The organism is Candidatus Palauibacter soopunensis (genome assembly GCF_947581735.1).
GTDB classification, from domain to species: Bacteria; Gemmatimonadota; Gemmatimonadetes; order Palauibacterales; family Palauibacteraceae; genus Palauibacter; species Palauibacter soopunensis.
Genome location: NZ_CANPVT010000002.1, coordinates 173,014 through 230,307 on the forward strand (window position 1 = coordinate 173,014; position 57,294 = coordinate 230,307).

Sequence of the window (57,294 nt, forward strand, 5' to 3'; positions counted from 1 at the left end):
GGACGGCGTGTGCTCGAACACGGAGCGGCGCGTTCAGCGTCTGCGAAAGGCGGTGGATCCGCCGGGCGAGGCGAAGCCCGACTGGTGGTGCGTGTCCCGTATCGCGCAGCGCATGGGGCTGAAGGGTTTCGAGTTCGAGTCGGCCAAGCAGGTGTTCAACGAACTCTGCTCGCTCTCACCCATTTACGCGGGCCTGGACTGGGATCTCATCGAACACGGCGAATACCACTGGCCGGTGCCGGAGCGCGGCCACCCCGGCACACCCATCCTTCACAAGGGCGAGTTCGAGAACGGGCGCGGGATCTTCCAGTTGATCCGATACCGGGACCCGGCCGAGACGATCTCGGACGAGTACCCGATCTGGCTTACGACCGGGCGCCGGCTGCCGGCCTATCACACGAGGACGCAGACCGGGCGCGCGGCGGGGATCGAGTACCTGTTGTCCGAAGAGTCCCTCGAGATGCACCCGGCGGACGTGTCGAAATGGGGGCTCGAGGACGGCGGCTGGGCGATGATGTCGAGCCCGCGCGGCCAGGTACGGATCAAGGTCGAGGCCAACGACCGATCGCCGCCCGGGACGGTGTTCGCGTCATTCAGCTTCAACGACGTGCCGGTGAACTTCCTCACCGGCGGCGGCTACGACCCGATCACGCACACGGCCGAATTGAAGGTGTGCCCCGTGAGGGTCGAGCCCGTCTAGCAGCCCCCTGGCAAACCCCCGCGTCAGCGCCGCGAGAGGGCGGCCCCACGGTTCCACGGCTGGTCTCCGTACGCGACGATTCTTCCCTCGATCGCCGAGGCCACGCACGTCAGCGGACTCGCCAGATAGACCTGGCCCGGTCCGCTACGCCCGGGGAAGTTCCGATTGATCGAGCTGATCGTGACCTGCTCCGCCGTCGTAGACACCCCGGGCCCCGCGTTGATACAGGCTCCGCAGCCGGGAGCGAGGACATCGAATCCCGCATCCCTGAGAGCCCGGTCGTGGCCCTGTTCCCGGCTCCACGCCTCCACATCGATGGAACCGTACTGGGCATAGGCGCGGACGGACGCGGGCACACGCTTCCCCGCCGCCAGCGCCTCCCGCGCCACCCCGGCGTACATCTCGAAGTCCGCCCGCTTCGCCCCCGTGCAGGCTCCGACGAACACGGTATCCAGACTCACGTCTCCTTCCAGGGCCGAGATGGGCAGGCCGTTTCCCGGATCGCCGGGGGTCGCGACCATCGGTTCGATCCCGCTCGCGTCCATCTCGATCGTCGCCGCGTATGCCGCTCCCGCGTCGCTGTACAGTCCGTCGCACAGCGCCCGGATTTCGTCCATCGGTACGCCACGCCGTCTCGCGATCCAGGCCACGGCCTTCTCGTCCGGCGCGATGATGCCGGTGAAGCCCCCTACCTCGGCCGCCATGTTCGTGAGCGTCGCGCGCTCGTCGATGGACAGAGCCTCCACGGCCTCTCCCGTGAACTCGATGATGCGGCCGATGGCCTCGCCGCTCTTGACCGTCGGATGACGCAGCAGTTCGAGGATGAGGTCTTTCGCCACGACCCCGCGTGGCGGCTCGCCGGTGATGTTCACCCGGATCGACTCCGGCACTTCCAGCCGGACGTCGCGGGTCGCCCAGGCGTTGACGATCGCGGACGTCCCCACGCCGAAGGCCACGCATCCCAGCGCACCCGCATGCGGGGTGTGCGAATCGCTGCCGATGATGATCTGGCCGGGGAGCGCGTAGCGGTCCTGCACCATGATGTGGCAGATCCCCTCGCTCCCGGTGCGGTCGGGCAGTTCGCCGTGCAGGCGCACGCCCTTCGCGGCGGCGAACTCCCGCTGGCGGTCGTGCAGGGCGTGGGCCGCGTCGAGCAGTCCGGCCGCCTTCCTTTCTTCCGTAATGACTTCGTCGAGGAACGCGAGGTGGTCCCGGAAGAAGACGATGGACTCGGTGTGGTTCAGTGCCGCGTCGCCCGCGAAGTCCTCCCAGAACGTCGACGCCATCGGGGTCACGTACTCGTGGGAGAAGCGAAGATCCGCCCGGAGGAAGCCGGCGTCGCCCGGTTGCACCGCGGGAACGCCCAGCGCACCGGAGGCCGCGTCGGTGACCCAGTGCCGGGCGATGATCTTTTCCGCAATCGTCTGCGGGCGGTCCGCCGGGGTTGCGATGCCGGGGAGCGTGACGAGTCCCTTCAGCCGGGCCACGGCGTAGTCGAGCAGTCCGCCATACTCGATGATGTCGCGCTGAATGCGCCCCGCGTCTCCGATAAACGCGTCGAGCGGGATTTCCTCCCCGCGCCGGATCTTCTCGATGAGGGAGAAATCCGTCGATGCGAGGAGGCCGATGTTCGCGCAATTCTCCCCGTAGATGCGCTCGATGTTTTCTCCGATGACCACGCGGAGGCCCGCGGCGCGCTCGGCATACGGCGAAGCCTCCCGGCTCGACCCCTTCCCGCGCCTCTTCCCGGACACGGAGCACACGAAGCCGCCCTTCCGGATGTCGTTGCGGCCGATCGGGCGCTCGTCGCCGCAGAGGAGTCCCACGTACGGGTATTCCCCCAACTTCTCGTCGAAGTGGTAGCAGACCCAGCCGGGCGTGATCTCATCGGTCGAAATGTCGTCGCGCAGAGGAATCGACGGATCCCATTCGAGGTCCTCCCCCGCGAGTTGCCGACGGATGAGGTCCGGATCTTCGGTAAGAAAGAGGATCCGCCCCCGGAGGCGGACGGTCGGTGGACGCCTGGCCACCTCGGTTTCGAGCAGATGTTCCAGCATGTTTGTACTCCGCCCTGACCGGGCCGGAAGTTCGGGATGGAGAGGGCCGCCGTCGCGAGTATCCGCGCGACGCCCGGAACATGATATTGGTCCGGTATCCGACGACAGCACTGAGGTGCGAGCACGAATACGATGTCGAACCGTTATCCGGGGGATGTTCAGGTGATGCGTGCCCCGGCGCCAGTCGGGAGGTGAAGTGATGCCGCGGGTCCTGGTCGCGGGTGGCACAGGCTTCCTCGGACGTGCCTTTGTCCGGGGGCTGCACCGTCGCGGGGCGCAGGTTGCCGTGCTGACCCGTAACCCCGCCGGCGCGCGGCGTCTCGGGCTCCCGGCGGAATACGTCGAGGGGGACGTGCGTCGGCCCGGCGCGCTCACGTCTGCGATGCACGCCGTGGACGCAGCCATCCTCTCCGTTCAGTTCCCGGGCTATCCCGTGGAGGCGCCCGCGCGCGGCCGGACGTTCATGGAGGTCGATGCCCGTGGTACCGCCGCCCTGGTGGAGGCCGCGGTGGAGGCGGGCGTGCGCAAGCTCGTCTACCTGTCCGGGGTCGGAGCCGATCCCGGCTCCGCACGGGCCTGGTATCGCGCAAAGGGGTTGGCGGAGGCTTCCGTTCGGGCGTCGGGCCTGGACCACGTCATCGTCCGACCCTCATGGGTCTACGGCCCCGAAGACCGGAGCCTCAACCGCTTCATCGCGCTCATTCGCGGGATTCCGTTCGTTTTTCCCCAACTGGGGGACGGCTCGGGGCGGATCACCCCGATTCACGTGGATGATCTGGCGGACCTCGTGTGCGAGGCGACGCTGGGTTCGGCGGGAGACGGCCTCACTCTGGAGGCGGGTGGCCCGGATGTCCTGTCACTGGACGACGTCGTTCGGACGGCCATGGCCGCGCTTGGACGTCGCCGGGTGATTCTCCACATTCCGGAAGGTCTCGTAAAGCTCGCCGCCGCGTGCGCGGAGCGTCTCCCCGGCCAGATCCTGTCGCGCGATGCCGTAGACTTCGTAACCCAGGATGGGATCGCCGATTCCGACCTTGCCCGACGTCGTTTTCCGGCGCTTCGTTCGCGCGACTTCGCGACGGGACTGGCGGAGTACGTCTCCCGCGCCTGAGCCGCCGATCTTCGCGTGTTCGGGAGCCTGATCGGCCGCCCTCGAACGAGGTTTCCGCATGCACTGGAGCACGCGTTGTATCTCTTGCATGTTATTCGACATCGGGCTTAGCTTGCATCGATTTTTCCGGCGACATCGGAGGCCGGGTGCCGCTGGTTGCAGTTGGACGTTCGTGCCTGGTTTGCGTGGCGAATCAGACAGCCCGCGCGTTCCTCGGCAGCCTCATAACTCGCAGGAGGTCGATATGAAGGATGTGTTCAGAAAACTGGTGTTGGTGGTCGGCGCGGTGGCTGCGTTCGCTTTTCTGCCGGCCCGGGCCGAGGCCCAGAGTCCCTATTCTCCGATGTTCTGGTCGTTCGAGGGCGGAGTCGGGATGGCCATCCCGATGGGTGACATCGCCAACTCCGCCGAGTCGGGTCCCTCGTTCTCGGGCGCGGCATCCTACTTCCTGCGGCCGCGTCTGGCGTTGCGGGCCGAGGGAGCGCTGGACATGCTCGCCACGAAGGGGGCAATCGACCCCAACTTTGAGATCCTGCATGTGACGGGCGGGATCGAGTATCACCTTACGGATCCGATGGGCAGCGCCACTGTGGCGGTCGATTTCGGCCTCGGGGTTTCGACGCTCAATTCGGATGCGTTTCTGCTGCGCAACAATCCCAGTCCGGGACGCCATACGGTGGGCCTGGTGAACGGGTCCTATTTCTCCGGCAACGCCGGAATCAAGGCGGGGCTCAACTTCGCCCAGCACGCCGAGACCGGCGTTCCGATGGTCACGCTCTTCGCACAGGCCGACCTTCGCTACGTCATGACGGATGCGTCGGAGACGGCCGTGTACGGCGAACTCAACGGCCAGCCGGGGTTCGACTCGATCATGGAATTCCCGCTCTCGGTTGGCCTCCGTGTCAACTTCCCCTGAGCCGAAAAAAGGAGGAGTAGCGAGGATGCGCCAGAACAGGGTGTGGGTGTCGACGGTTGTGGTGGCTCTAGCCTTCCTGTCTACGGGTTGTATGCAGCTCGTGCGCCAGTGGGAACTCGATCGCGTCATGGAGCCCGTTCACGGGCAACTCACCGACCACGAGGCCCGCATCGCCGAGAACACGGCCGCCGTCGAGGCGCTTCAGGGCGACATAGAGGAGCTGCGGAGCCAGCTTGATCGTCTGCAGCGGGAGTTCGGAGGACACGTAAGCGACGACGACATGCACGGGGCCGGACTTGCGGTAGCCCTTCCGGTACACTTCGACTTCAACAGTTCCGAGGTGCGTGCCGTCGACCGCCCGATTCTGGATGCGTTCGCGGCGGCGATCCGGGGGTCCTACCCGCAGGCCCGGATCACCGTGGAAGGTTCCGCCGACAGTGCGGGATCCGAGGCGTACAACCTGATGTTGTCCCGGGAACGAGCCGAGAGCGTGAGGGATTATCTCGTGCAGACCGCGGGGATGAACGCCGATAACATCGACGTTGCGGCCATGGGCGAGTCGCGCCTCGTAAACCAGGACACCGGGGTCGAGGACCGCCAGACCGGGATCGAGAACCGACGCGCTACGTTCGTTGTCGAGTGGGTCGGATCAGGCTCGGATTAGATCGGGCGATGTCGTGAGTTGCGCCTGATGGCCAAGTTGGAGCCAGGCTCCCGGGTTTCGGCCCGGGAGCTTTTTTTGCCGCATCGCCCGGTTCGGCGGGCCGCGTCGACCTGATGACGGGGGGTTCCGCGTCCAAGGGGTATCGCGCCGCCGTCGAGGGCGTGGGACTGTTCTCGAACGTCCGCCGCCGCGTCGTCGCCGTATCGGGTGCGGGGGCGCTACGAGTCGTGAACGGCCTCGCCTCGAACGATGTGAAGGATGTCCCGTCGGGGCAGGGCGTCTATTCCTTCCTCCTGGATCGTCGAGGCCGCGTCGTCGTCGATCTGCGGATCCTGCCCGGGGCGGGTTTCGAGCGCGACGCCGGAGACGCGGGGACGGAAACGCTGTGGCTGGATACGCCGAGCGAGGCCGTGCCGGCTCTGATGAACCACCTCGAGAAGTACGTGCCGCCGATGCTTGCCAGGCACCGCGTGACGGGGGTCGCAGTGCGGACACTCATCGGACCGCGAGCGGCCGAGGCGCTCGAACACTGGGAAGCGGCTGCAGGCGTCTCTTTCCCGCGGCGCCCCTCCGAGCTCGCCCCTCTCGAAGCGACAACCCTGCGTCTCGGAGACATTGCGGCCCTCGCGGCTCGCCGGGAGGACATCGAAGGCGCCGGGTTCGACCTGTATGTCGGTGAGGTTGCCGAAGCACGCGAGTTGGAACGGCTCGCGACACAGCTGGAGGGCGCCGTCACGCGGGCGGGTGGCGCCGCCGCCGTCCCCGCGGACTGGGAGATCCTGCGTGTGGAGCAGGGATTGCCGGTGTTCGGATCCGAACTGGGTGCGGAGCGATTGGCCCAGGAGGCGGGCCAGGATGACCGCGCGATCAGCCTTGCCAAGGGGTGCTTCACCGGCCAGGAGGTCGTCGCCCGCGTCCACTATCGCGGCCATGTGAACCGTCACCTGCGCGGCCTCCGCTGGGCCCCGGACGTCCCCCATCGGGCACGCGACCTTGTCGGGGCCCACCTTCGGGCGGCCTCCGGAACCGATCGCGCCAGGCAGTTCGGCGTCGTCACGTCCGCCGTTCATTCTCCGCGTTTCGGACCCATCGGTCTGGGCTACATTCGGCGGGAGATCGCCCCTGGCGCGGCGCTGGAGTCGATGGACCATCCGGGAGTCGCGCTACACGTCACGGATGTGCCCTTTACTTATAAGTAAAGGACATCGCGCGAGGCGTTTGCTGATGCGGACGGCGCGCGGTTATTCTTCGCGCCGTGGCTACCTATCTTGAGGCGATTCGACAGGCGATCCGCGAGGAGATGCGAGCGGACGCCGATGTCTTTGTCATGGGCGAGGATATTGGCGCCTACGGCGGCGCGTTCAAGATTACGGAAGGGCTCCTCGAGGAGTTCGGAGAAGGTCGCGTCATCGACACCCCGATCAGTGAGGCGGCGATCGTGGGTGCGGCGATCGGGGCGGCCCAGATGGGTTTGAAGCCGGTGTGCGAGATGCAGTTCATTGACTTCATCGCGCCGGCGTTCAACGTGATCGTCAACTTCGCCGCCAAGGTCCGCTACCGGACGGGAGTGGGGGCCGGGCTGGTGATTCGGGGACCGTGCGGCGCGGGCGTGCGGGCGGGGCCTTTTCACTCTCAGAACGTCGAGTCGTACTTCGCCAACGTGCCGGGCCTCAAGCTGGTGGCACCGGCCACCGTGCGGGATGCGAAGGGCCTGCTCAAGGCCGCGATTCGGGATCCTGACCCGGTGCTCTTCTTCGAACACAAGTACCTGTATCGAAGACTCCGTGAAGAGCTGGAGGAGGGCGAGGAGTTCCTGACTCCGCTGGGGAAGGCCCGAACGCACCGCGGAGGAACGGACCTGACGCTGGTCACGTATGGCGCCATGGTCCACACGGCGCAGGAGGCGGCGGAGCAACTGGCGGTGGAGGATGGCGCCGAGATTGAAATCATCGACTTGAGAACGCTGCAACCGCTCGACAGCGCGGCGATTCTCGAGAGCGTGAAGAAAACGGGGAGGCTCCTCATCCTGCATGAAGCGCCGCGCTTCGGCGGCTTCGGCGGCGAGGTGGCAGCGTTGGTTTGCGAGGGCGCGTTCGAGTGGCTTGACGCTCCGGTCCGGAGGGTAGCCGCGCTCGACACACCGGTGCCTTACGCCGCCGAGCTGGAGGAGGCTCATCTGCCCCAGGTAGCGGACGTCGTCTCGATGGCCCGCCTGCAATTGAGTTACTGAACCCACGCGGCTGTGCGCCGGGGAAGAACACCATGTCCAAAGTGGATGTCATCATGCCGCAGATGGGGGAGTCCATCGCGGAGGGCACGTTGACGCGCTGGCTCAAGAACGTCGGGGATCCGGTCGAGCGTGACGAAGACCTGTTCGAGATATCCACGGACAAGGTGGACGCGGACATTCCGTCGCCGGCGGGAGGGGTGCTGGCTGAAGTTCTCGTTCAGAGCGGCGAGACCGTCGAGATCAACACGGTGGTTGCCCGCATCGAGACGGACGCCACGGTCGCGACATCGGCAGCCCCGTCGGCGCCCGCGGCCGAGCCCCCGTTGGACCCGCCGGCCAAGGCGATGGAGGCCGGGCCCGTGACGTCAGCCGCGCCGGCGGCCATCCCCGCAGCTCCGCCTGCGGACGCCACGCCCGTATTTCCGGGCTCGGGGACGGCGGGGTCACCGCCCACTCGGGATGAGCGGCTACGGACACGATCGACGCCGCTGGTGCGGAAGATCGCCGCGGAGCACGGTGTCGACATCCGCCAGGTGCCCGGGACGGGTGCCTCCGGCAGGGTGACCCGCGATGACATTCTGGCGTTCATCTCGGCCGGAGGGCCGGAGGTGGCGCCCGCTGCTCCCGTGGCCCCCGCGCCCGCCGCGGTGCCCGCTTCGACCGCCGAACCCACTCCCGCTGCGGTCCCGGCGCCGGTTCCGGCCCCCGACGTGAAGACGGCGGAGCCGGCGCTGCCCGAGACATCGGCGCCCGCGCCGGCGACGCCCGGCACGCTTCGGATCCCCATCCACGGGGCCACGCTGGATGTCCGGCTCGGTTCCGTGCCGATTCGCGAGCGCGACCGGGTCGAGGAGATGAGCAGAGTCCGCCTGCGGACGATGGAACACATGCTCATGTCCAAGCGCGTCTCCGCGCATGTGACGTCCGTGACCGAGGTCGACTTCGAGCGGGTCGTTCAACTCAGGCGGTCGCTCAAGCCGCGCTTCGCCGACCAGGGCGTGAAGCTCACCTACGGCCCCTTCATCTATCGCGCCGTGATCGAGGCCCTGGGCGAGTACCCGATCCTCAACTCGTCCGTGGACGGATCGCGAATCGTGTATCACGGCAACATCAATCTCGGGATCGCGGTGGCGATCAACGACGGCCGCGAGCTCATCGTGCCCGTGCTCAAGGACGCGGACCAGCTCAGCCTGCTGGGCCTCGCGCAGCGCTCGAACGAACTCGCCGAGAAGGCTCGCAACAAGGCACTCGACTTCGACGACATCCAGGGCGGGACGTTCACGATCACGAATGTGGGGGTCTTCGGAAACCTGTTCGGGACCCCGATCATCAACCAGCCTCAGGTCGCCATCCTCGGAACCGGCGTGATCGAGAAGCGTCCGGTCGTCATTCAGGACGGACTCGGCAATGACGTGATCGCGATTCGCAACCGGGCCTACTTCGGCCTTTCCTACGACCATCGCGTGGTCGATGGCGCCATGGCGGCGTTCTTTCTCAACAGGGTCCAGGAATACCTCGAAGGGTTCCCGGACGATTCCGCTTGACAGTCATCCTGACGGCCCGGTAGGCTGGCCACGGCTTGCCGGCAGGCCGTGGCAAGTTCAGCCCCACCCCACGAAGAGTCGACGAAAGACCATGGAAAGCTCGGTCGCGGTTCGAGATCGCGGTTTCGGCAAGACCCTCCGCAGGGATCGCTGGTGGATGCCACCCCTGAGCGTAGCGCTCGGGCTCGGCCTCTTCGGGGGCTACGCCACCTGGTCGGTCCTGCAGGGCGGCAACTATTTCGCCGACCCATACCTGTCTCCTCTGTACTCGCCGTGCATCGCCGCCAGCTGCCCCGAACAGATCCGTCTGCTCGGAATCGAGTGGTGGCCGTTCTCTCCGGCCATACTGATGATGGGGGTGATTCTCGGGTTCCGGGGAACGTGCTACTACTACCGGAAGGCGTATTACCGCGCCTATCTCCTCGACCCGCCCGCCTGTGGGGTGGGCGAGTTCCGCGGCGACAGGTACTCGGGGGAGACACGGCTGCCGTGGGTCCTCCAGAACCTTCACCGCTACTTCCTGTACGCCTCGATCGTCATCTGGCTCTTCCTGACCTACGACACGATTCACGGGTTCTTCTTCGAGGACGGCTTCGGCGTCGGAGTCGGATCCATCGTCCTACTGATCAACCTCGTGCTGCTCTCGGGATACTGGTTCGGCTGTCACTCGCTCCGCCATCTCATCGGCGGCGATGTCGACTGCTATTCCTGCGCGCTCGCGGGCAAGGCGCGGTACAAGGCGTGGAAGGGCGTGAGCTGGTTCAACAAGCGCCACATGAGTTGGGCCTGGTTCAGCCTCGTCTTCGTGTGCGTGACGGATCTGTACATCCGGCTGGTGGCGATGCGGGTGTTCGAGGATCCCCGACTCTTCTGAACCCACAGGGCACAGCGGACCTTTCATGGAGATTCCAGAACGCCACGAGCATGACGTCCTTGTGATCGGAGCCGGCGGCGCCGGCCTCCGCGCGGCGATCGCGGCCATCGAGGCCGGCGCATCGGTGGGACTCGTCGGCAAGTCGCTGCTCGGCAAGGCGCACACGGTCATGGCCGAGGGCGGGATGGCGGCCGCACTCGGCAACAACCGCCCGGAAGACAATTGGCAGGTTCATTTCCGCGACACGATGCGGGGCGGGAAGGGATTGTGCGACTGGCGGATGGCCAGAGCGCACGCCGCGGAGGCTCCGGATCGGGTGAGAGAGCTGGAGGCCTGGGGCGCCCTCTTCGATCGGGCGGAGGACGGACGTATGAACCAGCGTCCGTTCGGGGGACACACCTACGGGAGATTGGCGCACGTCGGCGACCGGACGGGGCTGGAGATGATCCGGACGCTCCAGGATCATGCCGTGCACGAAGGGGCCGACGTCTTCATGGAGTGCACCGTGTTCCGGTTGATGCTGGTGGATGGCCGGGTGGCCGGCGCGCTCGCGTACTGGCGTCCGACCGGCGAGTTCGTGCTCTTCCGCGCCCGGACGATCATTCTCGCCACGGGGGGACTGGGTAAGGCCTGGAAGGTGACCTCCAATTCCTGGGAGTGCACCGGTGATGGAGTGGCGCTCGCCTACGACGCGGGGGCCGAACTCATGGGCATGGAGTTCGTCCAGTTCCACCCCACGGGAATGGTGTGGCCGCCCAGCGTGCGCGGCACGCTCGTCACGGAAGGGGTCCGGGGCGAGGGAGGCGTTCTCACGAACCGGGACGGCGAGCGCTTCATGTTCCGGTACGTCCCCGAGATGTTCGAGGGAGACTACGCGGAGAGCGAGGAGGAGGCGGACCGGTGGGTGGAGGGCGACCGCGTGGCGAACCGCCGGCCGCCCGAACTGCTCACCCGGGATGTCGTGGCAAAGGCGATTGTCGCGGAGGTCGAGGCCGGACGCGGGAGTCCGCACGGCGGCGTCTTCCTCGATATCTCGGAGAAGCGGAGTCCCGAGTACATCAAGGCCAAGCTCCCGAGCATGTATCACCAATTCAAGGAGCTTGCGGGCGTCGACATCACGACCGATGCGATGGAGGTCGGGCCGACGACTCACTACGCAATGGGTGGAGTGAAGGTACACCCCGAGACGGCAGCGACGCGCGTTCTCGGGCTGTACGCGGCGGGAGAAGTGGCCGCCGGCCTTCACGGCGGCAATCGTCTCGGCGGGAATTCTCTCTCCGACCTTATCGTGTTCGGTCAGCGCGCCGGCGCCGCCGCCGCGGAAGAGGCGAGAGAGGTATCGCTCGCCGACATCCCGGCATCTGAACTGTCCGCGGCCGTCGCGGGCGCGACGGCGCCCTTCGAGCGGGAGGGTGGACGCAATCCCTTCGGCCTGCAGGAGGAATTGCAGCAGATCATGCAGGACAAGGTCGGCATCGCCCGCACGGAGCGGGCGCTGCGTGATGCCCTCGAAGATGTCCACCGACTGCGCGGGGCGCTCGAAACCTGCTCAGTCCACGGGGGGCGAGCCTTCAACCCGGGTTGGCACACCTGGCTCGACCTCGGCGTCATGCTCACCGTGGCCGAAGCGGTCGTCCTCTCGGCGCTCGAGCGCCGGGAGAGCCGCGGCGCGCACACCCGGGTCGACTATCCGGACTCCGATGCCTCGCTCGGGCGGGTCAATCTTGTCATCCGATCGGCCCACGGACGGATGGTGACGGACACCGAGCCGGTATCGGAGCCGCCGGCGGAACTGAGGCAGCTCATCGAGGAAGGGGTGTAGCGAGGTGGCGGAACGAACTTTCGAGGTCTACCGCGGGTCCGACGACGACGGACGGCTCGAATCCTACACGGTCGAGATCGATCAGGGCATGGTCGTGCTGGACGCGATCCACCGTATCCAGGCGGAGCACGCGCCGGACCTCGCGGTGCGCTGGAACTGCAAGGCCGGCAAGTGCGGGTCTTGCAGCTGCGAAGTCAACGGGCGGCCTCGCTTGACGTGCATGACCCGGATTTCCGACTTCGAGGAGAGCGAATCGATTACGGTCACGCCGATGAAGGCCTTTCCCGTCATCAAGGACCTCGTAACCGACGTCTCTCAGGCATACCGAAACAACGCCGCCATCCCGCGTTTCAGGCCGCGCCCCCGCGATGCGGACGACGGCTGGCGGATGAAGCAGTACGAGATCGAGAGGGCACAGGAAATGAGGAAGTGCATCGAGTGCTTCCTCTGCCAGGATGTGTGTCACGTCCTCCGGTCACACGGAAAGCACCGGGAGTTCATTGGCCCCACCTACCTCGTGAGAACGGCGGGATACAGTCTGAACCCGATCGACGTGGAGGACCGGAGCGCGTTTCTCAAGGAGTCGGGGGGCATTGGGTTCTGCAACATTACGAAGTGCTGCACCGAGGTATGCCCGGAGGGCATCACCATCACGGACAACGCGATCATCCCCCTGAAGGAACGGGTCGTCGACCGCTTCTACGATCCACTGAAAGCGCTCGTAAGACTCGTGCGGAGACGCTAGCGGCCCGTCGTTGAACCCGGTGCCGCGCCGAGGGTGGCTCAGCCGAAGTCTTCGACGTTCAACACCTGCATCCCGGCGATCCGTCGAAGTCCCGAGCCCGATGTGAGGTACACCTCGGCGCCCGAAACGAGCGCCGTCGCAATCTGCAGGGCTCGTTCCGGCCGGCCCCCAAGCTGCGCTCGCACTTCGGCGGCCTGAATGGCGATCTCGGGGCTGGCCGACACGATGTCCAGCCGAGGGTAGAGCCGGAGGTTCCGCGCCACATCGCGAGCCGCCGCCGGCTTTCCCTGCCGATACACTTCCGCGAGGATCTGGTACAGGGTCAGACTCGACGTCTGGGCCCTGATGCTGCCGCTCGCAATGCCCGAGAAGGCGAGTTCCGTCTGTCTCGTCGAGCCCCTGCCGCTCAGGTGAAGAGCGAACACGCGAGCGTCGACGTGCACGAGCCCGGCCCCGGCCAGGCGTCCCTCGAGATCGGCGGAGTTCCCTGCGTCCGCCACTCAGGCTTCCTCGAGTTCGGGCCAGAGATCGCCAGCGTCGACCACATCCCGAAGCATGCCCTGTAGACGATCCGTTTCGTCGGGCGGCAGCTTTTCCATCCTCACGGTCTGACCGTCCACCGACACCGCGAGCCGGTCCCCCGGTACAAGGCCCAGCGCCTCCCGCGCGGCCTTTGGAACCACAATCTGGTTCTTGCTGCTCATCTTTACCGAAACGACCATACGTTGAACCCTAACGCTTTACCGTATCGCTTGGCAACGGGACAACCGGGGCGGGATGGAGAGACGGTCAGATCAGTTGAACAACCAGACCAGCACGATGTAGGCGAGATAGAGCAGCAGGAGTAGCCCGCCCTCCGACCTCTGCACCGTGCCCCGGTGCAGGGCGAGGGGGATGAGGATGACGGAAAAGGCCAGGGCCGGGAGCACATAGCCGACGACGATGGTCGGATGGAGAACGAGCGGGCGGACGAGCGCGGCTGTCCCGAGCACAAGGCCGAGATTGAACACGTTCGAGCCGATCACGTTGCCGATCGCGATGTCTCCCATCCGCCGGAAGGCGGCCACCAGCGTGGAAGCCAATTCCGGAAGTGACGTGCCCACCGCGATCATGGTGGCGGCGATCACCGCTTCCGGGACGGCCAGCGACCTTGCGATCCCCTCCGCGCCCTCCAGCAGCCAGTTCGCCCCGTACGTGAGGCAGGGCAGGCCGAGGCCGATCCGTACGAGCGACCACCAGATTCCCGGCGCCGCAACACCGGTCTCCTCGGGATCGGTCCCGTCACCCGGCCGATGCGCGTCCGGCTCGGGAGCGCGATCCGCCTTCCCGAACACGCCCACTCGTTCCCACTTGAGGAGGAAGAACAGGTAGAGCGCCCAGCCGGATACGAGGACGAGTCCGTCCAGACGCCCGACGGCGTCGTTGAGCGACAGCACCATCACCAGAGAGAGCACAATGATGACGAGGGGCGTCTCGCGTACGATGACCCGGCGGTGGACCTCGATCGGCCGAATCAGGGCGCCGACGCCTACGATCAAGCCGACGTTTGCGGCCGTGGAGCCCATGATGTTGCCGACGGCTACGTCCGGTTGGCCTTCCAGGGACGCAAGTGCGCTTACGACCAACTCCGGGGCCGAGGTGCCGAAAGCGACGACCGTCAGGCCGACGACGAGCGGGCTGACGCCGAATCTCTGCGCCAGGCCGGCGGCGCCACGAACGAGCCAGTCCGCGCCGAGCGTCAGGGGCACAAGCGCGAAGGCGAAGAGGAGCGTGTCCCTCATCCGCGATTACGGAATTCCGTCAAGCGGATCGTCCGCCCCGGCACGGCGCGACCCCTGCGGGCGGGAGAGCGGCGGGCGAAAACCTCGCTTCAGCTGCGCCTGGCCGCGTGCTGAGGCTTCTGCGGCTGGATCGATGGGGACGCACCCTTGTGCGGGGCGGCGGCCGGCTTTTCGTCCGCGGTCTTTGCCGTCATATGGAGACGACCCTCAATCTGGCCGCCCTCGTCGAGTTTCACTCGCCGGCTGCGAATATCACCCTCGATTTTGCAGGTTTCCTGCAATTCCACACGACTGGCTCCCGCCACGGTCCCCACCACGGTGCCGGCCACCACGACGTCCTGCGTCTCGATATCCCCGGTGATATGTCCGTCCTTGCCGACGACAACGGACTTTGTTGCCTTGATCGAGCCCTTGATCTTCCCTTCGACTCGGACCGTACCATCGCACTTCACATCCCCGAAGATCGTCATTCCGGGCGCGACGACCGAGACGACGTCGCTCAGCTCACGGGTGTGCCCGCCATGTCGAGAATCTCTAGCCATTTGCTCCAATCCTTACTCCGGTTGCCTCTCCGCCGGGGCCCCGGTGTTGTTCCGACCGCTCTGGTCCGCCACCAGCGAGAGTGGGTCCAATAGTGCGCCGTTCCGGGCGAGCTCCAGGTGCAGATGGGGGGCCGAGGATCTTCCCGTGTTCCCCGTGAGGGCGATGACCTCGAGTCGCTCCACCGCGTCGCCGGCCGCGGCGAACAGCCAGGCGTTGTGGCCATACAATGACGTTAGCCCGTCGGCGTGCGCAATCCGCAGGAACTTTCCGTAGATCGGGTCTTCCCCCGCCTCCTCGACTCGTCCCGCCTGGATCGCCCGGACGTACGACCCCGTCGGTACCGCAATGTCCAACCCTGTATGCCCTTCGCGTGAATCGGCGGGCCGTGAGCCGTAGTGACGGGTGACGAAGCCACGCTGCGTGAGAGGCCAGGCAAGGGTCGCCGTCTCCGCCGAGGTTCGTGACCTGGCCTCCACGCCTCCTCTGGGGACGACGTTCACCGGCGGGGATTCGGTGGGCCGCCCGGCGGTTACCGCATCCTGCAGGAGACCGAACTCATCCTCGATTTCGTTCAGACGACCGGCCAACTGGTTCATCCTTTCCCGCTCGCTCTCGAGCGTCGCGACTTCCGTTTCCAGTTCGAGTATGCGATTGGACTCGACCCGCGAAGCCGTCAGGAAGCCCGCCAGAAACCCGAGGCCGACCAGGCCGACGACCGTACCCGCCACCGAGAGAAGCAGCCGCGGCCGGCCGAGCGGCAGGGAACGTACGCGCCGGCCATCCCGTCGGACCAACTGCAGTGTCCAGTGCCGGAGAACGGTCATTCGCGAAGCTCCGCAGCGAGTTCGTCCCCACCCATCAGGGCCACGAGCCGCAGAAAATCATCCGTATCGTGGAAACGCACGACGACCTCGCCGGCGCCATCCGAGCGCGTCCGGATCCGCACCTGGGTTCCGAACCCTCGCTCAAGCCCGAGTTCGGCCCGCTTAACAAAGGGATCACTCGACTCCGTCGCCTTTTCCTGCCTGGTCTTCCGCCGCCTTTGCTGCGCCGGGCGGCCTCGGCGGACGCGACGTTCCATCTCCCGCACGGACCACCCCTGCTCCACCGCCTCCAGGGCGACGCGGGCTTGCTCTTCAGCTGTGGACAACGTCAGGAGGGCGCGGCCGTGGCCCGCGGACAGCTTTCCGTTCGCGAGCAAGCCCAGCACCGCCTCCGGCAGGGCGAGCAGTCGAAGCGCGTTTGCCACGGTGGACCTGTCCCGCCCCACATGCCGCCCGACTTCTTCCTGCGTCAGACCGAAGTCCTCCATCAGTCGACGATACCCTCGAGCTTCTTCAAGTGCTGACAGGTCATGGCGTTGGAGATTTTCGACGAGAGCCACGATCAGCATCTGTTCGTCGTCCAGCTTCCGAACCAGGGCTGGAACCGATGTCCATCCGAGACTCTGAATCGCCCGAAATCGTCGCTCGCCGACGACGATCTCGAATGCCTCCCCTACGGGTCTGACGACGACAGGTTGCAGCAAGCCGTTCTCGCGGATGGAGTCCGCGAGTTCCGCGAGGCGGTCCGGATCGAAGTCGCCACGAGGCTGAAACGGATTCGCCTGGATGGCCTCGATCGGAATCTCCGCTTCCGCCGAGACGCGTTCCGTCCCGAGGTTTTCGCTCAGCAGGGCCGCAAGCCCCTTCCCGAGACGACGGTCGTTCCGGGGCAAACCTACGAACCCCTGTGCCGATCGATCAGTTCCCGAGCCAGACTCAGGTATCCGCGGGCCCCGCTCGACAGGACATCGTACAGAGCGATCGGCTCTCCGAAGCTCGGGGCCTCGGCGAGCCGAATGTTTCTCGGGATCATGGTGTCGAAGACCTTGCCTCCGAAGTACTCACGCGCCTCGGCGGCCACCTGTTTGGCGAGGTTGAGGCGGGAATCGTACATCGTCAACAGCACCCCCTCGATCTCGAGCTCCGGGTTGAGGCTGCGTTGCACCAGCCGCACGGTGTTCAGGAGCTGGCTGAGGCCCTCCAGCGCATAAAACTCACACTGAATCGGGATGAGCACAGCGTCCGCGGCGGCCAGTGCGTTGAGCGTGAGGAGCCCGAGGGATGGCGGCGAGTCGATCAGGATGTACTCGAAGTCACCCCGCAGCGCCTCGATCTTCCGGCCGAGGATTCGCTGGCGATCCGATCGATCGATCAGTTCGACCTCGGCACCGGTCAGGTCCCGGCTCGCGGACACCACGGACAGGCATGGGAAGTGGACTTCCGGCCGCACCGCCGCCTGAAGCGGCTGTCCGTTTACGAGGCAGTCGTACACGCTGGGGACGTCTCCATCCTTGCGCAGCCCGAACCCGGATGTCGCGTTGCCCTGCGGGTCGCAATCGATGACGAGCGTGTTGCGCTCCGCGATTGCCAGCGACGCGCCGAGGTTGATCGCCGTGGTGGTCTTGCCGACCCCGCCCTTCTGATTTGCAATCGCGATCACCCGGCCCAAATCGATCCGCCCCTCGCTGATCGCCGCACCTGGCGATGTGAACCGACACGCACTTAAGCGTATACCTCGTAACGAATTAGTGTCATGACGACCGAGCGCGACAAGTGGGGCGTCGCGCAACAGCCGTTATCTCCTGTGAGATGGTCCAATATACGGCGCTCTCGTGACCCGGGCGACCATGTTTCACGTGAAACATGCGATGGAGGTCGTAGCGAGCCGATTCGGTCCCGCCAAGGAAGCCAGGGAATGAGATGTTTCACGTGAAACGCTGGCTCCACATCGTCGCCGGCCCCCTTGCAGGCAGGTACACCGCCAAAGAGCTTCGTCCTCCACTCGCCGCGGTTCAACTCCGATCCACCTGCTTCGGGAGGCCGATATCTCCACAATGATCCCCGCGACCGACCGGTTGATCCTCGCGCTGGATGTTCCAACTGCTTCAGAGGCGCGGGAGATCGTCGACTCGCTGGCCGATACTGTTTCCTTCTACAAGATCGGCTTGGAGCTCTTCCTTTCCGGAGGGTACTTCGAGCTGGCCGACTGGCTTCGCTCCAAAGACAAGAAGGTGTTCGCCGACCTGAAACTCTTCGACGTGCCGCAGACCGTCCGCTCCGCCGTCCGACAACTCCGGACCCGTGACGTGGATTTCGTCACGGTACACGGCAACGATGCGATCCTCCGTGCAGCGTGCGATGCCGCAGAGGGCGATCTCGGAATCCTGGCGGTGACCGTTCTCACCAGTCTCGACCGCGCGGACATGGAAGACCTCGGCTTTGAAGCCGACATTGGGGCCGTCGTGCTATCGCGAGCCCGTCGGGCCGAGAGTATCGGGTGTGCCGGCGTCATCAGTTCCGGGCACGAGGCCGCTCGAGTTCGTTCCGCGGTGTCTGACCGGTTTCGCATCGTCGTCCCCGGCATCCGCGCGGCGACCGAAGCCGGGACGGATGACCAGAAACGGACCGTGGATGTGGAGACCGCGTTCGAGGCCGGGGCCGACTACATCGTCATGGGACGACCCATCCGAAACGCTCCGGATCCCGCACGCGCGGCCGCGGCCGTTCAGGATAAAATATCCGCCTGGTTTCATCCGGCCGGCTAGCGGCTCGGTGACACCACCCCGGGGCTCGGATGCCATAAATCGTTATGGCACATTGTGTTACGGCCAATCCCGACGCTCCGGCCTCAATGACCTCGCTGCAGCTTGACACAGCGTTGAGACCCAGTGGCAATACTCTTTTCTTCACCTCCCGTGAAGCACAGGGCACATTTCCTTCGTACGGGTGTACGTCCACCTGCACCCAGTCTTGCCCACCGGAGCCGTGATGGAATGATAGAACTTCCCGATGTTGAGCGAATGATCGAGCGCATTGCCGGTTACACGACCGGCAAAACGATCTCCATAATCCGGATCGACGACCCGGATGTCGCGTCGATTGAGCGCGACATCGTCGAGAATCACCTTGAGAACCACGCCGTAGATTCCGTTGAACGCCACGGTCGCTACGTGGTACTCCGTTTCCGTTCCGACTACAGCCTCATGTTCGACATGGGGGATGACGGTCTCCTGCGCCTCGAATCCCAGACCGCCCCGCCGACCGACCGGACGAGGATCCGGTTCCAGTTTGCGGCCGGCAGAGAACTCCGCTTCTCGTCGTCCGGCTCCCAGGGCACGGTCCAGGCCGTGGCGGGAAGCGAATTCAACGAGAAGGGGTCGCTCCAGAGCCTGGGGGTGGACCCGCTGAGCGACGACCTGACTCTTGCGCGCTTCGAGGCGCTGGCGGAGAGGAATGCTCGCTCCACCATCAAGGGCTTTCTCCTGAACCAGAAAGCGATTGCCGGGATCGGCAACGACTATGCGGATGAAATCTGCTTCCAGGCCGGGGTACGCCCCGACCGTCGAGTCGGCCAACTGGAGCCCGAGCAGCTCGACCGGCTTCACCGCTACTTGAAGCGGGTTCTGAGGCGGGCCACGCTTCACTGGAGCGCCGCCCACTCCGATCCGGGGTGGCTGATCAACTCACGCTCGACGGGCGGCTCCTGTCCGCGTTGCCGACATGAATTGACGTCTCTCCGCGTGACCGGCCGGAAGACCGTGCTCTGCCCGAGGTGTCAGCGAGCCGCTTGAAGCTCCAGCGCGTCCACACGACGGCTGACGTGCGCGCTCTAGGAGTCTGCCTGCTCCTCCTGGCGGCACCGTTCGCCGCGGTTCCCCCCCTCGTCGCGCAGGCGAGTGGCGCCACGGCGAGCGGAATCCGGGACCCGAACGGCCATCCCTTCCGCACGCCCGTCGGCTCCCCGCTCGAGCCCGTACATCGTCTGGCGCTGCTGAGGGCGACGCGGGACTCCCTCCGCGACGGCATTGCCCTCGCCGACATCGGCGACCGCCTGGGGTTCTGGATCCGGCGCGACCCGGACGGGGAGGTGGAATACGCAGGAGCGATTCACGGAGGGGCGTTTTCCCGCTTCGACCTCGGAGGTCCGGATCAGGCCCTCATCGAAGTGCATTACCGGATCGGCGTTCTTCTCCGAGGGCGTTTCGGGGCGGTTGCGGCTCGGGCCGAACTCTATCACCTGAGTTCGCATCTCGGGGACGAATTCCTCGTGGACACCGGCACCCGTCCCATCAGCACGAGCCGCGAGGGGCTCGAACTCATGCTTCAGGGATCTCCGGCATCGGGCCTCACCCTCTACGGAGGCCCGGGATTGCTGCTGCGCGCCACCCCGGACTTCGAACCCCTTTCGCTACGCGCGGGCGCCGCCTGGGACTCGGAGCCGGGCGCGCCCGTGCGTTTCCATGCTTCGGTCGACTACTTCGGCTGGGCGGAATTGGAATGGAAGCCTGCCATTGCGGCGGAACTCGGGGCCGGGCTGGCTCGAGGAACGCGCGTCGGATTGCTCCTGGGCTTCGGGCCTTCCCGCGCGGAGCAGTTCTTCCGGCAGTCCGAGCGCCTGATCGGGTTGTCGGTCTCCCATGTGCGGTAACGAGGCGACGCCGATTCCCCTTTGCGCCCCGCGCCGACGCTACTCCTTCTTCCGGGAGGCTGGCGGCTGTGCCTTCCTTCGTTCGCGGGAGAGGTACATCTGCTGCGGCAGCGACATGATGTTGGACGCTGTGTAGTACAGGTTCAGCCCGGCCGCAAAGTTCGCAAAGAAGAAGGTGAAGACGACCGGTAGCGCGTAGGACATCATCTTCATCTGGGCGTTCGTCTGCATGCCCCGCTGCGTGATCCAGTTCAGCAGGAGCATCGATCCGCCCATCAACACAGGTACGACGAAGAGCGGATCCCTCAGAGAGAGATCCGGCAGCCACAGGAAGGGCACCCCTCGGAACTCGATCGTGTTCTGGAACACGAAGAACAGCGTGATCAGGATCGGGAGGGGCAGGAACATGGGCAGACAGCCGCCCAGGGGGTTGACCCCGTGTTCCCGAAACAGCTTCATCTGCTCCTGCTGCAGGCGCTGCGCGTCGCCCTTGTAGCGCTCCTGCAGCTTCTTGATCTCCGGTTGCAGCGCCATCTGCTTCATCTGCGCGCGTCCCGAGATGTGGAACAGCGGCGACAGGATGATCCGCGACGCGACGCCGAACAGGATCAGGACCCAGCCGTACGCCAGGGAGAACGACTCGTGCATCCAGATCAGGATCGCGACGATCAGGTTCCCGAACGGCCGGGTGAACCACCGGAGCCACCGCCAGCCGACGGGGTTCACGTTGTGGAGTTCCTGTCCCATGGCCTGCAGCCGCGCGAAGTCCTGCGGCCCGACGTACGCCGCGTACTCGAAACCGGAACTGCCGGCGGGCACGGGCAGCGCGGCCTGCATTTCCGCCGCGTCCTCCTCGGGCACGCCGCGCAGCATCACGCCTCCGATGCCCGGGCCTTCCGGCGGTACCACGACGGCGGCGAGCCAGTACTTCGATTTCGATGCGGCCCAACTGAAGGGAGCGCCGGTGGCCGGCCTCGTCTCGTCGACGTCGACGCGGTCCAGCCGCTCGGCCGCGATCTGTCCGGAGCGGCTCCGGGTGACGAGCGACATCGCCGCCCTGTCCTCCCTGGGCACGGCCTCGTTTCGCTCGATGCCGCGGCCGAGACCCACCAGAACGACGTGCCCCACGTCCCCCAGCCCGCGCAGCCCGCCGCTCACGTCGATCCGGTAATCGTCCGGGTGGAAGCGATACGAAACATCAAACGTGACCTCGCCGATCGCGGCCTCGAAGGTCAGTTCCGCGGGCCCGCTCCCCACCTCTAGCGCGGACGTCGACGCAGTGAAGGCGATCGAGCCGAGGGAAACGGTGTCGCCACGAAGCGTCAGCGCGTACGACAGGATCGAATCGTCGGGCCGCACCAATTCGACGTGCTGTCCGCCATGTCCGCCCTCGGCGAAGTTCTCGTGCGCGAGCATCGTCGCGCCCACCAGTCGCGCGCCCCGCGTGTCGAACCGGTACTCGTACAGTTCCGACCGGACCGTGACGATGGAGCTTTCCCGGGCTGCGGACGCGGTTTCCTCCGGCACCTCCTCAAGCGCTGGCGTCTCCTCCGCATCGGCCAGAACCTCCGCCACCTCCTGCGCCGCCCGTTCCTCGGCGGAAAGACGGTTCAGCTCGTCGGCGACGGTCGTGGTTTCCGGCGTCTCCGCGCTGTCGGGCGACACCGGCTCCAGCGGCCTCTCGGTCGGCGGGAAGAACACGTTCGAGAGGATCATCACGCCGACCATCAGCGCTATGGCCAGAAGCAGACGGCGTTCCATCAGCGCTCCCGGGCGGGAACCGGATCGTAGCCGCACGACCCCAGGGGGTGACAGCGAAGGAGGCGCCGAACGCACAGCCAGGTCCCCCGGCTGGCGCCGAACCGCCGCACCGCGGTCAGGGCGTATTCCGAGCAGCTCGGCTCGTACCTGCAGGCGGGCGGAAGCCAGGGAGAGACCACCAGCTGGTAGCCGCGAATCGCTCCGATGATCACCCTGCGCATACGGTCTCCAGCGAATCCATCAACGTCACCCGAAGCCTCTGGTACGAGGCGTCGTAGGCGGCCGGTTTCGCTCGCACGACCAGATCCAGCTCGAGCCGGCGGGCTTCAAGGGCGGGCAATACATGGATGCGAGCGATCTCGGTCAGGCGCCGGCGTACGAGGTTGCGCGCGACCGCGCCGCGCCCGTGGCGAGGCGTCACAACCCCGACTCTGGAGCGACCGGAGGGCGAAGGAGCGAAGAACACGTCCACGATGCGGCCCCGGCTGCAGCGGCCCGCACGGATGGTTCGGCGAATCTCCCGTGCTGTGCGCAGACGGGCCGCGCGAGGCCGTCGAAAGCCCTTGGGCGGACGCCCGCTAGCGGCTTCGTCGCTTGCGACGGAACGCGTCACTGACGGTGAGCCGACGTCGACCCTTCCTTCTGCGGCGCGACAGCGTGCGGCGGCCCGCCTTCGTCTTCATGCGCGCCCGGAATCCATGATCCCGCACGCGCTTCCTGTTGGTCGGCTTGCTGTATGTGGGCTTCCCCATCTCACATCACCCGAGGCTTTCCGGTCATCTCGTCAAGTTTTCGAGGCTAGCCCGGAAGTCTAGACGCGGCGCGGGATAGTGTCAATTCGGCCCGCCGACGTCGGACGCGGCGCCCGATTCCGTCCGCCGTTCGCGCGGCACCCCGCGAGGCGTTTCCCTTCGTTGACACTCGCCGGCGGATTCGCCTAAGATCAGACCCCTTATCCCACCGTCTTCTTCTCATGCCGGCGCGTCACGGATGGAGCTGACTGCACACGAGGCCTGGACCAAGATTCGCGCATCGGCGAAGCTCGTGCTCCCGGAGCAGACCTATCGCACCTGGCTCGGATCGACCGAGGCCGTCTCCCTCTCCGACGATACGCTCGTCGTTTCCGCCCCCACCAGGTTTGCGGTCGAATGGGTCGAAGATAAGTACGGCACTCTCCTGCGGGACATCTCCGAGCGCGAACTGGGCGCGAGACTTCGACTCCGCTTCGAGCACAAGGGAGCCGAGGAGCGTCTCGACTTCCCCGAAATCACGGAACCCTACCCCGGCGACCCCGGTCATGCGCTGGCATCGCAGACGCCGAATCGCGGTGGCCTCCCGGCGGCGGCGGCGCTGAACGAACGCTACACGTTTGCACGCTTCGTCATTGGCGGCAGCAACGAACTCGCCGCCGCGGCGTCGGATCGCGTGGCCGCAGCGCCGGCGACGACGTACAACCCGCTCTTCATCTGGGGCGGCACCGGTCTCGGCAAGACACACCTGATGCACGCGATCGGCAACACGATTCTCGACCGGCTCCCGGATTGCCAGGTCGCCTACGTCCCCTCGGAGCAGTTCACGAACGAGATGATCGATGCGATCAGGACCGGGCAGACCGCCCTTTTCCGCGAGCGCTATCGCCGTATCGACGTCCTGCTCGTCGATGACGTCCACTTCATCGCGAACAAGGAAGGGACGCAGGAGGAGTTCTTCCACACGTTCAACGCGCTCTACGACGCCAAGAAGCAGATCGTCATCACGAGCGACCGGCCCCCGCAGGACATCCCCGGGCTCCAGGAGCGCCTCGTTTCTCGTTTCGAGTGGGGTCTCGTCACCGACATCCAGCCGCCCGACCTGGAAACGCGCTCCGCGATCCTGCGCACGAAAGCCGACGAGGATGGGATCGAAATCGACGACGACGTCATCGAGTACGTCGCGCGGAGCCGACGAACTTCCGTCCGGCAACTCGAGGGGGCCCTGATCAAGCTCCTCGCCTTCAGCTCCCTCACGCGACGCGAGATTTCACTCGACATGGCGCGCGATGCGCTGGGGCCCGAGGGCAACGACGCCGATGAGCAGGTGATCGAAGTGTCCGCGGAGGAAGTCCGGGCCCGCATCGCCGCTTCCTGGGGGGTCTCGGTCGAGGCACTCACGTCGAAACGGCGGAACCGGACCGTCACCGTTCCCCGGCAGGTCGCGATGTACCTCATCAAGACCCATCTCGACCTGCCCTATTCCGACATCGGCCACCTCTTCGGCGGCAGGAATCACTCCACCGTCATTCACTCCGTCAACAAGGTCGAGGCGGACATGGCGTCCGATGCCAATCTTCGAGGCCGCGTCGGCCAGTTGCAGCAAGAGCTCTTCCGAACCTGATGTCCCGGCCGTCCACTACCGTGTGCAGAGACGGACGAAGACCTGCCCCTCATGCACACCGGCGGGTGCGTGGTCTCCGCGGCGGTGCGGAGGTTTCACCGGAACTTCGACAACCGTGTCCGTGTGTCGACAGCGGGCGCATGCATCCCAGACCGCGAGAAACATGGGGAACCGCCAATTCTCGACACTTCGACAGGCTCTATTACTACTCTGTTGATACATATATCATACGCAACCGTAGAACCCACGGTGGAAAACCCGAACCGATACTGCCGGAGTTGAAATGAGATTCTCGATCACCCGAGAGGCACTCCAGAAGGGTCTCGCGGCCAGCGCCGCGGCCGTCCCAACCCGAGCCGCTCTCCCGGTTCTCTCGAACATCCTGATCCACGCGGAGGACGATGCCGTTCGGCTGAGCGGCACGGACATGTCCATCTTCGTCTCGTTGTCCGTGCCGGCGGAGGTTTCCGAGGCCGGTGTCGTCGCGCTGCCCGCGAGACAGCTCCTGGAGATCTCTCGCGTGCTCGATGATGCGCCGGTGAAATTCGCTACGGCCGACGGCAGCGACGACGGAGCCGCCGCCGGAGTGGACATCGAGTGCGGCCGGAGCAAGTTCCGCCTCTACGGGCAGGCCCCCGACGAGTTCCCGGACTTCCCGGAGGTCGACTTCGCCAGCGGTTGGGAGATGTCCGCCGGCGAGCTGCAGACGCTGATCGAGCGGACGAGTTTCGCCGTTTCCACGGAGGACAGCCGACCGATTCTGAACGGGATCCTGTGGCAGTTGCGTGAAGCGGCCACGGTCATGGTCGCAACGAACGGCCATCGCCTCGCGAAGATGTCACGCGAACTCGATGCCGGCGGCTCCCCCGCCGAGGTGGACCTCATCATTCCTCCGAAAGCGCTGAGCCAGGTGCAGAAGCTGTACCCGGCCGACACGGTGCTGCAGATCGCCCGTTCGGAGAACCACCTGGCGTTCCGGTCCGCCGACCGTGAGGTCTTCACGTCGCTGATAGAAGGACCGTATCCGAACTACGAGCAGGTCATTCCGAAGGACAACGACAAGGCGGCGACCGTAAACCGCGCGGCTCTCGAGACGGCGGTGCGGCGCGTTGCGGTGATGGCGGATGACTCGACGAGGCGGGTGCGCCTCTCCTTCAGATCCGGCGACCTCGGATTCAAGGTTCAGACGCCGGATCTCGGGGAGGCGGAGGACGCGCTGTCGCTGGATTACGAGGGCGAGGACATCCAGATCGGATTCAATGCGACCTACCTCCTCGAGGTGCTGCGCCACATGCCGGAGGAGGACGTTCGAATGACGTTCAAGGCGCCGGAACGGGCGGCGACCTTCTCTCCGGCGAGTGGCGAACCCGACTACCTCTGCCTCGTCATGCCGCTGCGCATCCTCGACTGAATCGCGGGCACATGACGACATGCGCGAGGTGCGGGCACGAGAGTGCCGCGTTCGACCGCTGTCCGTTCTGTGGAGAGGCGGCGGCTCCGTCCGAACGGGGACGCGCGGACGACGGGGAGAGCGCAGGGGATGTCAACCTGCCCGCGTGGGAAGATCCGGCGGTCCCCTTCCCGCTGAACCTGGCCGAGACGTGGCGCCGGAGCGTGTTCGAGCCCGGCGCTTTTTTTGCCGGGGGGCCCTTCGAGCGCGCCGCCGTGCGCCCGGTCCTCTACTATCTCCTGGTCAGTGTCCTCGCGGCGGCGCTCTCGCTGACCTGGGGCGCGCTGCTGCCGACGGCGCAACCGGGCCTCGTGGAGATGCTCGCGGAAATCATGAACGTCGGGCTGCCGGACGCCACGGGCTCTGCCGGCCGGCTCGCGGACTTCTTCCTCACCCCGTTCTGGGCGGTGCTGTACCTCATCATTGCGAGTCTGCTCCTCCACGGGTTCGTGTTGCTGCTGATCCCGGGGCGTCGAAGCCTCACCGCCACCGTTCGCACGATCTGCTACGCGTCCGGACCGGGCGTCTTCGCCATCATCCCGTTCATCGGCGGATGGGTGGCCGGGATCTGGGGAGTCGTGCTCACGGTGATCGGTCTGCGAGAGGCGCACCGGACCACGACCGGAAGAGCCTTCGCGGCATGGCTGCTGACGGCCGCCCTCCCGGTCGCCTTCCTGACGCTGGGGATCCTGCTGGTCATCGTCCGTGTGGCGAGCGGAGTTTGACGGACGCTGCGAACCCACGGCCGGCCGCCACGGTCGTCGTCGCCACCCAGGCGCCTGCAGGGCTGGAGTTCCTCCTGCTTCAGCGCCCCGGCGACGCCAGGTTCGGAGCGGGGGCATGGGCTTTCCCCGGTGGGGCGATCGACGAAGACGACGCCCGCGCGACATGGGTGGACCGGCTTCCGGGTGCGGGAGAAGCCGCGGCGTGCGTGGCGGCGCTGCGTGAATTGTTCGAGGAGACGGGGATCATGCCGGCGCCGCTGCGCGGCTGCGGACCGGACGCGTTGGTCGAGGCTCGCCGCGCGTTGCTCTCGGAACGGATCCGCTTCTCGCAGGTGGCGGAGCGTCTCGAACTCGACTTCTCCTCCACACGCATCGCGTACTTCGCGCGCTGGATCACACCGCGCGGTGCGGCGCTGCGGTTCGACACCCGTTTTTTCCTCCTCTCGCTGGAGGAGCGGCCGCGTCGCGTGAGTCTGACGCCGGAACACGAGGCGGCCGTTTGGACCACGCCGGCCTCGGCCCTCCGGCGCTTCTCCGCCGGCCGGCTGCCCATGATGTTCCCGACCGCCAGGACGATCGAGCGCCTCGCCGGCTTCGGGTCGGTCGAGGACGCCATGACGGCACTCAGCGGCGTACACGTGGAACCCGCGCTGGTCAGACTCGGCATCGGTGAGAAGGGGGTGACACCGCTCGCCCCCGGAGACCCCGGATACGACGAAAGCCTGTGATGTCGAGGGCATGCCCGGCCCACGTCGTCCGGCACGGATCGGGCATCACGGCGGTTCGCGCCGACAACCCGGGCCCCCTCACTCTGACCGGGACGCAGACGTACGTGATCGGGACCGGGCCGCTGATCGTGCTGGACCCCGGACCGCAGGATGAACCACACCTCCGCCGTGTCGACGATGTGATCGCCGGAAGACCCGTGGCGGCGGTCTGTCTGACGCACGCGCACGCCGATCACTCGGCGGCCGCGGCGGCGGCGGCCGCGCGCTGGGGAGAACTCCGCGCCTCCGCCGCCACGCTCGGCCTCGTGCGGATGGCGGGCCGCGCGCTGGCGGATGGCGAGGCGATGGAGCCGGGAGGAGGCCTCCGTCTGCGGGCGATCGCGACGCCCGGTCATTCCGCGGACCACCTCTGTTACGTGCTCGAACCCGCGCGCGCCCTCTTCACGGGAGATCTCGTGCTCGGAGAAGGAAGCACCATGATCGCCCATCCGGACGGGTCCGTGGACGCCTATCTTGCGAGTCTCGCGCGCCTCGCGGCCCTCCGCCCCGAGCGTCTGCTCCCCGGACACGGTCCGCCCATCGAGGACGCGCTCGCGCGCCTCGAAGAATGCCGCGCCCACCGGCTACAGCGCGTGGCGGCCGTCCGGCGGGCGCTGGAAGCCGGCGCCCGAACCCCGGCACAGATCCGGGCCGCCGTCTACGGGGATCTTCCCGCCTCCCACCATGCGGCGGCCGACCTTACGGTCCGCGCCTACCTCGCCTTTCTCGGGGAGACATCCTCGTCGATCAGGCGCCGGAGATAGACGGGAAAGGCGAGATCGCCGAATTCTCCGCGGCCGACCCAGCGGTGCTGCCGCTCCGTGACCTCACCGGATCGCCACCGGGCCCAGTGCACGACGAGCCGCAGACGGAAGTGGCTGAACGTATGCCGCAGCACGCGAATCTCCTCACCCACGCGGCAGTCGAGGCGGAGCCCTTCCCGGAGGACTCTCGCGAGCGCCGGCGCGGGCAGGGTTGGCGAGGATAGCGCCACGGAGGGAAAATCCCACAGGCCGCCCAGGAGCCCGTCTGACGGCCGCCGCAGCACGAGCACCCGTCCGCCGCGACGGACCACGGCCGCCGCCTCGACCCGCTCGGGGGATCGAGCGCGCCTCTTTCTCGGGGGCCGCAGCCCGATCGTGCCCCGTCGCAGCGCCAGGCATCGATTCGATAGCGGACACGCTCCGCACCGCGGGCGGCGCGGTGTACAGACCCCACTCCCGAGATCCATCAGCGCCTGGTTCACGTCGCCCGGCCGCTCCGGGGCCTCGCCCAGGAGGGTTCGCGCGGCGCGGTCGAGCGCGGAGGGAGAGGCCGTCTCGAGATCGCCCAGGCGCGACAGCACGCGGCGTGCGTTCCCATCGACGGCGGGTTCCGACAACCCGAACGCCACGCTGGCCACGGCGCCCGCCGTGTACGGGCCCACCCCCGGGAGCTTCCGCAGCTCCGACACCGCATGCGGGATCCGCCCGTCGAACTCCGACACCACGCGCCGCGCGGCCCGGCGCAGGTTGCGGGCCCGCGCGTAGTATCCCAATCCCTCCCAGAGGCTGAGGACCTCGTCCTCCTCCGCTTCGGCGAGGGTCTGAACGTCGGGGAAGCGATCCATGAACCGCCGATGGTAGGGCACGGCGGTCTCCACGCGCGTCTGCTGCGCCATGACCTCGGCCACGAGAATCGCGTAGGGGTCCCGCTCTCCGCGCCAGGCGATGTCGTCCCGCTGCCGCGCGTCGAACCATTCCAGCAGCGGCGCCGCCCCCGCGGATGCGTCCGGGTCAGCGCGTGGCTTCGGGGAAGACGCCATCGAAGATGAACACCGCCGGTCCGGTGAGGCGGATCCGTCCCGCCTCGAGGAACTCCACCGTCAACGGGGCCCCGGACCGGACGAGGAACTCGACGCGGTCCCCCGCCTCGCCCGCGGCCCGGAGCGCGAAAGCCGCCGCCATGCAGCCGCTGCCGCACGCGAGCGTCTCCCCTTCCACGCCCCGTTCGAAGGTACGGATCAACGCCGTCGCTCCGTCGCGGGCGACAAGGTGCACATTCGCCCCTCCCGGACCGACATCCTCCCGCCACCGCAGGGGCCGGCAGAGATCGTCGAAGTCCTCGACGTCCACCGACGGGACGGGGACGACAAGGTGCGCCGTCCCCATCCGCACCAGCCAGGCGTCCCGTTCCCCCCGCTTCCCGGTCCCGACGCGCGCGCGCAACTCGCGTTCCACGCGGGCGTCGAGCGCATATTCCAGGGCCACGCCGTCCTCCCGCACCCGCGCCAGGATCTCACCGTCGTCCGTCACGAGGATGTGATCGGGGGGCACGAGCCCCCTGTCCACTGCGTAGCGCGCCGCGCAACGCGAACCGTTCCCGCAGGTGGAAAACTCGGAGCCATCGCAGTTGAAGAAGCGGAGGCGGACGACTTCTTCGCTCAGGCTTCGCACCGTGATCAGCCCGTCCACGCCGACGCCCGTCGCGCGGGGGCACAGCGCGGCGGCCAGGGTCCCCGCATCCCGGAGCCCCAGTTCTTCACCGCGCACGATCACGAAGTCGTTGCCGGCTCCGGTGTACTTGCTGAATAACGACATTTCCAGAGGGGAGGGGGGCGAAAAGGAAACCGGCCGCGAGCGTGAAGCCCGCGGCCGGCTCTTGTCTCAACCGAAACCTGACTCGACGCGACGCCGGCGAGGCACCGCAGCTTTCAGGTCGGCGCATGTCTCGAGCGCCACCGGTTCAAGACCGGTTACGCAGCCTCGAGGCGATCGCTTGCCCGTGCCGAGTCAGACCCGGTTCTACATCCTGCAGACACTAGATCACCTCCTTTCAAGGGGTTTACGGATAGGGCACGAATGCACCTACTGTGCGCCATGATGCCGCCCGCCGGCCCGCGCTGCAAGTTTTTTCACCTTGCTAGCCCTGCCACCTTGCGTGAGAATCAGGCCGGCCGGACGGCGAGGAGGAGATGACGGACAGCGAAATGGGAGCGTTGTCGCCGGAGGAGCGGCAGGCGACGGTAGACCGTCTCTGTGCGCATTTCGCGCGCGACGCCATGAACACGACGGAACTGGAACGCCGCCTGGACATCGCGTACGCCGCGCGCACCCGGGCGGAACTCGTTGCGCTCGAGCGAGACCTGCCCGCTCTCCGGAGCGAAACCCGCCCCACCGTCCCCGCGCCCGCGCCTACCGCCTCCGTGCCGGTGGACCCGGCCCGACCTGTCCAGGAGAACGACCTCATCGTCTCGATCTGGGGGGCGACCGAACGCAAGGGCAGCTGGGTCCCGCCCCGCCAGCTCACCGCCGTCACCGTGATGGGTGGCACGGATCTCGATTTTCGGCAGGCGACGTTCGCGACGGAGGCGATTTCGATCCGGCTCCTCGCGCTCATGGGAGGCGTGGACATCGTCGTTCCTCCAGGTGTCCGCGTCGAGTGGGGCGGGATCGCGCTGATGGGGGGCGTGACCATGCCGGAACCCGGTACGCCACCAGCACCGGACGCTCCCGTCATCCGCATCAGCGGTCTCGTTTGCATGGGAGGTGTCGACGTCGTCGAGCGACACCCCGGCGAGAGCGCGAGGGACGCGCGGAAGCGAATCAGAAACGACCGCAAGGCCCGGCGCAAACTCGCTTCGGGCGACTAGTGCAGGGGTTGCTTGACGCCCGGCTCGCGGCTCGGGTATAGTCCCCACGCCGCCAGCCCAGAGACGCTCGATCCGAAGCAAAGGCAAGGTACGCATGTCGGACATTCCGGAAGACCTCAGATACACGCCCGAGCACGAGTACGTGCGGAAAGCGGACGTCGACGGTGAGGTCTTGATCGGGATCACGGACTACGCCCAGGGCGAATTGGGCGATGTGGTCTACGTCGAACTCCCCGCGCCCGGCGAAGAGTTCGGACAGATGGAAGCGTTCGGGACCGTCGAGGCCGTGAAGACCGTCTCCGAACTCTTCTGCCCCGCCGCGGGAGCGATCGTGGCGGTGAACGAAGCGCTGGAGGCCGACCCCGGTCTCGTCAACAGCGATCCCTACGGCGAAGGATGGATGATCCGGCTCGAGCTGGAAACGCCCGAGGACTTCAACGACCTCCTCACCGCCGAACAGTACGCCGCCCTCGTCGCCGACGCGGACGAGATCTGACGGCCCGCTCCTGAACATGCGGTTTGAGATGGAGCCGTTCGCCGAGTTCGCCCGGCGCCACATAGGACTGGCGCCCTCGGACGTGGAGTCGATGCTGGAGGTGATCGGCGTGACGAGCCTCGGCGAACTCGTCGAGGAGACCGTTCCCGAACCGATCCGCCTGGGTCGCGACCTCGACCTGCCCGAAGCGATCACGGAGAGAAGGCTCCTCGATCGCGCGGCGGAACTCGCGGGTCTCAACCGTCCGTTCCGCTCCTATCTCGGTCTGGGGTATCACGGGACGCTGACACCCGGCGTCATCCTCCGGAACATCTTGGAGAACCCAGGGTGGTATACACAGTATACACCCTATCAGGCCGAGATCTCGCAGGGGCGCCTCGAGGCCCTGCTCAACTTCCAGACGATGGTCATCGACCTCACGGGGCTTCCGATCGCGAATGCCTCGCTGCTGGACGAGGGAACCGCCGCGGCGGAGGCGATGCTCATGCTCTGGGGCAGCAAGGGGAGCGAAGACCGGAACGTCTTTCTCGTGTCCGAGGCCTGTCACCCCCAGACCGTCGCCGTCGTCCGCGGCCGCGCACGGCCGCTCGGAATCCAGGTCCGGCTCTTCCAGCACGGCGACATCGCCGCCCATGATCCGGACGACGCCTTCGGCGCGCTTCTGCAGTACCCGACGACGGAAGGCGCGGTCGTCGACTATCGGGGTCTCTGCGACGCGCTTCACGAGCACGGCGCCGGGGTCGTCGTCGCGGCCGATCTTCTCGCCCTGGCGCTGCTCGTGCCGCCGGGCGAGTTCGGCGCGGACATCGCCGTCGGCAACTCTCAGCGGTTCGGCGTACCGATGGGTTACGGCGGGCCGCACGCCGCCTACCTCGCGGCCACGGATGCGTTCAAGCGCAAGCTGCCTGGCCGGATCATCGGAGTCTCGGTCGACGCGGACGGGAACCCGGCGCTCCGGATGGCCCTGCAGACCCGCGAGCAGCACATTCGGCGAGAGAAGGCGACCTCGAACATCTGCACCGCACAGGTGCTGCTCGCGATCATGGCCGGGATGTACGCCGTGTATCACGGCCCGGAGGGCATCCGGGCCATCGCGACCCGCGTCCGAAAATTGACGTGGACCCTCGCTCGCGGACTTGAGCGGCTCGGGCACACGATCGTTCACGAGCAGTTCTTCGACACCCTGCAGGTCATACCCTCCGGCTTCACTTCCGCCGACATCCTCGCCAGGGCGCGCGAACGCGGCATCAACCTGCGGGATTTCGAGGACGGGACCGTCGGGGTCGCACTCGATGAGACGGTGCGGGGCGAGGATCTGGACGACCTGTTCGCGGTCTTCGGGGGAGGGGACGGCCCGGAGCTCAGCGCCGGAGACGTCGCGGCGGACATTCCCGAACCCGTCTATCCCGCGGAACTCGCCCGCGCCTCGGGCTACCTCGAGCACCCGGTCTTCAACCGGTACCATTCCGAGACCGAGATGCTGCGGTACATCCATCGGCTCGAAACCCGGGACCTGTCGCTGAACACGAGCATGATCCCGCTCGGATCCTGCACGATGAAGCTCAACGCGACATCGGAGATGATCCCCGTCACCTGGCCGGAATTCGGGTCTCTTCACCCGTTCGCTCCCGTGGACCAGGCCGAGGGATATCGGCGCCTGTTCGACGAACTGGAACGGTGGCTCTGCGAGATGAGCGGCCTCCCCGCCTGCTCGCTGCAACCGAACTCGGGGGCGCAGGGCGAGTACACCGGCCTGCTCGTGATCGCGGCCCGTCACGAGGACCGGGGCGAAGGACACCGGGACGTGTGCCTCATCCCATCGTCGGCGCACGGAACGAACCCCGCGAGCGCGGTGATGGCCGGGATGAAGGTCGTGGTCGTCCGCTGCGACGAGAACGGGAACATCGATGTCGAGGATCTGCGCGCCAAGGCGGAGAAACATGCCGACCGGCTCGCGGCGACGATGATCACGTATCCGTCCACGCACGGCGTGTTCGAGTCGGCGATCCGGGAGGTGACGGACATCGTCCATGAGCACGGCGGACTCGTATACCTGGATGGCGCCAACCTCAACGCGCAGGTCGGCCTCTGCCGGCCGGGCGACTACGGTGCCGACGTCATCCACATCAACCTCCACAAGACGTTCGCCATCCCGCACGGCGGCGGGGGCCCGGGAATGGGTCCGATCTGCGTGACCGACGAACTTGCGCCGTACCTGCCGGGACACCCGCTCGTCGATGTCGGCGGCGAAGCCGCGATCCCGCCGGTTTCCGCGGCGCCGTGGGGGAGCGCTTCGATTTTGCTCATCTCGTGGGCCTACGTCGCGATGCTCGGCCGGGACGGCGTACGAGCCGCGACCGAGGCGGCCGTTCTCAACGCGAACTACATGGCCAGTCTTCTCAGCGAGCACTTCGATGTTCTCTACCGCGGCGAGCGCGGGCGGGTCGCGCACGAGTTCATCCTCGACCTGCGTCCGCTCAGGCGCGGGACGGGCGTCACGGACGAGGACGTTGCGAAGCGACTCATGGACTACGGATTCCACGCGCCCACGATGTCCTTCCCGGTCGCGGGCACGATCATGATCGAGCCCACGGAGAGCGAGTCGAAGCGGGAACTGGACCGGCTCGTCGACGCGCTGATCTCGATTCGCGGTGAAATTCGGAGGATCGCGGAAGGGACGCTGGATGCGAAAGACAATCCGCTGAAGCACGCGCCCCACACCGCGGAGATGGTCACGGCCGATGAATGGGACCACGCCTACACGCGGCGGGAAGCGGCCTGGCCGGCGCCGTCGACCCGGGAGTGGAAGTTCTGGCCCCCCGTGCGCCGCGTGAACAACGCGTACGGAGACCGGAACCTCGTCTGCGCGTGTCCGCCGATCGAGAGCTACGAAGCCGAGCCCGCCGACACGGCGGTATAGGGGCACCGACCAAGGGGAAAGCGGATGGCACGACTCGTCTTTCACGGCCAGAGCTGCTACGAGATCGAGACCGCGGACGGAACGCGGATCCTCATCGACCCGTTTCTGACCGGGAACCCGGTGGCGGACGTCGGACCGGAGCACTTCACCGACCGCCTCGACTATCTCCTCCTCACGCACGGGCACGGCGACCACATCGCGGACACCTGGGACATCCTCGAGGCGACGAACGCGAAACTCATCGCCACGTATGAGATCGTGTCGTACGCCGGGGAAGTGCAGGGCCACGGGAACGCCCACGCCATGCACATCGGCGGTGCCCACGAGTTTCCCTTCGGGCGCGTCAAGCTCACCGTGGCGATCCACGGCGGGAAGATCGACGCGCCGGGCGCGGAGGCCTACACGACGACGCCCGCCGGCATCCTCCTCACCGTGGACGGCACCCGCGTCTACCACGCCGGAGATACCGCGCTCACGCGCGACATGGAGCTTCTGAACGGAGAAGTGGATGTCGCGCTGGTGCCGATCGGCGACAACTTCACGATGGGTCCGGAGGACGCCGCGCGCGCGATAAAGATGATCGAACCCCGCATCGCCGTTCCGAACCACTACGGCACATGGGAGTTGATCGATGTCGATCCGGCCCGCTTCGTGGACGCCGTGGGCGACACCGCCGATGTCGTGATCCTCAAGCCCGGAGAGGCCCTGGAGTTGTGACCGCGCGGCGGGCGCGTTCCCGGCCGGGGGGGGCTCCGTGCCTCGTACTCCCCTACACCGTAGCGGACGGCGCCCGCAACATGGCCTTGGACGAGGCGATGCTCGAGCTCGCCGCGGGCGGCTCGACGCTGCTCCGCTTCTACGGCTGGGAACCCTGGTGTCTGTCGCTGGGGCGGCATCAGACGGCGCCGAACCGGCTGCTCGGGAGTTCCCCCGACGACCTCCGTCCCGGCGTCGACGCCGTTCGGCGACCAACGGGCGGCCGATCCGTCTTCCATGGACCCGAGATCACGTACGCCCTCGCCTGTCCCGCACGGGCGTGGGGCGGGCCCCGGGCCGTCCTGCAAGCGGTGCACCGCGCACTGGCCGAGGGGCTGCGCGCTGTGGGGGTCCCGCTCGACACGGTTCAGAGCGCCGATGCGGAGGCGGGTTTCGCGGCCGCCCGGATCTCGGCCGCGAGCTGCTTTCGCGATCCCGCCCCGGGAGAGCTCACCGCGCGCGGCCGCAAGCTAGTGGGCAGCGCGCAGTGCCGTCGCCGCGGGGGCGTGCTCCAGCACGGGTCCATTCTCCTCGAGGACAAACAGCATCTCGGTGACCTCGCCGGCCGCGACATCGAGCCGCGGGGGAGCGCCCCGGCGGGGGTCTCCGGGAGGGGGCCCGCGATCGGCCTGAACGAGTTGCTTGACCCCGTGCCCGACCCTCGTCTCATTGTCGAGCGCCTCACGGACCACGTGGCCCGCGCGTTTGGCTCGCCCGCCGCGGCCGCGACGAGCGCTTCCGCCGGGATCGCGACTTCCGCGGCTCTGACCCGCCTTGCCACCGGCTATGAGCGCGTCCACCGCTCCGGCGCCTGGCTCTGGCGCCGGGAACGACCCCTGCCCGCCGCTTGACGGTCCCGCAGACCGCTTCTAGCTTGGTTCCGCTCGTGCTCAAGCGCATCCGCGCCGGACGGGTACCAGTCAATCGATCAACCTTACCGGGAGGCCCACCTTGATCGCGTCCACACTCTGGTTGCAGGAGTCACAACTGAGGTTGGGGGAAGGGCAGTCGCTCAACCTCGTGGAGATCTGGGATGCCGGGGGATGGATGATGTGGCCGCTCGGGATCGCGCTGGCCATCGGGGTTCTCATCATCCTCTGGAAGCTCGTCGACCTGCAGTTGAAGGGCGGCAAGAACAAGAAAGTCCTCCAGGAAGCGGACGAACAGATCGCCGGCGGCCACCTCGATGAGGCGCTCGAAGTCTGCACCGAATCCGGCGCTCCGGCGGGGAACGTCCTCAGCGCCGGGCTCTCGCGGTACAACGAGGGGACCGACCGCGCGACGCAGGCCGTGGAGAACGCCGGCGCCATCGAAGTCGCGGGTCTCGAGAAGGGCCTCGTATGGCTGGCGACGCTGTCGAACGTCGCTCCCCTCCTCGGCTTCCTCGGGACCGTGATCGGGATGATCATGGCCTTCCAGGCCATCGAGATCGCGGGCGAAGTCGAAGCCACGCTGGTTGCGGGCGGGATCAAGGTCGCGCTCATCACGACCGCCACCGGTCTCACGATCGCGATTCCGATCAACATCTTCCACAACTACTTCGTGACGAAGATCGATCGCCTCGTCATCGACATGGAAGAGAGTGCCCAGCGTCTCATCGACGCGCTGCACGAGCGCGCGGCCGGCTAGAAAAGGGAGCCCGCCGCCGCGGCGTTTTCCCGGCGCGCGAGAGGGGTTTCGAACAAGCGGCCCGCCACCTCGGCGGGCCGTTTTTCGTTCGATCCCCGGTGGGGCTTCGCTTGCATCGAGGCCATCGCAGCATCGAAGTTCGGTGTGAATGGGGTGGGGACGACGTGGGAAGGAGGCCTTCCTGTGCATCTTCAACGGCGAATCCGGCGCCTTGTGCGCATCCATTGGGTACGCGGTCCCTGGCTGGGGTCGCTGCTGACGCTCGTCGTGGCGTCCGCTCTCGGCGCGCAGGCCGGGAACGCGTCACGCCCGTCCGATCCCGGCCAGGTCGCGGCCACGTCGGCGGGCTCCGATGTGCTGGAGCGGGCGCGGCGCCTTCTCGATGCCGGGATGCCGGTTTCGGCATCGGCTCTGCTGGCGCCCGCACTCGCCACCGGCGAGGTGCAGGGGGACGAGGCCGTGCTGCTGGCCGCCCAGGCGTTCGCGGATCAGCGGGCGTGGGCTTCCGTGCTGGGTCTGCTCTCGGAGCGCGAAAGCTCGACCCCGGCCGCGCGCTCGCAGGCCACGCTCCTCCGGGCACGGGCGTACGCCGGGCTCGACAGCCTGACCCGATCCGCGGCGCACTACCGCGCGTATCTGGACGCGGTCGACGGGACACCGCCGCTACGCGCGCGAGTGGAGTTCGCCCACGTGTCCTACCGGCGGTACCAGTGGTTCGAAGCGCGGGACCAGTACGCACTTGCGGAGCGGGAACACCCGGAGCTGGCTCCATGGTTGCGGCTTTCGCGCCTCTACGCCCTGGCGGAGGCCGAGGACCGGGACGCCTTCGCCCTCGCCGACTCGATCGTGCGCGAGGCCCGCGTTCCGGCGGACTCCGCGCTCCTCCCGGCGGCGCGCCTGGCCTTCAGGCTCGAAGATCCCGGCCGCGGGGCCGCGCTCGCGAGCCGCGCCGGCAGGGGCGTGCGGAACGTACTCGCCGCCCGGCACCTCGGACCGCACTACCTGGCGATCGGCGACTCCGCCTCGGCCGCGTCAGCCTTCGCGGACGCGATCGCGAGAGGCCTCCAGACGCCGGAGACGGGACCTGCGCTCCTCGCACTCACGCGATCCTGGCGCACGTTGCGCGACGTCGGGCGCTCCGACACGCGCGCCGGCCGTCACTCCCGCGGCGCCGGCTACCTCTCGGAAGCGCTCGAACTCGCACCCGCGGCGGAACGCCCCGGCATCGCCGAGTCGCTCGCATCGACGTACATGGCGCTGGGCGCTCCCGGGCGTGCGGCGGAGACGCTGGCCCCGTGGACCCGGGATCCCGCTTCCGTCACCGCGCCACGGGCGTCGCTGTGGATGCTCGCCGCCAGCATCTACCGTGCGCTCGGCCGCCACGGCGACGCCGAGGAGGCTCACGAGACGGCCGCCCGCGGCTCGGGGGATGTCGCCGCCCGCGCCGCCTATCTGCTCGCGGACCTCGAGCACGACGACGGCCGCCCGGACATCGCGGCGGAGGGCTTTGAACGCTCCTACCGCGCGTTCCCGGAAGCGAGCTACGGATCGCGGTCGCTGGAACGGCTCGCTCTCCTCGCGTACCACGAGGGCCGTTACCCGGAGGCGCGGGCGCTCCTGGCCGAATACCGCGAACGCTACCCGGAGGGCGGGTGGGCTCAGGGAGCGATCTACTGGAGCGGCAAGGTGGCGGAGGCGCTGGACGACACCCAGGCCGCGAACGAGTTCTACGCCCGCGCCCTGCGGTACAACCCGCTGGACTACTACGCCATCCTCGCGGAGCCCCGCACCGGCGCGGACCGTCTGGCGGCGGTCGGGCTGCGGGAAGAAGAGCCGCTGCCCGGCCTCGACCCCATCCATGCGACCGCGCTCCGGCGCATGAACGTGCTGCGAGAGGCGGGGTGGCCCGAGCGGGCGCGCCGGGAATACCGCCGGGCCAGCGAGCGCGGACCGTCGACTTACGGGGCGATCCTCGCGTTCGCGCACGCCCTGAACGCGGCGGAATGGACGAGGGAAGGGATTCGCGAGGGGTGGCGCGCGCAGGCGATTCGCGGCCGCTGGACTCGGCCGCTTCTCGAAGCGATCTATCCGCTGCCCTTTCGAGAGGCTCTCGTCGCCGCCGCCGAGCGAAATGGACTTTCGCCGCACTTCGTCGCCGGACTCTCGCGTCGCGAGTCGATGTTCGACCCGGAGATCCGTTCCGTCGCCAATGCCATCGGTCTCATGCAGCTCCTGCCGGAGACCGCCCGCAACATCTCCTCGCGCGCCGGGCTCACAGGCTACCGCCGTCACCAGCTCACGGTCCCGGAGGTCAACCTGATGCTCGGGACCCGGTATCTGTCGGAAGTGCTCGGACGCTTCGACGGCTTCGATATCGCGGGGATGATCTCCTACAACGCCGGCCCCCATCGCTACGCGCGCTGGCGCGACTTTCCCGAGTTCTCGGATGAGGAAAAGCTGGTCGAGCGGATCCCCTATCGGGAGACGCGGGAGTACGTTCGGGCGGTCACGGAACTGGCCGAAATCTATCGCTTCCTGTACCCGGACCTGGGCCTCTCGAAGCCCTGATACGGTCGTTCCGGACGGCGTGTTGACGGGTCCGAATTGCTCGCATAGCATAGCAAACGTCTCGAGTCCGGCGGCGCGAAAAACGATGCACGGCCAGCCGCGCCACGCGCCCGCAACACCCATCACCGAGGTTCGCAGGAGGCAGGATGCCATCAGGTACGGTCAAGTGGTTCAACGACTCCAAGGGGTACGGTTTCATCGAGCAGCCCGACGGCGGCGATGACGTCTTCGTCCACTATTCGTCCATCGACATGGACGGGTACAAGACGCTCGCCGAAGGGATGGAAGTGGACTACGAGTTCACGCAGGGCGAGAAGGGCCTGCACGCGACCCGCGTCGTGCGCACCGCCTGACCGGACACCGTAGCCGGAGCCTTACGCGCCCCGCCCGCCCGGCGGGGCGCTTTTTTTGTCGCCGGGCTTTGCGACGGACAGCCCCCCGGCCATACATAGAGGCCATGTTGACCATCCCCGACCGCCCGTGAACGCCGTGTGGCCGCGCCAGGCATGGTGAAGCCCGCACGGGCGGCCCGTCCGTCGCTCTTCCTGCTCGACGGCTACGCGCTCATCTACCGCGCGTTCTTCGCCATGATCAACCGGCCGCTCACCACCTCCAGCGGCGAGAACACGTCGGCCCCCTACGGCATCGCCCGCTTCCTCATGCGGCTGATCGCCGATCACGCACCCGATTATCTCGGCGTCGCGTTCGATGCCGGCGACAGCTTCCGCACCGACATCTACCCGGAGTACAAGGCCACCCGAGAGAAGATGCCCGATGAACTTCGTGCATCCCTCCCCAGGTGCCGGGAGGTCTTCGACGCCTTCCGGGTGCCCGTCATAGAGGCGGAAGGGTGGGAGGCGGACGACGTGATCGGGACGCTCGCGCAGAAGGCCGCGGACCGCGGTCTGCGCACCGTCATCGTCTCCGGAGACAAGGACTTCCACCAGCTTGTAGACGACCGCACGGCGCTGCTCAATCCGGGCCGCGGCGGACCCGCCGGAGTGGAACAGGTGTGGGTGACGCAGGACAACGCCGAGGAACGGTTCGGCGTGCCGCCAGAGCGCGTGACGGACTTCCTGGCACTGCTCGGCGACTCGTCCGACAACGTCCCCGGGGTACCCGGCATCGGGAAGAAGACCGCGCCCGCCCTGATCCGGCAGTTCGGCGACCTGGAGTCCATCCTCTCGCGAGCGGACGAGATCACGGCGGCCCGGGCCCGAAACGCGCTTCTCAAGCATGCGGATGACGCTCGGCGCTCCAGGCAACTGGTGACGATCCGCACCGATGCGCCCGTGAACCTAGACCTCGAAAGCCTCCGGTCACGGCCAATGGACGCCGGGAAGGCGGCATCCGTCTTCCGCGACCTGGAGTTCCACAACCTGCTGAGGGAACTGGAGGCTCCGGCGACCGAGGCGGAGCGCTTCGCCCCCGAGGTGGACGTCGTGACCGACACGGACCGGCTGAGCGTTCTGCTTGCCGAGTGCTCGGAAGCTCCGCGCATCGGACTCTTCGTCGCGGGCAGCTCCGACGACCCGCTCGGCGCCGACCTCGTCGGCCTGGCGCTAGCCGCCTCCGAGGCCCGCGCCTTCTACCTGCCCCTCGGGCACCGCGCCCCGGAAGTCCAGCACGATGCGGCGGGAAACCCGACCCTCGCCTTCGATGCGGGCGAGCCGGTCGGCCTGCCGGGGATGACGTCATCCGACATGCGAGGCCTGCGGGAACTGCTGGCCTCGGATACGCCGAAACTCGGACACGATCTCAAGTACGCCGCCCAGCTCCTGCGCCGGCACGGCGTCGAGTTGGGCGGTCTCGACGGCGGCGTCGCGTTCGACACGCAGATCTCCTCCTATTGCCTCGACCCGGCCCGCCGCGAGCGCGCCCTCTCTACTCTCGGCCCCGATCGCCTGGGCGTCGCGCTCGAGACGGGCGACGCCATCACGGGCACCGGGCGGAACCGTGTCCCCCTGGCATCGGTCGAGCCCGAGCGCGTGGCCGACTGGGCCGGCCCCCGCGCCGCTCTCCTGCACCGCCTCGCGAAGGTCGACGAAGCCGATCTCGTGCGCACGGGCATGGGCCGCCTCTTCCGCGAGGTCGAGATGCCGCTCGTCGCGGTCCTCGCGAGCATGGAGCGGGCCGGCATCGCGATCGACCTCGACTTCTTCGGCGACCTGCGAACCCGTCTGCGCCGGGATCTCGACGCGGTGCGGTCGGAGATCCACAAGATCGCCGGGGCCGAGGTCAACCTCCGCTCCGTGCCGCAGATGCGGGCGCTGCTCTTCGACCAGCTTGCGCTGCCCGTCCTCAAGAAGACGAAGACCGGCCCCTCGACGGACGAGTCCGTGCTCGAGCAACTCGCGGCCATGGGCCACGAACTCCCGCGCCTCATCCTCGAACACCGGGAACTCGACAAGCTGGACGGCACGTACGTGAGCGTGCTCCCCCGTCTCATCGATCGACGGGGACGCATTCACACCCGCTTCAACCAGACCGTCGCCGCGACGGGCCGACTCTCGTCCTCGGACCCCAACCTGCAGAACATCCCGATCCGGCGGGCGCTGGGGCGCGAGATCCGGAAGGGGTTCATCGCCGCCCCCGGCCACCTGTTCGTGGGGGCCGACTACTCGCAGATCGAGCTGCGGGTCATGGCCCATCTCTCCGGGGACGAGGCGTTCGTGGAAGCGTTCCGGGCGGAGCGCGACATCCACCGGGAGACGGCGGCCCGGATCTTCGGGGTCGAGCCGGATGACGTAACGCCGACCATGCGCGAGCAGGCGAAGACGATCAACTTCGCGACCATCTACGGCCAGGGCCCGTTCGCGCTCGCCCAGCAGCTCGGGATCTCACGGGCGCAGGCGAGCGAGTTCATCGACGGATACTTCGAGAGGTTCGCGGGCGTCGCGGCCTACCTCGAGGAGATGAAGGAACTGGCGCGGGACCGGAACTACGTCGAGACGCTGTTCGGACGTCGGCGGTACATCCCCGAGATCCGGTCCAGGAACCCCGGGATTCGCGGCTACGGCGAACGCACGGCGACGAACTCCCCCATCCAGGGATCCGCGGCGGACCTCATCAAGGTGTCGATGATCCGGCTGCACGAGCGCCTCGCGGGAACCGAGGCCCGCATGCTGCTGCAGGTGCACGACGAGTTGCTCATCGAGGCCCCGGAGTCCGATGTTGAAGCCATCGGCCGGATCGTGCGCGAGGAGATGGAGGGAGCCATCGAGCTGACGGTCCCCCTGCGCGTCGATCTCGGGATCGGCCGCAGCTGGTACGACTGCAAATTCGGGAAGGGATCGTGAACGCAGCCCGGACCGCCCTCATCGCCTGGACCTCGTCCGCGCTCGCCTGCGCGCCGCCCCCCACGCCGGACAGTTCCGTGCTGGAGGGGGTCGCGGCCGGATCCCCCGAGGCGCTCGTCGAGTCGGCGCTGATGCCGGCCGTCACGGTTCGCGGCGAGCCCGTCGCGCGATCCTCGCTCGCCGACCGTATGGCCGAACTCGGCGTGCCCGGCGTCAGCGTCGCCGTCCTGGTCGACGGCGAGATCGCCTGGGCCCGCGGCTACGGACTCGCCGACGTCGAATCGGGTCGGTCCGTGACGCCGAACACGCTCTTCCAGGCGGCCTCGATCTCCAAACCCGTGGCCGCGCTCGCCGCCCTGCGGCTCGTCGAATCGGGCCGCGCCGACCTCGATGGCGACGTCAACGCCTATCTCACGAGTTGGCGGGTGCCGGACAACGCGTTCACGGTACAGGCGCCCGTCACCCTGCGCGGGCTCCTCACGCACCGGGCCGGCCTCACCGTGTGGGGCTTCCCCGGGTACGGCCCGGACGAGGAGGCGCCGGACGGGCCGGGCGTCCTCGACGGTCACGGCAACACGGACCCCGTGCGGGTCTACAAGGTGCCGGGCGAAAGCTGGCGCTACTCGGGCGGTGGATACACCGTGATGCAGCAGCTCGTGGCGGACGTCCACGGCAAACCGTTCGCCACGGTCATGCGCGAGGAGGTGCTCGACCCGATCGGCATGTTACGCTCGACGTACGAGCAGCCGATCCCTCCCGAGCGCCGGGACGACATCGCGACGGGCTACCGGCCGAACGGCGACCGCGTCCCCAGCGGGTGGCACACCTATCCCGAACAGGCGGCCGCCGGGCTGTGGACGACGCCGAGCGAACTCGCGCTTTACGCCCGGGAGATGCAGCGTGCCTGGAAGGGCGAGTCGACCCGCGTGCTGGGCGAAGCGCTCGCACGAGAGATGCTGACGCCCGACGCGGACGACTGGGGCTTGGGCCCGGCGATCTCGGAGGACGGCGAACGCTTTCGGCACGGCGGCTCGAACCAGGGTTTCCGCTGCACGTTCGCTGCGTATATCGATGGCGATGACGGCGTCTTCGTGATGACGAACTCCGACTCGGGGAGCGAGCTCGCGTCCGAGATCGCGATCACGGTGGCGCACGCGTACGGCTGGTCCGGACCCCGCGCCGAAGAGAGGGTGCCGGGCGAGGAAGGCACAGAAAGGGAGTAGATCACGATGGCGTGGAACCAGACCCGACGAGAGTTCGTGAAGACGTCCGCCCGCGCCGGCGGCGCGCTCGGCGTGCTTGGCGCCTTCGGCTCGGCCGCCTGCGCGGGGAGCGAGGGAGGCCCGCTCCGCATCCTCATCCTCGGCGGGACGCGCTTCATCGGTCCGCACCAGGTGAAGTACGCCCTCGACCGGGGCCACGAGGTGTCGATCTTCACGCGCGGGCAGACCGAGCCCCCGTTCTACCAGGACTACTTCGAGCGCGTCGAGCACCTGATCGGTGACCGGACAAGCGATCTGTCGGCACTCGAGGGCAGAGAGTGGGATGCCGTCATCGACAACTCCGCCTCCTACCCGAGTTGGGTCGCGTCAACGACCGAACTCCTGCGCGGCCAGGTCGACCGCTACCTCTTCGTCTCCTCCATCTCCGCCTACGCGGACTTCGCCCGGGTCGGGATCGACGAGGACTATCACGTCGGGCAGTTGTCGCCTGACGAGGCCGAGGACGACGGAGGCTACGGGCCCAGGAAGGCGCGCTGCGAGCAGTACGCCCGCGACGCCTTCGGCGAGAACGCGATCAACGTGCGCCCGGGGCTGATCATCGGGCCCGGCGACAACACGGACCGCTGGACGTACTGGCCGGTCCGGGTCGACCGCGGAGGGGAGGTGCTCGCCCCCAACACGCCCGCCGACCCGGTGCAGAACGTCGACGCGCGCGACCTCTCCGAGTGGATCGTGCGCCTCGTCGAGACTCCGGGAAACGGGGGCACGTACAACGCCACGGGAGAGATACAGCAGTTCGGCGACATGCTGGAGGAGATCCGCGGAGCGCTCGCCTCCGACGCCACGTTCACCTGGGTGCCGACGGAGTTCATGGCGGAGCAGGAAGTGGCGCCCTGGATGCACATGACGAACTGGACGCCGCCCGAAGGGGAAACGGTCGGCATGAACCAGGTTTCGGTCGCCGCCGCCGTGCAGGCCGGGCTCACGTTCCGCCCGCTCGCCGACACCGCCCGCGACACGGTGGAATGGTGGAACTCGCTCCCCGAGGATCGTCGCGCCGAGCCACGAGCGGGCCTCCCCGCCGACAAGGAAGCCGAAGTCCTCGCCGCCTGGCACGCCGATCCCGGCTAACCGTTCACCGCGAGGCCGGACGACTTCACCACGACCGCACCGGTCGCCAGCCCTGTCCGGAACTTTATCCGGTGTCCGGTGATTAGAGGCATCATGACTACCATGTTCCCCAGGTTCCTCAAGACCCGGATGGCCCCGCTGGGGCTCGCGGTTTCCGTCGCCGTCATGGCGGCGTGCGATGGTTCGGAGACGGCGGGCGTCGTGACGCCCGACCCGGAGCCCGAGCCGCCGCCCCCCGTTGCGGCGACCACGGCTAGGTATCGGGTGGTTTTCGAGGCGACGTGGAGCGCTTCGACGCACCCGACGAACTTCCCGGGCGGTGCGCACTTCTCGCCGCTCATCGGAGCCGTGCACAACGCCGGCGTGACCTTCTGGGCTCGGGACGGCACCGCCACGCCGGGGATCGAGACCATGGCCGAGACGGGCGGCACGTCCACGCTGACCGCGGAGATCCAGGCCCAGATCCCGGGGGGTGCGCTGGCGGTCGTCAACGGGTCCGGGATCCGCAGCCCCGGGAGCACGACGATTCAGGCGATCGCGCTGCGCGCCGACTTCCCGCTCGTCACCCTCGTCACGATGATCGCCCCGAGCCCGGACTGGTTCGTGGGCGTGTCGGGCCTGTCGCTCCGTGACGCCGATGGAAACTGGATCGAGGAACTCGAGGTCGTCCTTTACCCCTACGACGCGGGGACCGACAGCGGGCCCGTGTACACTTCCGCGAACAACGATACCCAGCCGAAGGAACCGATCCGCAATCTGAGGGGCGAGAGCCCCTTCTCCGACGAACCCATCGGCACCTTCACCTTCACGCGCACGGACGGGTAAGCGGCCGGACGGGCGGCGGGATGGTGGGCGGCAGTGGGCGCCCCGCCCGGTCAGACGACGTCGTCGAGGAGGAAGAGGTCGGTGAGGAGCGCCCGCAGGTGGGATGAGGCGTTCAGGTTGTCGATCAACTGCGAGCTGATCGTCTCCTGGGTGAGGACGATCCGGACCGCCGCGCCGGCCCGCGCGGCGTCGGCCGAAGTCACGTCGATCATGTCGCCGTAGGCGCCCGCTGGTTCCAGCCCCTCCGCCGCGACCAGGCCGCCGAGGTCGTCCGCCAGCGCCCGGAGCGCTGCGTCCGTCCGGCTCAGGTACTCCCGCAACTGGCCGCCGACTTTCGAGGCTTCTTCCCGCTCGGCACCGAGCGCGGCGTAGGAGAGGAAGAACTCGTACGCCTTTTCGAGGACCTCGATGTGAGCCTTCAGCTCCTCGCGGCTCAAGCGGGCACGACCCCGTCGGGATCCGCGGACGACGCGCTCCCTCCGGCCAACTCGGCCCCGGCGGGCTCCGTCCCCAGCTTCCAGAGGTCGGGGTCGTAGTGCTCGAGGTACTCCTCGCGCGTGATCCAGCCCTTGATCATGGACCGGGTCATCCAGCGCTTCTCGGGCCGGATGGCGAAGTAGACGTGGGCGATGACCATCGTGACGAGCCCGACCCCGCACAGCCCGTGGAGGACGAACACGAGCCCCCACGTGGAGTCGGAGAGGAAGTACGGATTGCTCGCCCAGAACCAGGTGTCGACCCCCACCATCATGAGGAGTCCCGTGACGATGACCCCGGCCGAGACGAGCGTCACCGCGTTGTGGTAGGCCCGCTGGTCGAGGGGGTACTTGCCCGAGCGCTCCTCCTTGGCCGGCTGGCGGCGCAGGAACTTCCCTATCGCCTGGAACGCCTGCCCGATCTCCTTCGTCCCGGTCCACACGGACCAGAAATCCTGCTTCGTCGAGGCGTGAATGATGTGCCAGATGATGAGAAGCGTGAGGACGATGCCGGCGATCCAGTGGATCGTGACCCAGGCGAACTGGACGCCGATCACGGGGAAGAACGCCGTGACCAGCAGCGTGAGCATCGTCGCCGCCATGAGCCAGTGGAACGTCCGGGACGCCTGCGAGTGGCGCTCCACCCGCTCGGGCACGTCGGAAGCCGGCTCGGGCGCGGTCTTCGGTGCCTTGGGCGCCATGATCCAGACGTACAGATGGTGTCCGACCACGAAGAGGAAGCCTGCGATGGCGGCGGCCCAGAGCAGATCCCAGGCGACGCCGACGAGTACCTCCTGGCCCCAGGGATTCGGCGCCGTTCTGAGGATCTCCATTTAGGCCATGTCTCCCCGCACCGCGCGCCGGACGAGATTCCGCGCGAGCGGCACCTTGTAGTCGTTGTGGCGCAGCGGCTTGAAGCCGCGCGTGGCGAGTTCGCCGGCCGCCGTGCCGGTGTCGTCGTTCGCCGGCATCCCCTGAACGAGGTTCTCGACGTCGGTCAGCCGCACCGGCGTCGGGGCCACGCCGTTGACTGCGATCCGGGCGCGCTCGATCGTGCCGTTCGACTCGACGATCGCGGCGGCCACGCTGGCCAGCGCCCAGTCCCACGATTTCCGGTCGCGGACCTTCTCCCAGTAGAAGCGGGCGTCCGCCCAGTCGCCGGGGATGCGCACGTGCGTCAAGAGATCTCCCGGCTCGAGCACGGTCATGCGCTGGATGTCGATCTCCGGGCCGATGAAGAAGTCCTCGGCCTCGTAGACGCGCTCGCCGCTCGCACTCCGCACCATCATCTGCGCGCCGAGGGCGACGAGCGCCCCGGCCGTGTCCGCCCCGTTCACCGCCACGCAGCGGCTCTGTCCGGTCACGGCGTGCTCGCGGTTCATGGAGCGGGGCGTGCCCGCGTAGCAGATGTTCCCGCCGGCGCGGTAGCACGGCCACCCGCCGCGGTAGTACCAGCAGCGGGTGTCCTGGATGAGGTTGCCGCCCAGCGTCCCCTGGTTCCGGATCTGGGGCGTCGCCACCTCGGCGGCGGCGTCGGCGAGCAGTCCGAAGCGGGACCGCACGTCCTCGCTCGCCGCCACGTCGCGCAGCGAGGTCATGGCGCCGATCTCGAGCCCGTCCCCGCTCGCGCGGATCCCGGTCAGCTCGCTCACGGAGCCCAGTTCGACGACGACGTCGGGCCGCTTGATGCGGTCCTTGAACCAGTCCATCGAGTCGAGGCCGCCGGCCAGGACCCAGGTGTTGTCGTGGCGCTCGAGCACGTCCAGCGCCTCGTCCACGCTCGTCGGCTGGAAGAGCTCGAACGCGGGCATCATGTCGCGAATCACGGCCATCGTTCTATCTCCCCTAGCTGTGGATCTCGGTGAGTGCGTGCGGCTGCGCCCGGCCCTCGAGTTCGGCCAGGATCACGTCCGTCGTCAACGGGATCCGGCACAGGCAGCGCCCGCCGAGCGCGTCCGCGATCGCGGAGGTGACCGCCGCGGACCCGGCCCCGACCGGAGGCTCCCCGATCCCCTTGGCGCCGATCGGCGTCTGCGGGTCCGGCTCGCCCGCCGCCGCCCAGTCCATGCTGAGCGGCACGTCGAGGATGCCGGGAGGTCTCGCGGTGTAGAGTCGGTGGGCGAAGGGCACACCCCACTTCGGGTCGAACACCCACTTCTGGCTGCGCGCCTGGCCGAAGCCCTGCACGCTGCCGCCGTGGATCTGCGCCGCGAGGCTGCGCGGGTGCACGACGATCCCGCAGTCGGCGGATCCCGTGTAGTCGACGATCCGCACGTCGCCCGTCTCGGTGTCGAGTTCGACGACCGCGAAGCCCACGACCCAGGACCACGTCGACCCCTCGTGCGAGAAGTTGTCCCGGGCGACGCCCATCAGGCCCTGGCCCGCGAGTTGCGTGGCGGAAGCCCGGGTGTAGTCGTTGATGTCCTCCGGCAACTCCTGGCCGGCGTATTCCCCGCCCATGGCGATGGCGCGCTCCGCGGCCTGCGCGAAGCTCATGGAGCCTCCCGGTCCGGTCACGCGGGCGCCCTCGACCCGGTATGCACTCGCCGAGCCGCCCAGCGCGGCGGCCGCGACCTCCTGCAGCTTGCGCTTCATGTCGAGCGCCGCGGCGTAGTTGGCGCGGGTATGCGCATGGATCGTCTGGCTCCCCGCCTGCACCGAGCTGTACGGATGGTGCTGCGAGCTGTCGCCCCAGATGACCGCGCAGTCGTCCCACTCGAGGCCGAGTTCATCCGCCGCGGCCCGGGCCGTGTCCGCCATCGAGTGCGTCCCGAGGTTCCCGATCCCCTGGTGGATGTAGAGCTTCCCGTCCGGGCGGATGAGGAGGAGTCCGTCGAACCCGGACGAACCGCCGACGTACGGGCTCAGGCCGACGCCGACGCCCGTGACCTTCGTCCCGTTCCGCTGTCCGCTGAGCGCCTGCTTCCCGGCCCAGTCGAACTGCTCCGCGCCCGCGTCGATCGCCTCGCGCACGAAGGCGCTCGTCGTCGTCGCCCGCTGCGGCCCGAACTCCGAGTCGTGCGTGGGGGCGTTGATCTTCCGGATCTCCACCCGGTCGATCCCAAGTTCGCGCGCCGCCTTGTCGACGAGCGGCTCGAGCATGGCGACGATCTGCGCGCCGCCCGGCGCCCGCTGCGCCGCGCGCGGCGGCGTGTTCGTGTAGAGCGTGAGGCCGCGGAAGCGCATCGCGTCGGGCTGGTACATGAGGTCCGTCACCGCGCCCGCGGTGTTGTAGTCGCCCGACCTCCCGTACGGCCCGTGGTCCTGAACGATGTAGAGGTCGATCCCCGTGATCTTCCCATCGCTGCGGAAGCCCATCTTCGTCCACGCCTGGAAACCGGGGCGCGCACGCCCGATGTAGTTCTCCTCGTAGCGGTTGATCCGCATCATCACCGGCCGTTGGATCTTCCTCGCCAGGAGCGCGGTGACCTGGTAAATGGGGACGCCGGCGATCTTCGAGCCGAAGCCGCCGCCGCAGTACTGACCCACGAAGACAAGCTCGTCGGGCTCCAGATCGAGCTGTGCCGCTATCGCCTGGTGCGCGCGCTGCGTGCTCTGCGTGGAACCGTACAGGTAGCAGCGCCCGTCCTCCCAGTACGCCATGGAGCTTCGCGGCTCCATCGGGTGGTGGGTGAGCGACTGGTGCACGATCGTGTCCTCGAGGACGTAGTCCGCCTCGGCGAACGCCGCGTCGAGGTCGCCGTGGTCCCATTCGTCCGTCGGCTCGCCCATCGGCAGCCGGCCCTCGGCCTCGGCCGCGTCGAACTCCGCCTGCGGCCACTTCAGGGAGACGAATTCGCGCCCGCTCTCGCCGAAGCGCATCACGTTGCCTTCGAGACGCGCGTCCGGGCCGCCGGGCCGCAGGCTGTCGAGCGGATCGATCGCGAACGGGAGCGGCTCGAGGTCGATGTCGATCGCCTCGATCGCGTCCGCCGCTGTCGTCTCGTCCACCGCCGCCAGCGCGAGGATGGGCTCGCCCACGTACTTGGGCTCATCCGTGAGCGCCGCCTCGCCGGGGGCCTCGGGCTGGTTGACTTCGCTTGCCCGCAGGATCCCCAGCACGCCGGGCATGGCGAGCGCGCGGCTCGCGTCCACGCTGCGCACGCGGGCGTGCGGCATGGGGCTGAGGAGGAGCTTGGCGAAGACCATGCCTTCGGCCCTGAAGTCCTCCGCGTACCTGGCTCGTCCCGTGACTTTCGCGCGCAGGTCCGGCGGCGAAATGTCCTGTCCGATTAGCGCCATGATCGTCCTCCCCTCACACCATGCGCCGCGCGTACTCGGCGGCACGCATGGCGGAGTTCAGGATTTTGTTGTAGTCCCCGCAGCGGCAGAGGTTGCCGGAGAGGGCCTCGGCCGCCTCTTCGCGCGTGGGCTCCGGGTTCTCGTTCGTAAGCGCGACCATGCTCATGATGAAGCCGGGCGCGCAGAAGGCGCACTGGAAGCCGCCCTCGTCGATCACCGCCTGCTGCACCGGGTGCAGCGTCCCGTCCGCGCTCTCGAGCCCCTCGATCGTCGTTACCGACCGGTCGCGCACCGCGTTCGTCAGCATCGAGCAGCCGTAGTGCGAGACCCCGTCGATGAGCACCGTACAGGCGCCGCATTCCGCGCGGTCGCAACCGAGCTTCGTGCCGGTGAGCCCCAGCTTGTAGCGGAGCGTCATGGCCAGCGTCTCCTGCGGCATGACATCCACCGAACGCGACACTCCGTTCACGTTCAGCGAGATCATGCGGGGCATCGACGCGCGCACCGCCGCGCTGGCCGACAGGCTCCGGGCCCGGAAGAGGTGGCTGGAGGAGGAGACCACCGCGCCGGTCGCGATGACCCCCTTGATGAACGTCCTGCGGGAATGACCGGTTGGGGTCTCGGTCGTGATCTCGGCGTCACTCATGGGCGAACCTCAAGCGGGAGACCTTTTTATGCGTTTGCGCGGCGCTCTCCGCGTTTCCACGGGAGACGCAACGATCCACGGTGAATCCTTACATCGCCCGCCCCGGGAGACAAGACTGCCGGACACGCTCCCGGCGGGGCTGCTACAGGATCCTGAGGAATCGGGGGTCGACGGAAAGGAGGAGGACCCAGTTTCCTCCGCGCATGACGTCGAGGCGGAGGATGTCGTAAACAAGTCCCAGGCCCAGCCCGGCCGAGGCACGCAGCCCCTCGCTTCCGCTCACGCCGAAGCGGCGGGCGGCGCCCTCCCCGGCGGAGCCGACGTCGGCCCAGCCGGCGGCTCCGATGGCGCGCAACCGCACCCACGGGGACGCGATCGTGCGCGACACGTCGGCGCGCCACAGCGCCATGCGGTCCCCGCCCCAGCCGCGAAACTCGTAGCCCGGCAGCGAACCGCGCCCCCCGAGCAGGAAGAGCCGCTGGGCCGGCAACTCCCCGCCGGCAAGACCGAACTCCACGCCACTCGCCCAATTCCACCCGCCGCCCGGACTCCCCCGGGCCCGCAGCGCGACCGTGGCGCGCGTGTAGCCGAAGTTCCCGACGCCGTTCGCCGCCGCTTCGCCCGCGAGATCCAGCATCCACCGCACGCCCGGCCCACTCCGGAGTGCCACCGTCAGGCCGGCATCGACCCGGGCCAGCTCCCCCTCGTCGACCGGGCGCACGGGGCGCAGCGGCCGATCTCGGAGCGGCTCCGTCCCGACGACCAGGGCGGCGCTCCGATGCCGCTCGATCGACGCGCCCACACGCCAGCGCACGGGACCGCCGCGACGGGCGATCCCGATTCGTCCGCCGGTCGTGAGGTAGGGGTCCTCGTAGTCCTCTCCGTCGGCGAGGAGAGCGAGCGTCCGCAGCACCCCCACCGCCGCAGGCGGTCCGACGTCGCGGTGAGTCCGCAACCAGCCGTCGACCTCCACGTCGACCTCCCCCAGCCGCCGCTGCAGTCCGAGGCTCGCCTGGGGCCGCGCCTCCCCGATCGCATGGCCGCCCCCGAACGACACCCGCGTGAGATCGTTCGGCCGGTAGGCGGCTCCCGCCCCGACGAACAGTCCCTCGGATCGCCGCGCCCGGATTCCCCCCGACGCGCTCGGAAGCGCGAGTTGCCAACGTCTCCCCCCGCGCAACGTCCGCCCCAGCAGGAGTTCGCGGGCTTTCGCGGCGGCCTCGCCCAAATCGCCATCCGCGCTTCCCTCCTCGACAGGTCCCCCGTAGAGCGGGTCTTCCCAGCCATCGAAGCGGGCCAGCTCTTCGTCACGATAGCTGTAGATGAGCTGTCCAGGCCCGAGGCTGAAGAGCGCCTCCTCGTCGAATTCGTAGTCGAGGACGCGGAGGCGGGTCCGGACGAGCGTCTCGAGCGGGAAGTCGAACCAGGGGAGCGAGCGCGCGATCTCGATTTCCTGCTCGTCGGGCAGCCAGTAACGGCCCTCCCGCAGGGCCGAGCGCAGGTCGACGACGAGCCGCACGATCTGAGGATCGCGATAGGCGGCGGTGGTGAACGTGAGCCGCATCCGCGCGATGGCCCCCGTCTCCCGCTCGACGAAGAGCGACCCGACGGCGCCCGCCGCCGCCCCTTCCCGCGGACGGACCTCGAGCTCGAAGACCCGGGCCGTTCGGTCGCGCACACGGATCTCGAGCGAGTCCGCGAGCCGGTATTCGTAGAACTCGCGCGCCCCCGCCCCTGCGGGATGAGGCACGTCCCGGATCTCGAGGCCGTCTCCGATCCGCATCCGATCCTCGAAATTGTCGAGGACGAGAAAGAGGTGGTCGAGGTGATAATGGATGGTCGTGGGCAGCCGGAGTTCGTGTCGGCGCCCGACGATCGTCTGCATCGAGCGGTCCGGGCGCTGCCAGCGCACATCCAGCGCGAGCTGGTCCGCCCGAATGACGTGCCGCTCCCCGAGGATGTCGCCGAGGTAATACACGTGCCCCTGCACGTCGGCCCGAAATCGTTCGAGGGAACTGTCGGCCCAGGCATGCTGTCGCGCCGCCATCGCGCGCTCGATGAGCAGAAGGGCCGCCTCCGAGTTCCAGCCCGCGGAGGCCCCGGCCCGCGGAGCCGCGGCCGGCGATGTGGGGATTTCCTGGGCTCCGGTCCCGGAGGCGAAGCAAAGCGCCACCACGGCGACGGCCGCGGTGGCCGCCACCCGCCGTCCGTCACCCGAAGAGGTCCTCCTGCCCGTCATCGTCCGACTCCATGACCCGCCGCAGTCTGCCGGCCCAGTACTCGACGTCGAACCCCTCTTCGTTCTTCAGCATCCGCTTGAGCACCGGCGACAGGTCGCGCAGCGCGCCTACGAGGTCCTCCGCGATGGAGCCGGCCTCGGCGACCCGGGCCTCGTCCGGGAGCGACGCCATGTCCCGGAGGATGGAAGCCTCGGATCGAGACGCCGTGACGGGCTCGGGCCGGCTGGCGACGAAGACCTCCGTACGCCGGCCGGGTCCCCGATCCTCCTCGATCGGGAGCAGTCCGACGATCTGGTCGGAGCGCCAGTACTTCGCGTACCCGAGGTGGACCATCCGGTCGCGTTTGATCTCCACGCCGCCTCCCGCTGAGCCGCTCATGCTCCAAGAGCCCTAACGGCTCCAAGCTCGCGAACGTCCCGTCCGCGCCGCAACACCGCCGCCCCCTTCAACCGGCTGTGTGCAGCCGCCTCCGTTGATTGGCCGTTGAACGCTCCGCGGAGCATGTTCAGCGACGCTCATGGCCAGAATACGCACGATCCGCGATCCCCTCTGGGGAAACGTCCGCGTGGACGAGGACGCGGCGGAGATTCTCGACGCGCCCCAGTTCCAGCGCCTGCGGCGGGTTAAGCAACTCGGCTTCGCGCACCTCGTGTATCCCGGCGGCGTGCACAACCGCTTCCTGCACGCCCTCGGCGTCTACCATCTCGTCTCGCGGGCCATCTCCCGCCTCGAGCGCGACGGGCACCTCGAAGCGCTGGATGCGGGGGACATGGACGAACTGCCCGTCGTTCGTCTCGGCGCGCTTCTCCACGACGTCGGGCATTACGCCTTCTCGCACGCGGTGGAGGAACTGGGTCCGAGCACGATCCCGGGAGACCACGAGGAGATTGCGGCGCGCTTCATGGCGGCGGACCCCATCCGGCGCGTGCTCGACCGGCATGGGCCGGATGCCGCGGCGCGCATCGGCGCTCTCATTCGCGGGAAGTCCGGCCACCCGCTGCAGGGGCTGATCTCGGGATCGCTGGACCTCGACAAGATCGACTACCTCCGGCGCGATTCCCTCTTCTGCGGCGTACCGTACGGGGCCGTGGACGTCGACCGTCTCCTCCCCGCGCTCACCGTCGCGCGCGAAGGGGCCGGGCACCGGCTCGAACTCGCGGTCCGCGAGAAGGGCCTCAGCGCGCTGGAGACGCTCCTCTTCTCCAAGTACCAGATGTTCCGGAACGTCTACTGGCACCACGCCGTGCGCGCCGCGACGCTGACCTTCGTGCGTCTCGTGCAGACGGCGCTCGACAGCGGCCTGCTCGCGTCCGAAGACCTGGCGGGGCCCAGCGACGAGGAACTGCTGTCGCTCATCGGCCGGCGCATCGAAAAGTCGTCGGCGGGCCCGGGTTACGACGCCGGGTCCGCCGTCGGTCGCGCGGCGAAGCTGCTCGGCGCGCTCGTGGACCGGCGTCTCCCGAAGCGGCTCGTGGAGCTGACGGGCGACCAGCTTCCCGACGCGTTGTCGTCGTGGCCGTCGCGGCGCCCGGACCTCGTCGCCGCGCTCGAGCGGCGCATGGCCCTCGAGTGGGGGCTCTCCGAGGGCGCGGTGATGCTCGACTATCCGAGCTACCCGGGCATGCTCGAACTCAACCTGCTCCTCGTGCGGAACGACGGCGAAGTCCGCCGGCTGACCGCGCTGGGCGAACGGGGCCTCATCGACATTCCCCGGCTCGGGCGTTCCCTGCACCACTCGGCGCGGGTGCTGCGCATCTTCTCCTTCGAGCCTTCCGCCCCGCGCGATCCGGAGCCGGTGCTCGCGCTGATCGAAGCCGACGAAGAGGAAGTGGGGGCACGGCTCGACTCCGGAGACCCGCTCCTGACCTGAAGACCGTCGCTGCGGCCTGCCGGTGCGGTGTCGCGCGCGCCCCGGCGCACGCGGTAGGATTCAGCGGCAAACCACCCGCAAAGGTTCATCTCATGCATGGATCGGCGCCGCCGATCGAAACACGGCGAAACAACGGGCGAACGCGACGAATTCACTCGTCGCCGTCCGCGTCGAACGGCGCCGGATCGAGCGGCGAGGCGCCCCTCGTGCAACTCGACCACCTGGATACGCTCTGGTTCCAGGTGACCGGGACGATCTGCAACCTGCGCTGCGTCCACTGCTTCATCAGTTGTGCTCCGGACAACGACAGCTTCGAGTTCCTCTCGCTCGCCGAGGTCGAGGACTGGCTCCGGCGCTCGGAGAAGTGGGGCGTCAAGGAGTACTACTACACCGGCGGCGAGCCCTTCATGCACCCCGATCTCCCCGCCATGCTGGACCGTACCCTGGAGCGGGGACCCGCTTCCGTGCTGACGAACGGGACGCTGCTCCCCGCGCGGGCCCTGAAGCCCATCGCCCGGATCGCCCGCACGGCGAGTTACTCGCTGGAGATGCGCGTTTCCCTCGATGGGCCATCGCCCGAGACGAACGACCCGATCCGGGGCGATGGCACGTTCGATCGCGCCATGGACGGCGTCCGGAAGCTGCTCGAGGCGGGATTCCTGCCGATCATCACCGCCACGCAGGTGTGGGAACCGGAACGGGACGAAGAGGTGCGGCAGGCCTTCGTCGCCCGGCTTCGGGCGGTGGGATACGAGCACCCGCGGCTCAAGCTTCTCCCGTCCCTCCGCATCGGGCGCGAGGCGGACCGCGTGCGCCCCTACACGCAAGAGGAGCGTGTGACGGAAGCGATGATGGAGGGCTACGACGAGAACCAGTTGCTCTGCGCGTCGAGCCGGGTGGTGACGAACCGCGGCATCTACGCCTGCCCCATCCTCATCGAGACGCCGGCGGCCCGCATGGGTTCGACGCTGGAAGAGGCGTCCCGCCCGGTGCGGCTCGGCGAGTCCGCATGCCACACGTGCTGGCTGCACGGCGCGATCTGCTCCAACTACGGGGGCATCGGGCAGGATGTCTCCTGAACCACGCCGGATCGCCGTCTTCGGCGGTGTCTACAGCAACCACCTGGCGCTGGCGGCCGCGATCGAGGACGCCACCGCCCGGGGGGCGGAAGCGCTCTACTGCCTGGGCGACCTCGGAGCGTTCGGCCCCCATCCGGACCGCGTGTTTCCTCTCCTCATCGACCACGATGTCCGCGTCCTGCGCGGGAACTACGACGATTCGATCGCGCGCGGCCTCGAAGACTGCCAGTGCGGCTACACCGACCCGCGCGACAACTACTTCGCACGGCTTTCGTACCGCTACACGTTCCGGAACACGCACGGGCGGTGGCGCCGCTGGATGGACCGTCTCCCCGGCGAGATCCGCCTCGAGGTGAACGGCGCGCGGGTGCTCATGTGCCACGGCAGCCCCCGGCGCATGAACGAATTCCTCTGGGAATCCGCGACCTCGACACAGTTCCTGACCTGGCTCGCCGGCGAGTACGAGGCGGACATCGTGCTCGCGACCCATACCGGGATCCCGTGGCAGCGCTCGCTGCCCGGTGGCGGACTCTTCGCGAACGTCGGCGTTCTGGGCCGGCCCGCCAACGACGGGCGGACGGAGGTATGGTACGCGCTGCTGGATTTCGGCGCCGCCGGGCCGGCGGTGGCTCTCCAGTTCGTGCCCGTGGTCTACGATCACGAACGCCTCGCAGGAGAGATGCGCGACGAAGAACTGCCGGAAGAGTTCGTGGAGACGATCCTCACGG

The 57,294-nt window shown here is 67.9% G+C and carries 54 protein-coding genes (2 of these 54 cut by a window edge); 33 read left to right on the top strand and 21 right to left on the bottom strand.

Translation table 11 applies throughout. The features are described 5' to 3' along the window. Window positions 1–700: the 3' end of a formate dehydrogenase subunit alpha gene (gene fdhF, locus RN901_RS01060; protein WP_345782336.1), read on the top strand. 2,030 nt of this gene lie to the left of the window's left edge; the window shows 700 of its 2,730 coding nt (coding positions 2,031–2,730); its start codon lies off the left edge, out of view; it ends in the stop codon at window positions 698–700. A gap of 23 nt (window positions 701–723) precedes the next feature. On the opposite strand, the gene RN901_RS01070 is transcribed toward fdhF, so the two are convergent. Continuing rightward, window positions 724–2,757 (bottom strand): aconitase family protein, encoded by a 2,034-nt coding sequence (locus RN901_RS01070; protein WP_310754920.1) that lies wholly within the window; start codon window positions 2,755–2,757, stop codon window positions 724–726. A 199-nt stretch (window positions 2,758–2,956) separates the two neighbouring features. Here RN901_RS01070 and RN901_RS01075 point away from each other — a divergent pair, with 199 nt between their 5' ends. From RN901_RS01075 to RN901_RS01115, 9 genes are all read left to right on the top strand, one after another. Continuing rightward, window positions 2,957–3,868, top strand: coding sequence for an NAD(P)H-binding protein (locus RN901_RS01075; RefSeq protein ID WP_310754922.1), 912 nt, complete (start codon window positions 2,957–2,959; stop codon window positions 3,866–3,868). A 244-nt stretch (window positions 3,869–4,112) separates the two neighbouring features. Then, on the top strand, window positions 4,113–4,784 hold the full coding sequence (locus tag RN901_RS01080) for a hypothetical protein (RefSeq protein WP_310754924.1): 672 nt from the start codon (window positions 4,113–4,115) through the stop codon (window positions 4,782–4,784). Between the two features lie 25 nt (window positions 4,785–4,809). After that, window positions 4,810–5,448, top strand: a complete 639-nt coding sequence (locus tag RN901_RS01085; protein WP_310754926.1) for an OmpA family protein — start codon at window positions 4,810–4,812, stop codon at window positions 5,446–5,448. Between the two features lie 113 nt (window positions 5,449–5,561). Then, window positions 5,562–6,647 carry a hypothetical protein gene (locus RN901_RS01090; RefSeq protein ID WP_310754928.1) on the top strand — a complete coding sequence of 362 codons (1,086 nt, stop codon included), beginning with the start codon at window positions 5,562–5,564 and terminating at the stop codon, window positions 6,645–6,647. A 56-nt stretch (window positions 6,648–6,703) separates the two neighbouring features. Continuing rightward, a complete protein-coding gene (locus RN901_RS01095) occupies window positions 6,704–7,678 on the top strand; it encodes an alpha-ketoacid dehydrogenase subunit beta (RefSeq protein ID WP_310754929.1) in 975 nt (324 codons plus the stop codon). 32 nt (window positions 7,679–7,710) lie between these two features. Beyond that, window positions 7,711–9,222, top strand: coding sequence for a dihydrolipoamide acetyltransferase family protein (locus tag RN901_RS01100; RefSeq protein WP_310754931.1), 1,512 nt, complete (start codon window positions 7,711–7,713; stop codon window positions 9,220–9,222). A 157-nt stretch (window positions 9,223–9,379) separates the two neighbouring features. Next, on the top strand, window positions 9,380–10,096 hold the full coding sequence (locus RN901_RS01105; protein WP_310754932.1) for a hypothetical protein: 717 nt from the start codon (window positions 9,380–9,382) through the stop codon (window positions 10,094–10,096). Between the two features lie 25 nt (window positions 10,097–10,121). Continuing rightward, on the top strand, window positions 10,122–11,918 hold the full coding sequence (locus RN901_RS01110) for a fumarate reductase/succinate dehydrogenase flavoprotein subunit (RefSeq protein WP_310754934.1): 1,797 nt from the start codon (window positions 10,122–10,124) through the stop codon (window positions 11,916–11,918). A 4-nt stretch (window positions 11,919–11,922) separates the two neighbouring features. Continuing rightward, the gene (locus RN901_RS01115) at window positions 11,923–12,663 is read left to right on the top strand and encodes a succinate dehydrogenase/fumarate reductase iron-sulfur subunit (protein ID WP_310754936.1); all 741 of its coding nucleotides are present in this window, start codon (window positions 11,923–11,925) and stop codon (window positions 12,661–12,663) included. A 38-nt stretch (window positions 12,664–12,701) separates the two neighbouring features. On the opposite strand, the gene RN901_RS01120 is transcribed toward RN901_RS01115, so the two are convergent. From RN901_RS01120 to RN901_RS01150, 7 genes are all read right to left on the bottom strand, one after another. Next, window positions 12,702–13,163: a PIN domain-containing protein gene (locus tag RN901_RS01120; protein WP_310754938.1), complete on the bottom strand. Its 462-nt coding sequence runs from the start codon at window positions 13,161–13,163 to the stop codon at window positions 12,702–12,704. Next, window positions 13,164–13,367 (bottom strand): AbrB/MazE/SpoVT family DNA-binding domain-containing protein, encoded by a 204-nt coding sequence (locus RN901_RS01125; RefSeq protein WP_310754940.1) that lies wholly within the window; start codon window positions 13,365–13,367, stop codon window positions 13,164–13,166. It lies immediately after the preceding gene. A gap of 90 nt (window positions 13,368–13,457) precedes the next feature. After that, window positions 13,458–14,444 (bottom strand): calcium/sodium antiporter, encoded by a 987-nt coding sequence (locus RN901_RS01130; protein ID WP_310754942.1) that lies wholly within the window; start codon window positions 14,442–14,444, stop codon window positions 13,458–13,460. 89 nt (window positions 14,445–14,533) lie between these two features. Then, complete coding sequence (locus RN901_RS01135) at window positions 14,534–14,986, bottom strand: polymer-forming cytoskeletal protein (RefSeq protein WP_310754944.1); 453 nt, start codon at window positions 14,984–14,986, stop codon at window positions 14,534–14,536. Window positions 14,987–14,998: 12 nt separating this feature from the next. Next, window positions 14,999–15,811: a M23 family metallopeptidase gene (locus tag RN901_RS01140; RefSeq protein WP_310754946.1), complete on the bottom strand. Its 813-nt coding sequence runs from the start codon at window positions 15,809–15,811 to the stop codon at window positions 14,999–15,001. Continuing rightward, entirely contained in the window at window positions 15,808–16,704 is an 897-nt protein-coding gene (locus RN901_RS01145) for a ParB/RepB/Spo0J family partition protein (protein ID WP_310754947.1), read from the bottom strand. The genes RN901_RS01140 and RN901_RS01145 overlap by 4 nt, the downstream gene beginning before the upstream one ends. 2 nt (window positions 16,705–16,706) lie before the next feature. Beyond that, window positions 16,707–17,471, bottom strand: coding sequence for a ParA family protein (locus RN901_RS01150; protein ID WP_310754949.1), 765 nt, complete (start codon window positions 17,469–17,471; stop codon window positions 16,707–16,709). Window positions 17,472–17,865: 394 nt separating this feature from the next. Between RN901_RS01150 and pyrF the strand changes: the two genes are divergently transcribed. The 3 genes from pyrF (at window position 17,866) to RN901_RS01165 (ending at window position 20,459) form a co-directional block, all read left to right on the top strand. Beyond that, window positions 17,866–18,576 carry an orotidine-5'-phosphate decarboxylase gene (gene pyrF / locus RN901_RS01155; RefSeq protein ID WP_310789848.1) on the top strand — a complete coding sequence of 237 codons (711 nt, stop codon included), beginning with the start codon at window positions 17,866–17,868 and terminating at the stop codon, window positions 18,574–18,576. Window positions 18,577–18,804: 228 nt separating this feature from the next. Next, window positions 18,805–19,602 (top strand): DNA-formamidopyrimidine glycosylase family protein, encoded by a 798-nt coding sequence (locus tag RN901_RS01160; protein WP_310754954.1) that lies wholly within the window; start codon window positions 18,805–18,807, stop codon window positions 19,600–19,602. Continuing rightward, a complete protein-coding gene (locus tag RN901_RS01165; protein ID WP_310754955.1) occupies window positions 19,599–20,459 on the top strand; it encodes a DUF1207 domain-containing protein in 861 nt (286 codons plus the stop codon). Before RN901_RS01160 ends, RN901_RS01165 begins: the two co-directional genes overlap by 4 nt. A gap of 39 nt (window positions 20,460–20,498) precedes the next feature. On the opposite strand, the gene yidC is transcribed toward RN901_RS01165, so the two are convergent. From yidC to rpmH, 4 genes are read right to left on the bottom strand one after another with little or no spacing between them, the layout of a single operon-like run. Then, window positions 20,499–22,220 carry a membrane protein insertase YidC gene (gene yidC / locus RN901_RS01170; RefSeq protein WP_310754957.1) on the bottom strand — a complete coding sequence of 574 codons (1,722 nt, stop codon included), beginning with the start codon at window positions 22,218–22,220 and terminating at the stop codon, window positions 20,499–20,501. Further along, on the bottom strand, window positions 22,220–22,441 hold the full coding sequence (yidD, locus tag RN901_RS01175) for a membrane protein insertion efficiency factor YidD (RefSeq protein ID WP_310754959.1): 222 nt from the start codon (window positions 22,439–22,441) through the stop codon (window positions 22,220–22,222). The genes yidC and yidD overlap by 1 nt, the downstream gene beginning before the upstream one ends. Continuing rightward, window positions 22,429–22,833: a ribonuclease P protein component gene (locus RN901_RS01180; RefSeq protein WP_310754961.1), complete on the bottom strand. Its 405-nt coding sequence runs from the start codon at window positions 22,831–22,833 to the stop codon at window positions 22,429–22,431. The genes yidD and RN901_RS01180 overlap by 13 nt, the downstream gene beginning before the upstream one ends. Continuing rightward, a complete protein-coding gene (gene rpmH / locus RN901_RS01185) occupies window positions 22,799–22,972 on the bottom strand; it encodes a 50S ribosomal protein L34 (RefSeq protein WP_310754963.1) in 174 nt (57 codons plus the stop codon). Before rpmH ends, RN901_RS01180 begins: the two co-directional genes overlap by 35 nt. Before the next feature lie 238 nt (window positions 22,973–23,210). Here rpmH and dnaA point away from each other — a divergent pair, with 238 nt between their 5' ends. The 5 genes from dnaA (at window position 23,211) to RN901_RS01210 (ending at window position 28,299) form a co-directional block, all read left to right on the top strand. Then, the gene (gene dnaA / locus RN901_RS01190) at window positions 23,211–24,593 is read left to right on the top strand and encodes a chromosomal replication initiator protein DnaA (protein WP_310754965.1); all 1,383 of its coding nucleotides are present in this window, start codon (window positions 23,211–23,213) and stop codon (window positions 24,591–24,593) included. Window positions 24,594–24,876: 283 nt separating this feature from the next. Next, window positions 24,877–26,004: a DNA polymerase III subunit beta gene (gene dnaN, locus RN901_RS01195; protein WP_310754967.1), complete on the top strand. Its 1,128-nt coding sequence runs from the start codon at window positions 24,877–24,879 to the stop codon at window positions 26,002–26,004. A gap of 11 nt (window positions 26,005–26,015) precedes the next feature. Further along, the gene (locus RN901_RS01200) at window positions 26,016–26,768 is read left to right on the top strand and encodes a YIP1 family protein (protein WP_310754970.1); all 753 of its coding nucleotides are present in this window, start codon (window positions 26,016–26,018) and stop codon (window positions 26,766–26,768) included. After that, on the top strand, window positions 26,765–27,496 hold the full coding sequence (locus tag RN901_RS01205; RefSeq protein ID WP_310754972.1) for an NUDIX domain-containing protein: 732 nt from the start codon (window positions 26,765–26,767) through the stop codon (window positions 27,494–27,496). The genes RN901_RS01200 and RN901_RS01205 overlap by 4 nt, the downstream gene beginning before the upstream one ends. After that, entirely contained in the window at window positions 27,496–28,299 is an 804-nt protein-coding gene (locus RN901_RS01210; protein ID WP_310754973.1) for an MBL fold metallo-hydrolase, read from the top strand. The genes RN901_RS01205 and RN901_RS01210 overlap by 1 nt, the downstream gene beginning before the upstream one ends. On the opposite strand, the gene RN901_RS01215 is transcribed toward RN901_RS01210, so the two are convergent. Beyond that, a complete protein-coding gene (locus tag RN901_RS01215) occupies window positions 28,248–29,339 on the bottom strand; it encodes an A/G-specific adenine glycosylase (protein ID WP_310754975.1) in 1,092 nt (363 codons plus the stop codon). The two genes, RN901_RS01210 and RN901_RS01215, sit on opposite strands and share 52 nt — an antisense overlap. Next, window positions 29,311–30,114, bottom strand: a complete 804-nt coding sequence (gene dapF, locus RN901_RS01220) for a diaminopimelate epimerase (RefSeq protein ID WP_310754977.1) — start codon at window positions 30,112–30,114, stop codon at window positions 29,311–29,313. The genes RN901_RS01215 and dapF overlap by 29 nt, the downstream gene beginning before the upstream one ends. A 374-nt stretch (window positions 30,115–30,488) precedes the next feature. Between dapF and RN901_RS01225 the strand changes: the two genes are divergently transcribed. The 12 genes from RN901_RS01225 (at window position 30,489) to RN901_RS01280 (ending at window position 46,013) form a co-directional block, all read left to right on the top strand. After that, the gene (locus RN901_RS01225; RefSeq protein WP_310754979.1) at window positions 30,489–31,166 is read left to right on the top strand and encodes a DUF1707 domain-containing protein; all 678 of its coding nucleotides are present in this window, start codon (window positions 30,489–30,491) and stop codon (window positions 31,164–31,166) included. A gap of 94 nt (window positions 31,167–31,260) precedes the next feature. Further along, a complete protein-coding gene (gene gcvH, locus RN901_RS01230) occupies window positions 31,261–31,662 on the top strand; it encodes a glycine cleavage system protein GcvH (RefSeq protein WP_310754982.1) in 402 nt (133 codons plus the stop codon). 28 nt (window positions 31,663–31,690) lie between these two features. Next, window positions 31,691–34,582: an aminomethyl-transferring glycine dehydrogenase gene (gene gcvP, locus RN901_RS01235; protein WP_310754984.1), complete on the top strand. Its 2,892-nt coding sequence runs from the start codon at window positions 31,691–31,693 to the stop codon at window positions 34,580–34,582. 24 nt (window positions 34,583–34,606) lie between these two features. Next, window positions 34,607–35,299: a metal-dependent hydrolase gene (locus tag RN901_RS01240; RefSeq protein ID WP_310754985.1), complete on the top strand. Its 693-nt coding sequence runs from the start codon at window positions 34,607–34,609 to the stop codon at window positions 35,297–35,299. Between the two features lie 80 nt (window positions 35,300–35,379). Next, the gene (locus RN901_RS01245; protein WP_310754987.1) at window positions 35,380–36,189 is read left to right on the top strand and encodes a hypothetical protein; all 810 of its coding nucleotides are present in this window, start codon (window positions 35,380–35,382) and stop codon (window positions 36,187–36,189) included. Between the two features lie 100 nt (window positions 36,190–36,289). After that, window positions 36,290–36,967, top strand: coding sequence for a MotA/TolQ/ExbB proton channel family protein (locus RN901_RS01250; RefSeq protein ID WP_310754989.1), 678 nt, complete (start codon window positions 36,290–36,292; stop codon window positions 36,965–36,967). Between the two features lie 183 nt (window positions 36,968–37,150). Beyond that, window positions 37,151–39,535, top strand: coding sequence for a transglycosylase SLT domain-containing protein (locus tag RN901_RS01255; protein WP_310754991.1), 2,385 nt, complete (start codon window positions 37,151–37,153; stop codon window positions 39,533–39,535). A 146-nt stretch (window positions 39,536–39,681) separates the two neighbouring features. Next, window positions 39,682–39,888, top strand: a complete 207-nt coding sequence (locus RN901_RS01260; protein WP_310754994.1) for a cold-shock protein — start codon at window positions 39,682–39,684, stop codon at window positions 39,886–39,888. 153 nt (window positions 39,889–40,041) lie between these two features. After that, window positions 40,042–42,834: a DNA polymerase I gene (polA, locus tag RN901_RS01265; protein WP_310754996.1), complete on the top strand. Its 2,793-nt coding sequence runs from the start codon at window positions 40,042–40,044 to the stop codon at window positions 42,832–42,834. Beyond that, window positions 42,831–44,057 (top strand): serine hydrolase domain-containing protein, encoded by a 1,227-nt coding sequence (locus RN901_RS01270; RefSeq protein ID WP_310754998.1) that lies wholly within the window; start codon window positions 42,831–42,833, stop codon window positions 44,055–44,057. The genes polA and RN901_RS01270 overlap by 4 nt, the downstream gene beginning before the upstream one ends. Before the next feature lie 6 nt (window positions 44,058–44,063). Further along, window positions 44,064–45,188, top strand: coding sequence for an NAD-dependent epimerase/dehydratase family protein (locus tag RN901_RS01275; RefSeq protein WP_310755000.1), 1,125 nt, complete (start codon window positions 44,064–44,066; stop codon window positions 45,186–45,188). 93 nt (window positions 45,189–45,281) lie between these two features. Beyond that, the gene (locus RN901_RS01280; RefSeq protein WP_310755003.1) at window positions 45,282–46,013 is read left to right on the top strand and encodes a spondin domain-containing protein; all 732 of its coding nucleotides are present in this window, start codon (window positions 45,282–45,284) and stop codon (window positions 46,011–46,013) included. Window positions 46,014–46,063: 50 nt separating this feature from the next. Here RN901_RS01280 and RN901_RS01285 read toward each other — a convergent pair whose 3' ends face one another. From RN901_RS01285 to RN901_RS01315, 7 genes are all read right to left on the bottom strand, one after another. Further along, entirely contained in the window at window positions 46,064–46,450 is a 387-nt protein-coding gene (locus tag RN901_RS01285; protein ID WP_310755004.1) for a hypothetical protein, read from the bottom strand. Further along, window positions 46,447–47,322: a cytochrome b/b6 domain-containing protein gene (locus RN901_RS01290; protein WP_310755006.1), complete on the bottom strand. Its 876-nt coding sequence runs from the start codon at window positions 47,320–47,322 to the stop codon at window positions 46,447–46,449. Before RN901_RS01290 ends, RN901_RS01285 begins: the two co-directional genes overlap by 4 nt. Then, window positions 47,323–48,321, bottom strand: coding sequence for a xanthine dehydrogenase family protein subunit M (locus RN901_RS01295; protein WP_310755007.1), 999 nt, complete (start codon window positions 48,319–48,321; stop codon window positions 47,323–47,325). Window positions 48,322–48,334: 13 nt separating this feature from the next. Further along, window positions 48,335–50,731: a xanthine dehydrogenase family protein molybdopterin-binding subunit gene (locus tag RN901_RS01300; protein ID WP_310755010.1), complete on the bottom strand. Its 2,397-nt coding sequence runs from the start codon at window positions 50,729–50,731 to the stop codon at window positions 48,335–48,337. A 13-nt stretch (window positions 50,732–50,744) separates the two neighbouring features. Continuing rightward, entirely contained in the window at window positions 50,745–51,377 is a 633-nt protein-coding gene (locus RN901_RS01305; protein WP_310755012.1) for a 2Fe-2S iron-sulfur cluster-binding protein, read from the bottom strand. Window positions 51,378–51,519: 142 nt separating this feature from the next. Continuing rightward, window positions 51,520–53,616, bottom strand: coding sequence for a hypothetical protein (locus tag RN901_RS01310; RefSeq protein ID WP_310755013.1), 2,097 nt, complete (start codon window positions 53,614–53,616; stop codon window positions 51,520–51,522). Beyond that, window positions 53,588–53,971: a hypothetical protein gene (locus RN901_RS01315; protein WP_310755015.1), complete on the bottom strand. Its 384-nt coding sequence runs from the start codon at window positions 53,969–53,971 to the stop codon at window positions 53,588–53,590. The genes RN901_RS01310 and RN901_RS01315 overlap by 29 nt, the downstream gene beginning before the upstream one ends. Window positions 53,972–54,134: 163 nt before the next feature. Here RN901_RS01315 and RN901_RS01320 point away from each other — a divergent pair, with 163 nt between their 5' ends. From RN901_RS01320 to RN901_RS01330, 3 genes are all read left to right on the top strand, one after another. Then, window positions 54,135–55,487: an HD domain-containing protein gene (locus RN901_RS01320; protein WP_310755017.1), complete on the top strand. Its 1,353-nt coding sequence runs from the start codon at window positions 54,135–54,137 to the stop codon at window positions 55,485–55,487. 206 nt (window positions 55,488–55,693) lie between these two features. Further along, the gene (locus RN901_RS01325) at window positions 55,694–56,566 is read left to right on the top strand and encodes a radical SAM protein (protein ID WP_310755019.1); all 873 of its coding nucleotides are present in this window, start codon (window positions 55,694–55,696) and stop codon (window positions 56,564–56,566) included. Further along, window positions 56,556–57,294, top strand: the 5' portion of a protein-coding gene (locus RN901_RS01330; protein ID WP_310755021.1) for a metallophosphoesterase family protein. The gene runs 62 nt beyond the window's last position; the window shows 739 of its 801 coding nt (coding positions 1–739); the start codon lies at window positions 56,556–56,558; its stop codon lies beyond the right edge, outside the window. Before RN901_RS01325 ends, RN901_RS01330 begins: the two co-directional genes overlap by 11 nt.

Excerpts from the sequence above, each read along its gene's own strand:
- dnaA (WP_310754965.1), top strand. The coding sequence starts at position 23,211 with ATGGAGCTGACTGCACACGAGGCCTGGACCAAGATTCGCGCATCGGCG.
- RN901_RS01110 (WP_310754934.1), top strand. The coding sequence starts at position 10,122 with ATGGAGATTCCAGAACGCCACGAGCATGACGTCCTTGTGATCGGAGCC.
- RN901_RS01075 (WP_310754922.1), top strand. The coding sequence starts at position 2,957 with ATGCCGCGGGTCCTGGTCGCGGGTGGCACAGGCTTCCTCGGACGTGCC.
- RN901_RS01245 (WP_310754987.1), top strand. The coding sequence starts at position 35,380 with ATGGCCTTGGACGAGGCGATGCTCGAGCTCGCCGCGGGCGGCTCGACG.
- RN901_RS01135 (WP_310754944.1), bottom strand. The coding sequence starts at position 14,986 with ATGGCTAGAGATTCTCGACATGGCGGGCACACCCGTGAGCTGAGCGAC.
- RN901_RS01305 (WP_310755012.1), bottom strand. The coding sequence starts at position 51,377 with ATGAGTGACGCCGAGATCACGACCGAGACCCCAACCGGTCATTCCCGC.
- RN901_RS01200 (WP_310754970.1), top strand. The coding sequence starts at position 26,016 with ATGACGACATGCGCGAGGTGCGGGCACGAGAGTGCCGCGTTCGACCGC.
- RN901_RS01105 (WP_310754932.1), top strand. The coding sequence starts at position 9,380 with ATGCCACCCCTGAGCGTAGCGCTCGGGCTCGGCCTCTTCGGGGGCTAC.
- dnaN (WP_310754967.1), top strand. The coding sequence starts at position 24,877 with ATGAGATTCTCGATCACCCGAGAGGCACTCCAGAAGGGTCTCGCGGCC.
- gcvH (WP_310754982.1), top strand. The coding sequence starts at position 31,261 with ATGTCGGACATTCCGGAAGACCTCAGATACACGCCCGAGCACGAGTAC.
- polA (WP_310754996.1), top strand. The coding sequence starts at position 40,042 with ATGGTGAAGCCCGCACGGGCGGCCCGTCCGTCGCTCTTCCTGCTCGAC.
- RN901_RS01310 (WP_310755013.1), bottom strand. The coding sequence starts at position 53,616 with ATGACGGGCAGGAGGACCTCTTCGGGTGACGGACGGCGGGTGGCGGCC.
- RN901_RS01300 (WP_310755010.1), bottom strand. The coding sequence starts at position 50,731 with ATGGCGCTAATCGGACAGGACATTTCGCCGCCGGACCTGCGCGCGAAA.
- RN901_RS01260 (WP_310754994.1), top strand. The coding sequence starts at position 39,682 with ATGCCATCAGGTACGGTCAAGTGGTTCAACGACTCCAAGGGGTACGGT.
- RN901_RS01130 (WP_310754942.1), bottom strand. The coding sequence starts at position 14,444 with ATGAGGGACACGCTCCTCTTCGCCTTCGCGCTTGTGCCCCTGACGCTC.
- RN901_RS01275 (WP_310755000.1), top strand. The coding sequence starts at position 44,064 with ATGGCGTGGAACCAGACCCGACGAGAGTTCGTGAAGACGTCCGCCCGC.
- RN901_RS01070 (WP_310754920.1), bottom strand. The coding sequence starts at position 2,757 with ATGCTGGAACATCTGCTCGAAACCGAGGTGGCCAGGCGTCCACCGACC.
- rpmH (WP_310754963.1), bottom strand. The coding sequence starts at position 22,972 with ATGGGGAAGCCCACATACAGCAAGCCGACCAACAGGAAGCGCGTGCGG.
- RN901_RS01290 (WP_310755006.1), bottom strand. The coding sequence starts at position 47,322 with ATGGAGATCCTCAGAACGGCGCCGAATCCCTGGGGCCAGGAGGTACTC.
- RN901_RS01295 (WP_310755007.1), bottom strand. The coding sequence starts at position 48,321 with ATGGCCGTGATTCGCGACATGATGCCCGCGTTCGAGCTCTTCCAGCCG.
- dapF (WP_310754977.1), bottom strand. The coding sequence starts at position 30,114 with ATGTCGTTATTCAGCAAGTACACCGGAGCCGGCAACGACTTCGTGATC.
- RN901_RS01225 (WP_310754979.1), top strand. The coding sequence starts at position 30,489 with ATGACGGACAGCGAAATGGGAGCGTTGTCGCCGGAGGAGCGGCAGGCG.
- RN901_RS01215 (WP_310754975.1), bottom strand. The coding sequence starts at position 29,339 with ATGGCGTCTTCCCCGAAGCCACGCGCTGACCCGGACGCATCCGCGGGG.
- RN901_RS01080 (WP_310754924.1), top strand. The coding sequence starts at position 4,113 with ATGAAGGATGTGTTCAGAAAACTGGTGTTGGTGGTCGGCGCGGTGGCT.
- yidC (WP_310754957.1), bottom strand. The coding sequence starts at position 22,220 with ATGGAACGCCGTCTGCTTCTGGCCATAGCGCTGATGGTCGGCGTGATG.
- RN901_RS01100 (WP_310754931.1), top strand. The coding sequence starts at position 7,711 with ATGTCCAAAGTGGATGTCATCATGCCGCAGATGGGGGAGTCCATCGCG.
- gcvP (WP_310754984.1), top strand. The coding sequence starts at position 31,691 with ATGGAGCCGTTCGCCGAGTTCGCCCGGCGCCACATAGGACTGGCGCCC.
- RN901_RS01085 (WP_310754926.1), top strand. The coding sequence starts at position 4,810 with ATGCGCCAGAACAGGGTGTGGGTGTCGACGGTTGTGGTGGCTCTAGCC.
- yidD (WP_310754959.1), bottom strand. The coding sequence starts at position 22,441 with ATGCGCAGGGTGATCATCGGAGCGATTCGCGGCTACCAGCTGGTGGTC.
- RN901_RS01090 (WP_310754928.1), top strand. The coding sequence starts at position 5,562 with ATGACGGGGGGTTCCGCGTCCAAGGGGTATCGCGCCGCCGTCGAGGGC.
- RN901_RS01125 (WP_310754940.1), bottom strand. The coding sequence starts at position 13,367 with ATGAGCAGCAAGAACCAGATTGTGGTTCCAAAGGCCGCGCGGGAGGCG.
- RN901_RS01160 (WP_310754954.1), top strand. The coding sequence starts at position 18,805 with ATGATAGAACTTCCCGATGTTGAGCGAATGATCGAGCGCATTGCCGGT.
- RN901_RS01320 (WP_310755017.1), top strand. The coding sequence starts at position 54,135 with ATGGCCAGAATACGCACGATCCGCGATCCCCTCTGGGGAAACGTCCGC.
- RN901_RS01280 (WP_310755003.1), top strand. The coding sequence starts at position 45,282 with ATGACTACCATGTTCCCCAGGTTCCTCAAGACCCGGATGGCCCCGCTG.
- RN901_RS01210 (WP_310754973.1), top strand. The coding sequence starts at position 27,496 with ATGTCGAGGGCATGCCCGGCCCACGTCGTCCGGCACGGATCGGGCATC.
- RN901_RS01240 (WP_310754985.1), top strand. The coding sequence starts at position 34,607 with ATGGCACGACTCGTCTTTCACGGCCAGAGCTGCTACGAGATCGAGACC.
- RN901_RS01140 (WP_310754946.1), bottom strand. The coding sequence starts at position 15,811 with ATGACCGTTCTCCGGCACTGGACACTGCAGTTGGTCCGACGGGATGGC.
- pyrF (WP_310789848.1), top strand. The coding sequence starts at position 17,866 with ATGATCCCCGCGACCGACCGGTTGATCCTCGCGCTGGATGTTCCAACT.